55 protein-coding genes and 1 pseudogene (1 of these 56 only partly in view) are annotated in these 56,316 nt (G+C 60.2%); 26 read left to right on the top strand and 30 right to left on the bottom strand.

The features are described 5' to 3' along the window. Positions 1-170 carry the beginning of a hypothetical protein gene (locus OUZ52_RS03560; protein WP_266156930.1) on the bottom strand. 238 nt of this gene lie to the left of the window's left edge, so the window shows 170 of its 408 coding nt (coding positions 1-170); it begins with the start codon at positions 168-170; its stop codon lies off the left edge, out of view. A 182-nt stretch (positions 171-352) separates the two neighbouring features. On the opposite strand from OUZ52_RS03560, the gene pncA reads away from it, so the two are divergent. Next, positions 353-1,036 carry a bifunctional nicotinamidase/pyrazinamidase gene (gene pncA, locus OUZ52_RS03555; RefSeq protein WP_266156929.1) on the top strand — a complete coding sequence of 228 codons (684 nt, stop codon included), beginning with the start codon at positions 353-355 and terminating at the stop codon, positions 1,034-1,036. A 37-nt stretch (positions 1,037-1,073) separates the two neighbouring features. Here the strand turns inward: pncA and OUZ52_RS03550 are convergent, their stop codons facing one another. Beyond that, complete coding sequence (locus OUZ52_RS03550) at positions 1,074-1,268, bottom strand: CPXCG motif-containing cysteine-rich protein (protein WP_425493775.1); 195 nt, start codon at positions 1,266-1,268, stop codon at positions 1,074-1,076. A gap of 99 nt (positions 1,269-1,367) precedes the next feature. Further along, positions 1,368-1,877, bottom strand: a complete 510-nt coding sequence (locus OUZ52_RS03545) for a putative toxin-antitoxin system toxin component, PIN family (RefSeq protein ID WP_266156928.1) — start codon at positions 1,875-1,877, stop codon at positions 1,368-1,370. Positions 1,878-1,961: 84 nt separating this feature from the next. On the opposite strand from OUZ52_RS03545, the gene OUZ52_RS03540 reads away from it, so the two are divergent. The 4 genes from OUZ52_RS03540 (at position 1,962) to OUZ52_RS03525 (ending at position 4,697) form a co-directional block, all read left to right on the top strand. After that, a complete protein-coding gene (locus OUZ52_RS03540) occupies positions 1,962-2,240 on the top strand; it encodes a hypothetical protein (RefSeq protein WP_266156927.1) in 279 nt (92 codons plus the stop codon). Positions 2,241-2,250: 10 nt separating this feature from the next. Next, positions 2,251-2,748, top strand: a complete 498-nt coding sequence (locus OUZ52_RS03535) for a M48 metallopeptidase family protein (protein WP_266156926.1) — start codon at positions 2,251-2,253, stop codon at positions 2,746-2,748. A gap of 16 nt (positions 2,749-2,764) precedes the next feature. Then, positions 2,765-3,706, top strand: coding sequence for an ion channel (locus OUZ52_RS03530; RefSeq protein WP_266156925.1), 942 nt, complete (start codon positions 2,765-2,767; stop codon positions 3,704-3,706). 136 nt (positions 3,707-3,842) lie between these two features. Next, positions 3,843-4,697 (top strand): META and DUF4377 domain-containing protein, encoded by an 855-nt coding sequence (locus OUZ52_RS03525; RefSeq protein WP_266156924.1) that lies wholly within the window; start codon positions 3,843-3,845, stop codon positions 4,695-4,697. A 44-nt stretch (positions 4,698-4,741) separates the two neighbouring features. On the opposite strand, the gene OUZ52_RS03520 is transcribed toward OUZ52_RS03525, so the two are convergent. Next, positions 4,742-5,119 (bottom strand): YciI family protein, encoded by a 378-nt coding sequence (locus tag OUZ52_RS03520; protein WP_266156923.1) that lies wholly within the window; start codon positions 5,117-5,119, stop codon positions 4,742-4,744. A 71-nt stretch (positions 5,120-5,190) separates the two neighbouring features. Further along, complete coding sequence (locus OUZ52_RS03515; RefSeq protein ID WP_266156922.1) at positions 5,191-5,736, bottom strand: DUF6630 family protein; 546 nt, start codon at positions 5,734-5,736, stop codon at positions 5,191-5,193. Between the two features lie 323 nt (positions 5,737-6,059). Here OUZ52_RS03515 and OUZ52_RS03510 point away from each other — a divergent pair, with 323 nt between their 5' ends. After that, positions 6,060-7,706 carry an MASE1 domain-containing protein gene (locus OUZ52_RS03510; RefSeq protein WP_323135310.1) on the top strand — a complete coding sequence of 549 codons (1,647 nt, stop codon included), beginning with the start codon at positions 6,060-6,062 and terminating at the stop codon, positions 7,704-7,706. Positions 7,707-7,732: 26 nt separating this feature from the next. Here the strand turns inward: OUZ52_RS03510 and OUZ52_RS03505 are convergent, their stop codons facing one another. Then, positions 7,733-8,203 (bottom strand): hypothetical protein, encoded by a 471-nt coding sequence (locus OUZ52_RS03505; RefSeq protein ID WP_266156920.1) that lies wholly within the window; start codon positions 8,201-8,203, stop codon positions 7,733-7,735. A 480-nt stretch (positions 8,204-8,683) separates the two neighbouring features. Between OUZ52_RS03505 and OUZ52_RS03500 the strand changes: the two genes are divergently transcribed. The 3 genes from OUZ52_RS03500 (at position 8,684) to OUZ52_RS03490 (ending at position 10,763) form a co-directional block, all read left to right on the top strand. Further along, positions 8,684-9,268 (top strand): fasciclin domain-containing protein, encoded by a 585-nt coding sequence (locus OUZ52_RS03500; protein ID WP_266156919.1) that lies wholly within the window; start codon positions 8,684-8,686, stop codon positions 9,266-9,268. 200 nt (positions 9,269-9,468) lie between these two features. Continuing rightward, entirely contained in the window at positions 9,469-10,026 is a 558-nt protein-coding gene (locus tag OUZ52_RS03495) for a sigma-70 family RNA polymerase sigma factor (protein WP_266156918.1), read from the top strand. After that, on the top strand, positions 10,023-10,763 hold the full coding sequence (locus tag OUZ52_RS03490; RefSeq protein WP_266156917.1) for an anti-sigma factor: 741 nt from the start codon (positions 10,023-10,025) through the stop codon (positions 10,761-10,763). Before OUZ52_RS03495 ends, OUZ52_RS03490 begins: the two co-directional genes overlap by 4 nt. A gap of 479 nt (positions 10,764-11,242) precedes the next feature. Here the strand turns inward: OUZ52_RS03490 and OUZ52_RS03485 are convergent, their stop codons facing one another. The 12 genes from OUZ52_RS03485 to OUZ52_RS03430 all read right to left on the bottom strand — a co-directional run bounded on the left by OUZ52_RS03485 (position 11,243) and on the right by OUZ52_RS03430 (position 20,940). Continuing rightward, on the bottom strand, positions 11,243-11,629 hold the full coding sequence (locus tag OUZ52_RS03485; RefSeq protein ID WP_266156916.1) for a hypothetical protein: 387 nt from the start codon (positions 11,627-11,629) through the stop codon (positions 11,243-11,245). A gap of 77 nt (positions 11,630-11,706) precedes the next feature. Further along, a complete protein-coding gene (locus OUZ52_RS03480) occupies positions 11,707-12,063 on the bottom strand; it encodes a DUF1428 domain-containing protein (RefSeq protein WP_266156915.1) in 357 nt (118 codons plus the stop codon). A 263-nt stretch (positions 12,064-12,326) separates the two neighbouring features. After that, complete coding sequence (locus tag OUZ52_RS03475) at positions 12,327-13,232, bottom strand: hypothetical protein (RefSeq protein WP_266156914.1); 906 nt, start codon at positions 13,230-13,232, stop codon at positions 12,327-12,329. A gap of 266 nt (positions 13,233-13,498) precedes the next feature. Beyond that, positions 13,499-13,798, bottom strand: a complete 300-nt coding sequence (locus tag OUZ52_RS03470; protein ID WP_266156913.1) for a DUF1161 domain-containing protein — start codon at positions 13,796-13,798, stop codon at positions 13,499-13,501. Positions 13,799-13,986: 188 nt separating this feature from the next. Beyond that, on the bottom strand, positions 13,987-15,282 hold the full coding sequence (locus OUZ52_RS03465; protein ID WP_266156912.1) for a hypothetical protein: 1,296 nt from the start codon (positions 15,280-15,282) through the stop codon (positions 13,987-13,989). A gap of 1,847 nt (positions 15,283-17,129) precedes the next feature. Beyond that, positions 17,130-17,561, bottom strand: coding sequence for a barstar family protein (locus OUZ52_RS03460; protein WP_266156911.1), 432 nt, complete (start codon positions 17,559-17,561; stop codon positions 17,130-17,132). A gap of 62 nt (positions 17,562-17,623) precedes the next feature. Then, positions 17,624-17,848 carry a hypothetical protein gene (locus tag OUZ52_RS03455; RefSeq protein WP_266156910.1) on the bottom strand — a complete coding sequence of 75 codons (225 nt, stop codon included), beginning with the start codon at positions 17,846-17,848 and terminating at the stop codon, positions 17,624-17,626. A gap of 113 nt (positions 17,849-17,961) precedes the next feature. Then, the gene (locus tag OUZ52_RS03450) at positions 17,962-18,330 is read right to left on the bottom strand and encodes a VOC family protein (RefSeq protein ID WP_266156909.1); all 369 of its coding nucleotides are present in this window, start codon (positions 18,328-18,330) and stop codon (positions 17,962-17,964) included. A gap of 265 nt (positions 18,331-18,595) precedes the next feature. Continuing rightward, a complete protein-coding gene (locus tag OUZ52_RS03445; RefSeq protein WP_266156908.1) occupies positions 18,596-19,066 on the bottom strand; it encodes a hypothetical protein in 471 nt (156 codons plus the stop codon). Between the two features lie 129 nt (positions 19,067-19,195). Then, complete coding sequence (locus OUZ52_RS03440; RefSeq protein WP_266156907.1) at positions 19,196-19,825, bottom strand: hypothetical protein; 630 nt, start codon at positions 19,823-19,825, stop codon at positions 19,196-19,198. 282 nt (positions 19,826-20,107) lie between these two features. After that, positions 20,108-20,599 carry a hypothetical protein gene (locus OUZ52_RS03435; protein ID WP_266156906.1) on the bottom strand — a complete coding sequence of 164 codons (492 nt, stop codon included), beginning with the start codon at positions 20,597-20,599 and terminating at the stop codon, positions 20,108-20,110. An 83-nt stretch (positions 20,600-20,682) separates the two neighbouring features. Continuing rightward, a complete protein-coding gene (locus tag OUZ52_RS03430) occupies positions 20,683-20,940 on the bottom strand; it encodes a hypothetical protein (RefSeq protein WP_266156905.1) in 258 nt (85 codons plus the stop codon). A gap of 199 nt (positions 20,941-21,139) precedes the next feature. Here OUZ52_RS03430 and OUZ52_RS03425 point away from each other — a divergent pair, with 199 nt between their 5' ends. Then, complete coding sequence (locus OUZ52_RS03425) at positions 21,140-21,724, top strand: TetR/AcrR family transcriptional regulator (RefSeq protein ID WP_266156904.1); 585 nt, start codon at positions 21,140-21,142, stop codon at positions 21,722-21,724. Continuing rightward, complete coding sequence (locus tag OUZ52_RS03420) at positions 21,721-23,049, top strand: amidohydrolase family protein (RefSeq protein WP_266156903.1); 1,329 nt, start codon at positions 21,721-21,723, stop codon at positions 23,047-23,049. The genes OUZ52_RS03425 and OUZ52_RS03420 overlap by 4 nt, the downstream gene beginning before the upstream one ends. A gap of 68 nt (positions 23,050-23,117) precedes the next feature. Here the strand turns inward: OUZ52_RS03420 and OUZ52_RS03415 are convergent, their stop codons facing one another. The 6 genes from OUZ52_RS03415 to OUZ52_RS03390 form a co-directional block, all read right to left on the bottom strand. Next, positions 23,118-23,450, bottom strand: coding sequence for a hypothetical protein (locus OUZ52_RS03415; protein ID WP_266156902.1), 333 nt, complete (start codon positions 23,448-23,450; stop codon positions 23,118-23,120). Between the two features lie 1,128 nt (positions 23,451-24,578). Further along, positions 24,579-25,760 (bottom strand): alginate lyase family protein, encoded by a 1,182-nt coding sequence (locus OUZ52_RS03410; RefSeq protein ID WP_266156901.1) that lies wholly within the window; start codon positions 25,758-25,760, stop codon positions 24,579-24,581. Between the two features lie 451 nt (positions 25,761-26,211). Further along, positions 26,212-28,275 (bottom strand): hypothetical protein, encoded by a 2,064-nt coding sequence (locus tag OUZ52_RS03405; protein WP_266156900.1) that lies wholly within the window; start codon positions 28,273-28,275, stop codon positions 26,212-26,214. A 395-nt stretch (positions 28,276-28,670) separates the two neighbouring features. After that, complete coding sequence (locus OUZ52_RS03400) at positions 28,671-29,093, bottom strand: VOC family protein (RefSeq protein ID WP_266156899.1); 423 nt, start codon at positions 29,091-29,093, stop codon at positions 28,671-28,673. 320 nt (positions 29,094-29,413) lie between these two features. Further along, positions 29,414-30,166 (bottom strand): hypothetical protein, encoded by a 753-nt coding sequence (locus OUZ52_RS03395; RefSeq protein WP_266156898.1) that lies wholly within the window; start codon positions 30,164-30,166, stop codon positions 29,414-29,416. Between the two features lie 88 nt (positions 30,167-30,254). After that, a complete protein-coding gene (locus OUZ52_RS03390; protein ID WP_266156897.1) occupies positions 30,255-30,611 on the bottom strand; it encodes a YciI family protein in 357 nt (118 codons plus the stop codon). A gap of 497 nt (positions 30,612-31,108) precedes the next feature. Between OUZ52_RS03390 and OUZ52_RS03385 the strand changes: the two genes are divergently transcribed. Then, positions 31,109-31,639, top strand: coding sequence for a dihydrofolate reductase family protein (locus OUZ52_RS03385; RefSeq protein ID WP_266156896.1), 531 nt, complete (start codon positions 31,109-31,111; stop codon positions 31,637-31,639). 184 nt (positions 31,640-31,823) lie between these two features. On the opposite strand, the gene OUZ52_RS03380 is transcribed toward OUZ52_RS03385, so the two are convergent. Next, a complete protein-coding gene (locus OUZ52_RS03380; protein ID WP_266156895.1) occupies positions 31,824-32,753 on the bottom strand; it encodes a patatin-like phospholipase family protein in 930 nt (309 codons plus the stop codon). A gap of 214 nt (positions 32,754-32,967) precedes the next feature. On the opposite strand from OUZ52_RS03380, the gene OUZ52_RS03375 reads away from it, so the two are divergent. The 5 genes from OUZ52_RS03375 to OUZ52_RS03355 all read left to right on the top strand — a co-directional run bounded on the left by OUZ52_RS03375 (position 32,968) and on the right by OUZ52_RS03355 (position 37,726). Next, a complete protein-coding gene (locus OUZ52_RS03375; RefSeq protein ID WP_266156948.1) occupies positions 32,968-33,492 on the top strand; it encodes a DUF1697 domain-containing protein in 525 nt (174 codons plus the stop codon). Positions 33,493-33,620: 128 nt separating this feature from the next. Then, positions 33,621-34,733, top strand: a complete 1,113-nt coding sequence (locus OUZ52_RS03370; RefSeq protein WP_266156894.1) for a sensor histidine kinase — start codon at positions 33,621-33,623, stop codon at positions 34,731-34,733. Continuing rightward, positions 34,730-35,491, top strand: coding sequence for a LytR/AlgR family response regulator transcription factor (locus tag OUZ52_RS03365; RefSeq protein ID WP_266156893.1), 762 nt, complete (start codon positions 34,730-34,732; stop codon positions 35,489-35,491). The genes OUZ52_RS03370 and OUZ52_RS03365 overlap by 4 nt, the downstream gene beginning before the upstream one ends. Positions 35,492-35,632: 141 nt before the next feature. Then, positions 35,633-36,133 carry a nuclear transport factor 2 family protein gene (locus tag OUZ52_RS03360; RefSeq protein WP_266156892.1) on the top strand — a complete coding sequence of 167 codons (501 nt, stop codon included), beginning with the start codon at positions 35,633-35,635 and terminating at the stop codon, positions 36,131-36,133. Between the two features lie 3 nt (positions 36,134-36,136). Continuing rightward, the gene (locus tag OUZ52_RS03355; protein ID WP_266156891.1) at positions 36,137-37,726 is read left to right on the top strand and encodes an MBL fold metallo-hydrolase; all 1,590 of its coding nucleotides are present in this window, start codon (positions 36,137-36,139) and stop codon (positions 37,724-37,726) included. Here the strand turns inward: OUZ52_RS03355 and OUZ52_RS03350 are convergent. The 3 genes from OUZ52_RS03350 to OUZ52_RS03340 all read right to left on the bottom strand — a co-directional run bounded on the left by OUZ52_RS03350 (position 37,723) and on the right by OUZ52_RS03340 (position 38,890). Then, the gene (locus OUZ52_RS03350; RefSeq protein ID WP_266156890.1) at positions 37,723-38,091 is read right to left on the bottom strand and encodes an ArsR/SmtB family transcription factor; all 369 of its coding nucleotides are present in this window, start codon (positions 38,089-38,091) and stop codon (positions 37,723-37,725) included. The two genes, OUZ52_RS03355 and OUZ52_RS03350, sit on opposite strands and share 4 nt — an antisense overlap. Beyond that, positions 38,075-38,536, bottom strand: coding sequence for an SRPBCC family protein (locus OUZ52_RS03345; RefSeq protein ID WP_266156889.1), 462 nt, complete (start codon positions 38,534-38,536; stop codon positions 38,075-38,077). Before OUZ52_RS03345 ends, OUZ52_RS03350 begins: the two co-directional genes overlap by 17 nt. A gap of 105 nt (positions 38,537-38,641) precedes the next feature. After that, positions 38,642-38,890: a hypothetical protein gene (locus OUZ52_RS03340; protein WP_266156888.1), complete on the bottom strand. Its 249-nt coding sequence runs from the start codon at positions 38,888-38,890 to the stop codon at positions 38,642-38,644. 570 nt (positions 38,891-39,460) lie between these two features. On the opposite strand from OUZ52_RS03340, the pseudogene OUZ52_RS03335 reads away from it, so the two are divergent. After that, positions 39,461-42,359: pseudogene (locus tag OUZ52_RS03335) on the top strand (autotransporter outer membrane beta-barrel domain-containing protein). Positions 42,360-42,446: 87 nt separating this feature from the next. Here OUZ52_RS03335 and OUZ52_RS03330 read toward each other — a convergent pair. Beyond that, on the bottom strand, positions 42,447-43,367 hold the full coding sequence (locus tag OUZ52_RS03330; protein WP_266156887.1) for a cyclase family protein: 921 nt from the start codon (positions 43,365-43,367) through the stop codon (positions 42,447-42,449). Between the two features lie 220 nt (positions 43,368-43,587). Here OUZ52_RS03330 and OUZ52_RS03325 point away from each other — a divergent pair, with 220 nt between their 5' ends. The 3 genes from OUZ52_RS03325 (at position 43,588) to OUZ52_RS03315 (ending at position 48,690) form a co-directional block, all read left to right on the top strand. Then, positions 43,588-45,897 (top strand): hypothetical protein, encoded by a 2,310-nt coding sequence (locus tag OUZ52_RS03325; protein WP_266156886.1) that lies wholly within the window; start codon positions 43,588-43,590, stop codon positions 45,895-45,897. Between the two features lie 101 nt (positions 45,898-45,998). Beyond that, positions 45,999-46,340 (top strand): hypothetical protein, encoded by a 342-nt coding sequence (locus OUZ52_RS03320; protein WP_266156885.1) that lies wholly within the window; start codon positions 45,999-46,001, stop codon positions 46,338-46,340. Positions 46,341-46,515: 175 nt separating this feature from the next. Further along, positions 46,516-48,690, top strand: coding sequence for an AsmA family protein (locus OUZ52_RS03315; protein ID WP_266156884.1), 2,175 nt, complete (start codon positions 46,516-46,518; stop codon positions 48,688-48,690). Positions 48,691-48,733: 43 nt separating this feature from the next. On the opposite strand, the gene OUZ52_RS03310 is transcribed toward OUZ52_RS03315, so the two are convergent. Beyond that, complete coding sequence (locus OUZ52_RS03310) at positions 48,734-50,176, bottom strand: aldehyde dehydrogenase family protein (protein WP_266156883.1); 1,443 nt, start codon at positions 50,174-50,176, stop codon at positions 48,734-48,736. A gap of 710 nt (positions 50,177-50,886) precedes the next feature. Between OUZ52_RS03310 and OUZ52_RS03305 the strand changes: the two genes are divergently transcribed. From OUZ52_RS03305 to OUZ52_RS03285, 5 genes are all read left to right on the top strand, one after another. Next, positions 50,887-51,066: a hypothetical protein gene (locus tag OUZ52_RS03305; protein WP_266156881.1), complete on the top strand. Its 180-nt coding sequence runs from the start codon at positions 50,887-50,889 to the stop codon at positions 51,064-51,066. An 84-nt stretch (positions 51,067-51,150) separates the two neighbouring features. Beyond that, complete coding sequence (locus OUZ52_RS03300; protein WP_266156880.1) at positions 51,151-52,119, top strand: hypothetical protein; 969 nt, start codon at positions 51,151-51,153, stop codon at positions 52,117-52,119. 10 nt (positions 52,120-52,129) lie between these two features. Then, the gene (locus OUZ52_RS03295; protein WP_266156879.1) at positions 52,130-53,125 is read left to right on the top strand and encodes an iron-containing redox enzyme family protein; all 996 of its coding nucleotides are present in this window, start codon (positions 52,130-52,132) and stop codon (positions 53,123-53,125) included. Between the two features lie 8 nt (positions 53,126-53,133). Further along, positions 53,134-54,666: a hypothetical protein gene (locus OUZ52_RS03290; protein ID WP_266156878.1), complete on the top strand. Its 1,533-nt coding sequence runs from the start codon at positions 53,134-53,136 to the stop codon at positions 54,664-54,666. 143 nt (positions 54,667-54,809) lie between these two features. Beyond that, the gene (locus OUZ52_RS03285) at positions 54,810-56,303 is read left to right on the top strand and encodes a GMC family oxidoreductase (RefSeq protein ID WP_266156877.1); all 1,494 of its coding nucleotides are present in this window, start codon (positions 54,810-54,812) and stop codon (positions 56,301-56,303) included. Positions 56,304-56,316 lie beyond the last annotated feature (13 nt).

Here is a 56,316-nt window from a genome sequence, read left to right as displayed (position 1 = left end):
GCCAGCGTAATTAAGTACGTCCAGGCCAGCTGCCTGCCGTTGCCCCACTCGTTCCGTTCGCCAAACCAGCGAAGTACACCGAACAACAACAAGCCCACCACAGCGGCGATAGCCCCGGCCTGCAGTCCGCCGACCATCCCATAACCCATCCACGATTGGTCGTAATGCATTGAGCACTTATCCTTAGAACGATCCAGTATCGCTGCACATTATGCCTGCCTTGCCCGATAGCTTGCGCGTAGCTGAATCCGCGGTATCGCGCACATATCGTGAGCCCACCGCATCACACTCTGCGGAGCAATACTGGCCTTAGACTCACGGAAGCCAAATCACTCCTGACCAGCCCGCGACCATGACCCCCTCCATCAGCGATCACGCCGCCCTGATCCTTGTCGATGTGCAACCGGATTTCATGCCCGGCGGTGCGCTGGCCTGTCATGAAGGCGATGCCATTGTGCCGGGCATCCATCATCTGCTGAAGTCGGGCTTGTTCCGGCATGTCGTGGCAACCCAGGACTGGCATCCACGTGGGCATGTCTCCTTCGCCACCACCCATGCCGGTAAACATCCGTTCGAGCGGATTCCCCTGTACGGTCACGCACAAACCCTGTGGCCAGCCCATTGCGTGCAGGGCACGCCCGGCGCGGCGCTGCATCCGGGCATCGATTGGTCCTCGCTCAACGCGGTGATCCGCAAGGGCAGCGACCCACGGGTGGATTCCTACAGCGCGTTTCGCGAAAACCATGGCCCCCACGGCAACCGCCCCAGCACCGGCCTCGCCGGCTGGCTGCGCGAACGTGACATTGTCGAGGTGTATATCTGCGGCCTGGCGCGCGAGATCTGCGTGCTGTGGACCGCGCAGGACGCGGTCGAGCTGGGCTTTCAAACCCGGCTGCTATGGGATCTGACCCGCCCGGTATCGCCTGACTCCGACGTCACCACGCGTACCCGCCTGGACCGGCTCGAGGTCACCGTGCTGGATTCGAGCAGCTGGTTTGAAACCCGCCCAGCCGCGCTTAGTGCCGTAGCTCGCTAGGTTTGCATCGACAAGGCCGCGTGCAGCGAGACTTTGTCTAGACATCATCCTCAGACTGCACGCCAATCTGCCATTCGCCATACTCGTCCGCATCCACCGTCAAGGTGATCGGCTGGCAGCACACATGACAATCCTCGATATAGCTTTGATGCTCGATCGAGGTATCGACCAGGATGTAAATCGCTTCGCCGCAATAGGGGCAATGGATGGTCTGTGGCATTTGCATGGTCATCGGCCTGTTTCATGCGCGGTTCGGCGGCTCAGGGGCAGCAGCTGAGGGCCCAACGGCGGCGTGGATCCCGGGCCCCACAGTATCGCGCCATGGCGATGCTCAAAAACGCTGGATTTTCGCTGGCGCAGCGCCATCATCGCGGCGCCACAGCGCGCGCCAGCCGCGCGGCGTCACGATGGTAAACCAGCCGGCGCGCGCCACTCGCGGCCCCAGCTTGAGCACTTCGTTGTCTTTGCTGACCAGCCAGTGCGCCTGGCTGGCCAGCGCCAGCTCCAAGAATTTCTGATCGTCCGGGTCGGCACAGCGTGGCAGCTGCACCTTGGCCGGCGGGCCCACGTCGTCTGCCGAGATACAGCGCACGCAGGCATCGAAAGCCAAGCGCGCCTGCGAACGCCGGGCCTCATCCAGGGCCAGTTTCGGGTAATCCAGCACCCGCCACCATTCCTCGCGGCAGGCCTCGTCGGTCACCGCCTCGACCGCCCCGGCCTGCAACACCTCGAGCAAGGTCACGCACTCGGCGTCACGAAACACAAACAGGTCGAGGCAGACATTGGTGTCCAGCACCACCCGTGGCGTAGCGCTCGCAGAATGGAAGGATTTGGGCGTCATCGTGGGTGCATGGTCGCATAGCCGGCCATGAGCGGCACGGCGGCGCACGTTACACTAGCGCCCTTCATTTCAGGATAGGCAACCATGGCCGAGCGCGAGTTTGAACACTATCTGGCCCGCTCCGGCGCTACTGCCGAGGGTTCGCGCTTCGGGGCATATATCGCCGTGACGCCACGGCATAAAAACGGCTTTCCCAGCTATTTTGCCGTGTGCGAAAACCGCAGTTTCCGCCAGAAAGATCTTGCCGAAGCCGCCGCAGCAGCCGCCTTGGCCGCTGTGCTGGAGCTCGAAGAAGACGGTACCCCGGTCTTTCCCGAGGGCTACACCGGCTTTGCCGACGACGCGCCGGCCGGCGAGAGCTGACGCGGTACCCATGACCCCGCTCAAGTACCTCGGCGGTTATCCGCCCGCGTTGCAGGAAAAAGTGCGGCAGCTGATCGCCGAGGATCAACTGGACGACTACCTGCAACGCCGTTATCCCGGGCGCCATGAAGTTCAGAATGACAAAGCGTTGTACGTTTATACCAACACCTTGAAGCAAGAGTATTTGCGCAACGCGCCGGGTATCGACAAGGTCATGTACGACAGCAAGCTCGACGTGATCCAGCGTGCGCTGGGCCTGCACACCGCCATCTCGCGCTCGCACGGCGGCAAGCTGAAGGCCAAGAAAGAAATCCGCATTGCCTCGGTATTTCGCGAAGCCGCACCGGAATTTCTGCGCATGATCGTGGTGCACGAGCTGGCCCATCTGAAAGAAACCGAGCACAACAAAGCCTTTTATCAACTGTGCGAGCACATGCAGCCGGGTTATCACCAACTGGAATTTGACCTGCGCATGTTCCTCACATGGCGCGATCTTTCACACGCTTGAATCCGAGTTCCCTGCCATGCATACCAAGCAGACCCCGCCCGCCTCGGCGAAACGATTCAACCCCTTCAGGCGCCGGCCGCGCACCTTGATGCTCGGCGGCAACCAGTTCATCAGCCTGGGGCTTACCCGCCGGGTCTGGGACGATATTTATCACTACACCCTGACCATTCACTGGCCGGCCTTTTTCGGTCTCGCCGGGCTGGGCTTTCTGCTGCTCAATACCTTCTTCGCCACGCTGTACCAACTCGGCGACCATGCGATTGCCAATCAGTATCCGCTCGGCTTCGGCGGCGCCTTCTTTTTCAGCGTGGAAACCCTGGCCACGGTCGGCTACGGCGACATGCACCCGCAAACCATTTACGCCCATCTCGTCGCCACCCTGGAAATCTTCACCGGCATGGGCTGTATCGCCCTGGTTACCGGGCTGATCTTCTCGCGGTTCTCGCGCCCGCGCGCCAAGATGATGTTCGCCAAGCATCCCATTGTGCGCACGCTTAACGGCCAGCCGACCTTGATGATACGCGCGGCAAACGCGCGGCAAAACGTCATCGCCGAGGCCTCCGCTTCGTTGCACCTGCTGATCCGCGAAGCCACCCCAGAGGGCTTCAAACTGCGCAAGATCTACGATCTGAAATTGATGCGCGACCGGCACCCGGTATTCATCCTGAGCTGGAGCCTGATGCATGTCATCGATGAAAGCAGTCCGCTGTACGGCGCCACGCCCGAGTCGCTTGAAAGCACCGAAGCGTTAATCATGCTGACCATCGAAGGCATCGATGAAACCACCTCGCAGCCGATGCTTGCCCGGCATCAATGGACGCACGACCAATTACGCTGGAATCACCGCTATATCGATCTTGTGCATGATCGCGAAGACGGCAACAGCTATATCGACTACACGGTTTTCCACGAGGTGCTACCGCTATTGGATAACAACCAGGAAAACGCCGGCAGGTAATCCGCGGTACAGGCACCAGCACGCATTCACGACACAGTGCAGCTTGATGCATTAGCTTGGCTGCCGATCGACGGCGAAAGCCAAGCTTTGCGCTCACCATCGCAAGCATCCACCAGAGGATCAGGGAGATCTCGCCATGAAATACCGCTCACTGCTGCTACCGCTTGCGCTTGCCGCTTGCTCGCCGGCACCGCCGCCAAGCACGGACACCAGCACACCTGCCCACACAGCCACCGCGCCAGCGACTACCGGCCCCGCGGCCGCAGCGACGGCAGCAACCGCCGCCAGCCCGGCCCTGCCGCTTTCCTTGAGCCAGTTCCATTGGCAGCTGCAACAGGCCAACAGCCGCGATGGCAAACGCATCGATGCGCTGTTCGTTGGCGACGACAACTCGCCGCAACTGAACTTCACCCAGGACCGGATCAGCGTCAGCAAGGGCTGCAACGGCATGGGCGGCAGCTACCGGATCAAAGACGGCCGACTGGAAACCTCCGCGTTGGCGCAAACCATGATGGCCTGTTCCAACCCGGCCCTGATGGCGATGGATGCCGCTATCGGCGAACGCCTGCAAGCTCATCCGCAGGTGACCCTACAAACCAGCGGTGAGGCGCCGCAGCTCAGCCTGGTCACCGACAGTGGCGACAGTTTGCAGTTCAGCGGCAAGCCCACCGCCGAAACCCGTTACGGCGGCGAAGGCAGTACGGTATTCATGGAGGTGGCGGCGCAAACCAAGCCATGCAGCCATCCACTGATTCCCAACATGCAGTGCCTGCAAGTGCGTGAACGGCATTACGACGACAAAGGGCTGGAAGCAGGCAAGCCCGGCGACTGGCAGCCGCTATATCAAGATATCGAGGGCTACACCCACCAAGCGGGCGTGCGAAACGTGCTGCGCCTGAAGCGCTTCCATATCAAGAATCCGCCAGCCGATGCGCCCAACACCGCCTACGTGCTGGACATGGTGGTGGAATCGGAAATCGTCAAACCCTGAGCGTAAGCTCCCTCTGCGCGGCCTCGCGCAGAGGGAGCTCATCACTACAGCGCGCCGACTCGGCGCCGCACGTCCATCAGGTCGCGTACCGGCCGAATCTCGATGCAGCCGGTGCGTGTCCACGGAAATTCCGCGGCGATGCGTACCGCCTCGTCCATATTTTCCGCTTCGATCAGATTGAACCCGCCCAGGCATTCCTTGGCTTCGGCAAACGGGCCATCGACGATGGTCACGCGGTCATTGCGGACCCGGATCGACTTGGCCGTCGACGGTGCCTCGAGCTGCTGCGAATCAAGCACACAACCTTTGGCGCTAAGCTCATCGGTGTGGGCAAAACAACCACGCATCATGCGGTCGAACTCACCGGGTGGCAGCGCATTCAACAGGCTTTCATCGGTGTAAATCATCACTAGAAATTTCATGGTGTCCTCATCGGGTGCCGTCACGCCAACAGCTTTCTCGCACATGGAAGCTAAGAAAACACGCCTCGCCCCTACTCCGCGTCACTGCCTAGCCGCAGGTGAATTCCCAGGTCGATGGCGAGCTCGCGTAGTGTCTCGCCATCGCGTTTCAAGGTCATCCAGCCGGCATAACTATCGCCGCCGGTTTCCCATAACCACAGCGTGTAACCAAACGCAGCGAGGCAGTCGTAGGCGATAGCCAGCAGCGAAACCGCATCGTGACTCTCAAAAAAGCCGTCATCGTCTGGGTCGCCGCTCCAGTCGATCGAAAGATTCCAGCGCGCCGACAGCTCGTCCAGCGCCTGCACCAGCGACGGCGTGTCTTTCCAGTCCACATAGAAGCCCGAGCGCCAGTCGATCACCTGACCGATCACCTGGACCGGCTCGATCTCGTCCTCATCGGCATGGGCTACCGCCTCGCGGTAAGCGGCAAACTGCTGTAATGCCGTTTCGTCATCGCCCGGGTTGATCAACAACAGCAACTGCCACACCAGCGCCTCGACCGAATCACCGTCGCCAGCGCCCTCATCCAGGCCGTGCTCATACTCGCTTTCAAAAGGATCGTCGGAGGGGTTCATACGTAATCACTTGGGGCAAGACCGGCATGGTTGCGCGTACGGCACCGAATGAAAAGCATGGCCTCGCCCGCGCCTGCAAGTTGGCGGGAAATCCGCACTGACGCATGCCCGTACACGCCGCCATCAGCCCAACATCTACGACGGTCTTCACGCTTAGTAGCCTTCATCGGCCCTATCATGCCCGCAGCCGCGCCGGGCCTAGGGGGAGCCGAAAGCCCAGCGCAGAGGGTTGATTAGCAAGCAAGTTCACCCTCGAAAGGTCCGATTCATGGATGTCTGCGGCGGCATGTCCGCGGAATATAACGTCCAAGCCTTAAGGGGAAATGGGGATTATGCAAAAGGCAAAGGGGGAGCGTGTTTGGCTATGGCATGTCGTCATAGTCATAGCCTATGCCGTGAGTTACTCATTTCTGCGCCATATCTCAGATGTGCAGTGGATGCTTTACGCCGGGCTACGCCTTAGCTGCCTGCTGCTGTTGCCCTATCGCTATTGGCCCGCCCTGGTCCTGGGCGAGTTCTTGCCGCGAGCGTATTTAAGCTATCAATGCATCGATAATTTCGGCCTGACCTGGGTTTTGCTGCAAGCGATCCCGGCCATGCTGTTGGCCATGCCGGTGGCATGGTGGTTTCGCAAGCGCCTGCTGATGTTTCCCACCCAAAGGCTGGTCAACGTCGGCATGCTGCTGGTTTGCATGCTGCTGGTTTCATTGATCTGTGCAGTGGCCGGCTTCGGCATCCTCACTACCGCCCAGCTGCCGCCGGGCCAGCCGCCTTTCCAGGTGATGCCGCTGCACGCGGTGGGCTTCTTCTTCGGCAACTATCTGGGCATCCTCACGGTGGTGCCGCTGGTGTTGATGGTGACCTTCGAGCTGCGTGCCGGATCGCTGCGCACGGTGCTTTCTCACCTGGCCGACAACCGCGTACTGCTCGACAGCCTGATGCTGTTGCTGCCGGCGCTGGCCCTGCTGACCTGGCTAAGCGCCGAAGCCACCGGCGACACCAAGCAGATCGCGCGGATCGCGATGTTTCTGCCGGTGGCCTGGCTGACCCTTAAACACGGCTGGTATGGCGCCGCCCTGGCTGGCAGCGCCGCCTGCGTCTGCATCTGCCTGACCCTGCCGATGACCCCCAGCCAGGAGACCCTGCAGCCACAGGCATTCATGGCCTTCGCCGTCACCTCGCTGCTGATGCTGGGCGCGCGCATAACCGTACAGAACGAACAACAGCGGCGCGGCCAGATCGACGGCAAGCAAGCCTTATATCTGGCCCAGCAAGGGCTTTACCTTGGTGAGCTGCGCATGCGTCAAACCGCGTTTGCGCTGGAGCAGATTGGCGGCGCCATGCAGCAAATGCACGGCCGCCTGCTGAACCGCCTGCGCCACCTGCTGCCTCCCGCCGAAGAGCATGGCTACTATCGGCAAGTCGCCATCACCCAGCACCAGGTGCACCGCCTCGCCGATGGCCTGTATCCCCGCGCATGGCGCGACCGTGGCCTGCTCGCCGGCCTGCGCGACGGTGCGATGGCACAGGCACTGGAAGAGGCCGGCGTGAGCTATCGCTGCGAAGTGCGCGGACGCGGCCTCAGCCAGCTATCGTCAAACGTACATACGGCGCTGTATCGGCTGGCCTGCGAAACCATGGTGTATCTGTTTACCCAACGTTCGTTTACCCACGTGCGCCTGTATTTGCGCGGCGGCGAGACACGCGGCCACCGCTGGGCTGTGCTCCGGCTCGAAGGCAGCGGCAACAACACCAGCCAAAGCGTCGATATCGAACAGCTGGCGCCGCGCCTCGGAGCCAGCGGCCTGGGCCTGGATGCGATACGCGATCATGCGCGCATCTACGGCGGCGATCCGCACATGCTGCCGCTACCCGATGGCATTCGGGTCACCATGTTGCTGCATGACGCGGCCACCGGGGAGCGGGCAACGACGCTCGCTGCCACTCCCAAGCTTACGGCTCACGGCTGAATAAGCCGCCGGCAGAGAACCGACCTTTATTGCATTTGCATACCGCCGCACTTGAACGGGTCATTGCAGGTCGAATCAAAAGCCCGCATGCCCACGTCGCCGTTGCTCTGCGGGATCAGCTGAAGCTGCACCGCGCTATCGCGATAAACCATTTCGCTAGGTGCTGACCGCAGCGTCGGCAGTGGCCGCTGTGGCGTACCGATATGCCCGGCGTCGACACCGATCGGCAAGACCACATAGGTACCGTTCGCCGTGGCAAAAGCGCCGCGCACCGTACCGTTGAGATCATTGACCTGGATGTAGCGGACACCATCGCGTTCAAACACGTATACATGCCAATTCGGGCTGGCGCTGACATCGCGCGCATTCGGCCACGATTGACCCAAACCATTTGCCTGCGACGACGGCGCGGCAAACGCAGAAACCGACAAACCCACAGCGAGCAACCCAGCCAGAGCGGTGCGGCACGAAACAAATTTTTGCAATGAACCCAACATGCGCCATCCCCTTTTCAAATCGGCAACACGCGCGCCGATCGGCCAAAGGTAGCACTAGCGCAGATGAATTCCGTGCGAAATAAAACGCCGGAAATACCAGGCCAAGGCACTAAAAACAAACATGAAATCGATTACGCCGTCTACTAGCTGAATAGCCGCTCCCGAAGCTTTAGCGGCAACTTCTGATCGACGATTTTCGCTCGGTTCCATAGGAATAACGGATCGCCTGTTGGCTGCACAGACATGGCGATACTCCCGGCGATTTGGACAGTTGCCATACTGGAGGCCTAGGGTTCCATGGAACCCTAGGCTCTCGACCTAACGCAGAGCCTGTTCGCAGATGGAGGCTGCGGCCGGGCCACGCAGCCCCTCTCTACGGCCCGATCAGCGATATTTTTTGCATACGCCTGCATCCGTTGTTTGCCTACGCTCGTATCTAACTGTGCTTCCAGCCGGAAGTCGCTAGTTACGGAGATGATCATGAAAAGTAATCAACGCGCGGGTTCGGTGCTGTTTGGCGTTGCCCTGGTACTGGGCGCCACCTCGCTTTCACCGTTGGCCATCGCCGGTGCCATGGATGCTCCCGCATCCGTGATGGTCGGCGGCGCTGCTATGTATCCCACCAAGAACATCATCCAGAATGCCGTGAACTCCAAGGATCACACCACGCTGGTTGCAGCGGTGAAGGCGGGGGGGCTGGTAGATACCTTGTCCGGCCCCGGCCCGTTTACCGTTTTTGCACCGACCAACGAGGCCTTTGCGGCATTGCCGGCAGGCACGGTCGATACATTGATCAAACCTGAGAACAAAGCGAGCTTGGTCAAAATCCTTACCTATCACGTCGTGCCAGGGCGACTGACTGCGAAGGATCTGTCGATGAAGGTGGACGCTGGCGGCGGCAAGGCTGAGCTCAAGACGGTACAGGGCGAAACGCTGACCGTCAGCAAGGATGGCGACGGCTGGGCCGTGGCGGATGCCAAAGGAAATACAGCGCACGTCACCATCGGCGACGTTATTCAGTCCAACGGCGTGATTCACGTCGTCGACAAAGTACTGATGCCCTGATTGCCGCGTGCAAGCACGGGCCTTCCCATGTCGCCGCCCGCACCGAACGGTGCGGCGACACCTGGTCATCAGACGCCAGAAATTCCGTCACGGACCTTGTGCCGGAATCAACTTGCCAAACCGGCTTGCGAGGTTCCATGCTGAAGCAGGTACTTGTTTCACCGGACCAACCCCGGAAGCCGGCGCACTTAGGCACATCCATGAGCCCTCTCGCCAACGAACGAGACGAGTTATCTGAAGTGCTTGTGCAAGTTGCCATCGGCAACCAGAGCGCTTTTGCCGAACTCTATCGACGCACTGCCGCTAAGTTGTTTGGAGTCTGCCTACGCATGCTCGCCGATCATGGAGAGGCGGAAGAAGTGCTCCAGGAAATCTATACCACCGTGTGGCGTCGAGCCGAGAGCTTCGACGCAGGGCGGGCGAGTGCTATCACCTGGTTGATGGCACTCGCCCGTAACAAGGCGATAGACCGCTTGCGGCAACGCCATGAGCATCCGTCATCCCGGTCAGCTGACCTGGATGATCTTGTCGACGAACAACCGGGACCCGCTACTCAAGCCGAAGCGACCCAGGAGCATCGGCGTCTGTGGGAGTGCCTGCAGGCTCTGGAACCCAGGCAGCGTCAGTCGGTGCGCGAAGCATTCTTCGCGGGAGCCACCTATAGCGAACTGGCTGCACGATGTCATGTGCCGCTGGGGACGATGAAGAGCTGGATTCGCCGTGGATTGCTGCAACTTCGCACGTGCCTGGACACATGAATACGCCACTTGACCAGGATCATTCACAGCTTCGGTATGCCGAGTATGTACTGGGCGTGTTGGATGCCGATGCGCGTGCCCAAGTGGCATCAGAGGTGCAAACCAGCGACGAGGCCGCTACCGCCGTGAATCTTTGGCATCGCAGACTGCAACCCTTGAGCGAAGAGATTCCGCCCATTGAACCGCCCGACCATGTATGGGCACGAATCCAGCACGCGCTTCGATTTGACCTGCAAGAGCGCGCACGCGTGGCGCCGATGCGTTCCGGGCTCTGGGAGAATCTCCGCTTCTGGCATTGGCTCGGCCTGGGCGCCAGTACTCTGGCGGCAGCGTGCCTGTTGCTTCTTGTTGTCACAACGGGCCCGCGCATGGCGCCGTCGTCGCCAGCCGTTCCGTTCATGGCGTCCTCCATCACCCAGACGGATGGCCATGTGGGTTGGACGGCGGCAATGGATATCCAACAGGCCCGCATCATCGTCGTGCCCGTGGTCCCAACGTCGTTCGCCCAAGGGAAAGCACCTCAGCTGTGGCTGGTGCCTTCCGGGCAAAAGCCCATCTCCGTCGGCATGATCGCTACCCATGCGCCCACCACGCTGAAGCTCGACCGCGCCCTGCTGGCGAGGCTGGGCCCCACAGCCGCCCTCGCCGTATCCGTGGAGCCCATGGGCGGCTCGCCAACCGGTCAACCCACCGGACCCGTGGTGGCCACGGGTGCCATTGGCGCCGCGCAGGGTTGAAAGCAGTGGCTGTGCTGCACATCCCTCCTTTCGCCAAAGAGGGAGGCCAGGTGGTGATTGATGCCGGCGGCAGGCGAGCTGTTGATCGACTGACGTCGCCGTCGAAAACGGATATAGCTTGAGCCAACCCAGCTAAGCCACTCTTGGGTGCCCGGAGCGAGACAGGCCATGCCACAGCAAGCTCCCGATGTATTGCCTAGCGACCAGCTCGTCCTCGGCACATCAAAGTACGGCTAGTGCGCCCTTCCATGAGAAGGCATCGTCACCAAGCATATGGTCGAGCTCGGTGCGCAAGCTCACAGCGAAGCCCGGGTTGCGCTTGATGGCTAACCCAATGCCGTTCTGAGCTGTTTTGCTTTGACCGATGCCAGATGCCAGGTTAGTTGGCCAGCACCTACTCGACGTATTCGTAGCTCATCCATAAACCTCATCATGCCGCCGGGATGTCCCCTTCGGGTCAGAAGCGGACCTTGCGAATTTTAGCTTGCGCTTGCGTAGCATTTTTTCAGATCAGCCATATCCCCGTCGCTCAGGTGGTAGCTAAAGACCGGAATCAGCGCGGTGAACTGCTGTGGCGAGAACCACGAACGAAAGTACGGCCAATATTCCCTGTGCGTTGGCAAGTGCTCGTAGAACGCACAAGCAACAGCCGTCGATGATTGGCTGGGTAGGCGACCGGCGGCGTCCGACATGCACCACGCCGCATATTCCAGAAAACGACCTAGCAGCCGTTGATCGTTCGCTACGAACGCATCTTCGAACCGTAGGACGAGCTCGATCCACAAGACCATAGGGGTGTCGGAACCTTCAATGGCCTGCCGATACTCCGGAAGGAACTGAATCGCCCGGCGTCTCCATGTGCTCATCAAAACCGTCCCGTGGGTGATGTCCGCCTCGGGTTGGAAGCGGACGTTGCTTTGAAAGCGCGCAGCTCAAGGCCACCCTAGTCCGGCAGGCTAACCACCGGCTTGAAGCCGCCAAAGATCATTCGCTTGCCATCGAAAGGACAGTCAGCAGCGGCTTCCATGCGCGGGTCTTGCATGAATTTCGCCATGCCGGCATCGCGAGTGGCCTTGTCGGGCCATTCCACCCAGGAGAACACCACAGATTCATCCTGCGTCGCCTGCACGGCACGGCGGAAATCGGTGAGCTTGCCGTCGGGCACCTCGTCGCCCCAACACTCCACCACCCGGATCGCGCCGAACTCCACGAGAATGGCGTCGAAGGTACGGGCGTGCGCAATGAACTGTTCGCGGTTGGCGTTGGGTACGGCGATCACGAAACCATCGATGTAGGACATGATTTTCTCCTTAGCATGAAGGGTGACCGGCGTGGTCACCTTCTTGTATGCGACGAACGAGCGCCTGCAGGATCGACACGGGGCCTCCGGTGAAGCTGTCCGTTATGGGTCGGAAGCGGACATGGCGATGAACACAATCCAGCTTTCATTCGACCCTGCAGCGCTTGATACTTTTTTGGTCCGGATTAGGCAACCATCATGACAACAACTCAGTCTGATCCAAGTCAAAATTCCTTGGCGTCCGCACCCACTTCTTCAAGGTGCTACGTCGGCCCACTGGGGTCACACAGGTCATCAAAAAAAAGAGGGCTATCGCTTTCGTTTTGATAGCCGGTCGCTTTGCACAACCAGAACCCGCCATTTTCTTCAAGGACATGCTCTCCCTGCTCCTCGGCCGGCCTGAAGCTGAGCAAAACCCCATAGGTCGAGGCGCCAAAGAGCACCGCCACGGGGTCGTTGCGATACCTCAGGGTCACCTCTCCCTTGGCTATACGCACTGATTGCACGTAACGAGTGTGAAGAGCTTCCGGCGAAGGTAGTCCCGCACTCTGGTTGTCGGGAGGCAGCTCGTCCGCATGCAGGTTCTGATACTGACGAACTGCACGTAGCGTCACGGACACCATGCTACGCGCCTCTGCACCTTGCTGGTCCCGAATGTATTTACCGTAACCTGCGAAGTGGAGCACATAGCCCGCGGGAACAATCAGGGCCACGAAAGCGATAGCCACGCCAACCACTCTGAGCAGGGCGATAAACCTCCAGGGCGCACCCTGAGTTGAGTGACGTTGCACCAACAGTACGACGAAAAAAAACAGCCACAGAAGGAGAAAACTCGCCGACGCATAGCCAGCTCCCCGCATCGGGTCGATGAAGTGCTGCTGGTAAGCTATGTTGCCCCGGAGCAAGGACAGCCCCAGCAAGGGTGCAGGCAAGGAGCAGGCAAGAAAGCCGAGTATGAGCCCGCCACGGCGCGAGACAATGCCCGGCCGCACCAAGCCCAGCCATGCCATGGTCAAACCGATCAGACCGAGAATGCCGCATACCCCGGGGACTATGAGAACCAACCCCATTAGGGCGAAGGGCGTGAGTATCAAAATGGTGCCAACCACGCTTGGCGCCAAGGCCATGAAAAGCCATGGGTGCTTTTGGCTGTAGAACGCTGACTGCATGTCCCCCCCTGTGTCCTGCAGTGTGACCCCATGCTCCCGCACGTCGGATCTTAGCTCTTATAAACGGTGTCGCTGGATCGCCAAAAGCGGTCCCCCTGAAGGCAGCACACTTCCGTTCTCGCGAAGCCTGCCGTCACATTTCATCTAAAGGTTGTCCGCTTTGGGTGGCAGACACTACGGACGGTAAAGCAAGGTTCCAAGACAGAATGACGGAGACGGAGGTCGTTGAAGCGACATGACCACCTTCGCCCCCTTTAGCGCGAAGTTCAGCCGCCGGTTTGGCCGGACCTACCTACGGGTCGATGCGGAGCGTTGCTTGAGCTCTCATTGCTTACCTTGGACCGCACTTGGGAGTACACAATGGCTTTATTGCCTTCGCACTGCCCGACCACCTTGCCTTCACTCTTATCCGCCTGATCGGCCGCCACCACGCCCAGGCTGTGATGGCTCACACCGTTCGCCTTGATCTTTGCATCAATACCGGCCTTCACCGCATCGCAAGAGGCATGGGCGAATACCGGCAATGCCATCAATACTAACGCGACAACTGACATGCGGGATTTCATAGTTACTCCTTGTTGGTCAAACACAAGAATACAAAGGACCAAGCATGCTGGGCCGAGTTGATTACCTACCCCCTTAGCTTCATGTCTTCCGCCACAGCGATAGGTCAACGATACGAAGCAGTATCGCGACGCCCACAGGTTCGGTCGAACCCTCTCTAAGGTGTATGGCGTCATGGGCGTGCCGGCCATTACTTCAGTGCGTAGCCGAGCAAGCGTTCCATCGTCCCGAGCTTGTCGCAGTCTGGCGCAGCGGACGCGAAGTGCGATGGCCCGTGTGCGTCGTAACAGCGATAAAGAGACAACGTATCTGATCCCGGATGCGCATAGACCCACCCCGCCGTACGTAGTCGCTCATACGCGTGCGCTTCGCAAAACCCTTTCTCTGCGAGCAGATGATCCGGATGACCCGACCGTAAGTTGACACAGTCTTCGAGTTCTACGGATGCCGCGCCTGCGGGCGCAGCAGTCATCAAGTAACCCGTCGTGGTCTCTAGCGTGTAGATCTGGTTGTTACCCGGGACCGCAGCCGTCGTCGACCAGCGATCGTGCAGTTTGGGTGCATACCAGCGCGCGAGTTGCACGCCCACCTGTGGATTCACGGCATGCTTGCCGACCGACACAGTAACGTCCCGAAAGACGAGATATTTCTGATTACTAGGCTCGTTGGGCGGAATATAGGCGTAGACCATCAGCCACTTGTCAGAGAGCTGATTGCTTCCGCTATCGGCATCAAGCAGCACCGGATAGAAGATAAGTTCGGATGGTGCGGGCCGTGCCCACTGCCCGGGATCAACGGCGAGAACAGGCTCGTGCAGTGGCACGAGCGATGTATGGTCAGTCGTTATGAATAGACCCAGCCCACCTTTCACCCAGCCAGTCAGCACAAGCTCGTGCATGGTCTTCCAATAGGCGACGCTTACACCTGAGCCATTGCTCAGTTTCGTCGCATCACCGCCCAGCCCAGGCTGCGACCAATGGCCTTGGAAGAATTTCGTCCAGTGACGTGGGTCGATAGTCGAAATAGGTGAACGCGCGACGATTAGCCCTCCATCTCTGGGACGAAAGCAATAGGCGTAACGGTAGCCGTCTTGGCCGTTTACGACGGTACAGTCGCCTTCGCCCGTGTTCTTTCGTGGTGTTGGCGCGTCGGTGCCAGTGATGAACGGGCCGAGGTCTCGCCAGGTCAGCCCATAATCGTCTGAGACAGCCACGGCCATCGACATATGAGTCTGGCCAATCGCGTAGTTGCAGGCGGTTTCGGCGTGAACGAAACCGAGCGTCGCCGCTCCGCTCACCTCGGCGTGATCCAGCCAGCGACCACATGAATCGTAGGCTGCCCTCTTTCCCGGCCCCATCACCGTCCGCTGAGGGCCGCCCATATCTGTCGGACTGCTGCCGTCGATGGCTCGGGTATCGTTGTGCGCATCGAAGCCGCGAAACCGTCCATCAGGCAAGGCGATTTCCGTAAAGTGGTTGTCGGCCATATTCGCCGCCGGCCCCCGCACGATGCGAGGAACGCCGACACGGATGCTGATGCACGCATTGCAATCCACTGCGCCTACTGGGCCAGCGGCAAGCATCGCGAAAACAATGATGCCCGATATGAATCCGAGCACTGCGGGCCTAGGTCGAAGCAGACGATACAAGTGCTGCCCTGTGACCATTGATCACCCCCTAGACTTCTAGTGTCTGCCATGGGTCGGAAGCGGATATCTGACCTTTCCAGCTGATCGCCCTCTGCGCAACAACCATCCGAACCACAGCGAGGCTGCTGGCGACAAAGACCATAAACAGGTAGGCGGCTCCTTGCTGATCATCAAGCCACGCACCTGCGGCGCATAAACAAAAAGATAAAGTGCATGCAGGCATAACCCATTTCTCCGACTCCATCACCCCTCCTATTTTCCAAGTACGTTGGTCCGCTTCGGGTCGGAAGCGGACATTACGGTGATCGAATCGATCATCTCAGAGAACTGATGAGAGCATAACGATGAACAGGCCAACGACCACTCCCGCAAGAAGGACGAGGCAGAGTGCAGGAGCAGACAGGAAGCCGAAAAACCGAACACCTTTTGCCGCGAAGATGCAGCCACACCTAGGACAGCGAACTTTGGAGGATGCGGCGGGCAGCGTGAAACCGCGGGAGGTGGCAACCCCGCCCCATAGCAGAGCATTCCGCCCCTCAAAGTGCGCAGAGCATTTGGGGCAAGTTTCCAACTGTGCTTTCATCGATCTCCCACTGTAGCTTCCCCACGATCTCCGCTTCGGGTCGGAAGCGGACGTTACGGAACATTGCCTAATCCCATGCCTTAACCCGCCCTATGAGCCTTTGAGCCCGCCAATATCCCAAGCCACCGCCAAGCAGGCCACCGAGGATATAGCCAGCAAAAAAGCCGACACCGCCCGCTCGCGAAGAAGCAAAGAGCTGCTCTAGGCCAAGCGCGAGGGCCCAACAAAGAACAAGGGCACCGGTCGAAGCCAGGATCGGGACCCATACGAAAGGGATGAATCGACGCCATGGGCGCCTAATGAAAAGGAATGCGGCGCTTAAAGCGCCGGCTGTGAACATTACGAATAGCAGGCCCATCATGGGAAGAATCATGCAAGCAAGACCCTCCTCGAGACTTCGCTATCTGCGGATTGCAGGTTGTCGTTGCGCATTGCGTCCCTCTTCAGCTCTTTGCTTTGATGTCCGCTTTGTGTCGGAAGCGGACCTTACTTTGAAAGCGCGCAGGTCACGCTTACGATCCTTGAGGTGCCGTTGAAATGTAGCGAAAGCTCTGGAAACCCACCACCTTTGGTGTTGGGTTTAGGACTGCCGATAAAGTATGTCCATTGACGAAGCGGACTTGACTGGTCACCCCACTTCTCCGTCGATTCATAGTCGGGCTGGCCCCAGGCCGATCGAATCCGCTCTGGGGACAGCCCCACAAGCTGATCAGTGCTACTGGGACACGCAAAGCGAGTCTCCGTGCCGATCGCCAGGGTCCTGACGTACTTGAGCTTGGCACACACATCGATGAGGGCTATGGGGAATTCACGCCCGTCATAAGCAGTGCATTCTGTCGAATCGCTTGGCTTCGGTCTCCGGAATGTATCCGCCGCATCCATGGCTCTGAAAAGAGCATCCAACCTTTGTTGTTGACAGGCCTTGCCGCATGGCTCGCTCGACACTGAGGCGGAGGACGTTTGGCCTTCGGCACCCGAAGGATGAGTACAAAGCATTGCGAGCCAGGCCAGCACATACATCCTGCGCAACATATCCCCTCCTTATTACTTCTGGCTTCAACGTCCGCTTCGGGTTGAACGCGAACGTTTTAGAACTAGAAATTTATGACGCCACGCCGCCTACTGATCCCGTCTGAAACACAACGACACTTTTGGGGTTGCCTGTAGTCAACTTTTCATCACCCAGTGAAATGCATAGATCAGTAAGCAGCTCGGACGCAACGAGGAATCCCTTGCAGTCTGCGACCTTCAGTTGGTCTGCAAAGGGCCATAGAAGAAGAATCCGTCTCGTGGGCAAGGCATCAAGGCCCGACCAAAGCGAATCAGAGAGAGCATCCCAGTTCTGACTTAGAACGGCAGGATTGAGCGGCAATGCTTCCCGGATGGCTTCAAAAAAATCCGGCACACTCCTGATCCCGGAAGTAAGGCGAAAGATCGTCCAGCCATTGCAAGCCAGGCAAGATATAGCTGCCTCAGCGTCTGGGCCATCATTCAACCAATGCACTCCTTCGCTGTATCCAACCAGCGCTTCCATTTGCATCTCCCTCACACAACTCAATGTCCGCTATGGATCGGAAGCAGGCCATTAGGTGACCGTTAGCTGGCCCGACGAACGAGGACCAATTCTGCATCATATTCCGGGTAGTGCACGAGCCCACCAAAATCGGTATCGATCATTGCGCCCGTGCCCAAATATTCCCAACCTTCGCCACCGGGTAAATAGCTCTTGTCATCGATGGCGGCGACCACAACTCCGTGATATCGACCATTGATCGAGACTACGTCCCCAGCGAGTACTCGTTGTCCATCCGCATACTTCATAAGCCAGCCTCCTTGCAACTTCATCAGCAAGATTGCGATGTCTGCTTCGGGTCGAAGGCCGACAATCAGCGCCTGAATTTAGCAACGCTCAGCGAATCCGCTGGAATGAGTTCTTAGACCTCGGATTCGTGGCAAACCACTTCGATGTTGTGCCCATCCGGACCGATGACAAAGGCTGCATAGTATCTGCCGCTGCAGTTGGGGCGCAGACCCGGCGCACCATTGTCTTTGGCACCTGCCTCTAGAGCCGCACGATAGAACGCTTCGACTTGCTGCCGATTCTCTGCCGTGAATGCCAGGTGGAGATGTGCAGGCTTCTCCTCGGTGTGGCAGATGCACAATGAAGACTTGCCATCCGCGCTGAGCCCTATACCGAGTGGCCCCTCGGCGACCACGATCATGCCGATCGGTTCGAGTGCCTTGAGGAAGAATGCTTTGCTCGCTTCATAGTCGCTGACTCCGAAAACGATGTGGTCAAACATGAGTTCTCCTGATGGGCGTGTCGTGCGCGAGGTCTAACGCCAGAATAAAGCCTCGCCGCGAAGCGGACACTTCGGTTTAGCGCTTTAACGCAGCGTTGTGCTGATGTGGAAGAGACCCGTGATATCTAAAATATTCGACAACACGCTCTGCCAGATGATCATAAGCATCGTCGGAAAGGTAAGGCTGGCAGGATTACTTAATGAACGAACGTGCATGTCCGCTAGGGGTCGGAAGCAGACATTGAGTAATCAATCAGATGACTCGTCAAGACCTTCCATGCAACCAAATTTCGTGCGCACGAAGGAACTCGTCTCCGCTAGAGGTTGACTCAATATTAGCGAAGTTTGATTCAAGCATCGCGCCTATGAGCACCGCAATGGCTGCGCGCTGCTCAGCGTTGCAGTACTGATAGAGCGTATTGTGCAAACCACCGGAATAAAGGTGGAATAGCAGTTGGTCGCCATACCAGCCATAGCCATAAGTTGGCTCCGCGAACGCCAGTCGAGCCAGCGAAGGCATGTAGAACGCTATGCCCTCAGGACTGGAGAAGCACAGCGGCTCCCACCCAGGATTCCCTACGTCTTGGATCACAAGCGTCTCACGGGTTCGGCTTCTTAGCAGCTCGTCGTGCTCAGCGCACTCCTGGCAATGCGTGTAATTGGTGAAATGATCGGGCTTAGGGCATGACCCAAATGCCAAATCTATAGCTGCAATAGCCGCAGACTGCGTCACCATATTCGATTTCCATCTCCGATCAGCTGACCACCATGCTCCACCTTCGCTCCGAATCTAACTGGTCTCGTCGGGCCTCAGCGATGTCCGCTTCGGGTCGGAAACGGACGTTGCGTTACATCGCTCAGCACTTCAGCACGACGTGACCTGACCGGCCACAATGGTCTGCACGCGCCCGTCAGCTTGCTTGATCAAAAGCCAGTTAGTCCTGTCGCCAGCGCCATCGCAGACGCCTTCGAGCTTCTCTGCGTAGTTGAAGGCCTGCCAGGCGCCTGATTCGTGAGAGGGCACCCCGAAATGCTTGCGGACATCCATCGTCGACATACCAAGCCATCCTTTATGGCCAGACAGTACAACAGCCGTCGTTGCCGGTAACGCTGGGCAATCCGTAGTTCCGGCTACTGCCGGCAGTTGTTCGGCGACAAATCCGGTGACGAGATGATCCGCGCCACCCATCTCCCCGCTTGAAACAATCCAGATTCGCTGACCTTCGCGGGGCCGGCTGTAGCAAAGCCAGTACTCGCTTTCTCCCGCATCACCTTGATGATCTATCACACCTTCGCTGACGGCAGCAGCGATTTCGCCCAAGGTGGTCTTCTCGAATCTGACTATCGCAGAACCAAGGGCGAATCCTTCGCTCGGTGCCTCGCGGGAGGCTGCCTTCCAGCTTATCTCTGTCAAGGGCGGAACGGGCGGCGGCATTGCCGCCATTACAGCCCCGCCCCAGCACATCAGGCTGGCAAGAAGAACAGTTCGACGCATGTTACCTCCTTGATTAGGTCAGCTTTGATTCGAAAACGGACTTACCCAAGTCAGCGATCCTTAGCCGCGCGATAGAACTCCGACGCCCCCTCCATTAGCGAGATCAGGTCACTCCCGTCGCATCGGCAAAATTCGGTTGTTCCCAATGCCCCTCCGGACAGGACAACTGTATAAATCGCTGAAGCACCAGCCATGATGCGTTCACCATCGATCTTTACGACTGCAACGACCGGCTGAATCCGCAGTCGGAAGCGGATATTAGCGTTTGCAGTGATTGGAACGTTACAGTCGCCACCAATCGAGATTGTTTGTCTTTGTGTTCCAGAAAAAATGGAATACATCGCACTCCCCTCCACTCAGAATGAACGCCGTCCCGGTCTTAGATCGCATGAAACCGGAGATCGGCCCAGTCGCATCAGTCGGGTCGTAATCGAGCAACTCCTTGCCTATGCGAGCGGGTGCCGCATAGAGACTGTCCTGCGATGGATCACCGATGGGAAAGGTCTGAACTAGAACTCTATGTCCGCTCTGTCCGAGTACTAGGCCCACCGTTGCGGATTTGAGATCCTGGCTCAGGAACACACAGTCAGGCCTTCCATCAGAGTCAATGTCGATCTGCAGAGCACTGTTGCGATCCCAAATGTGATCGGGAGAGGCTTTCTGAAGCTGTTTCAGTGCATCGGCCTCACTGGCCAGCACGCTGGTAGCCAGCAGCGCTAGAGCCAGGGTGACCAGATCACGACGAGGCGTTACGAACATAATCGGTCCTTCCATTGATCAATCGCGATCGCTTTCTGACTTGAGCGGTTCCCCGCTAGAGTGCCCGCTTCGGGTCGGAAACGGATATTCCTGGCTTGTTACCTTGATTCGATCAATGGGGCGAGCAGCGGTGTGACCGCTTCGTCGAACTGGGCGTCGCTCAGGCCCATGCCTTCCCGCCCTGGAATCCTTCTGCGATTCCAGCTCGCTATTGCGATGAGAACTGGGGACGGTATGCCGTTGAATTCGTCATCCACTTTGGTGATCAAAACGCTGCTACTGGTGTCGCCATAGAGCTGGCGAAGGGCTTCGCTAGGTTTCACCCCCGCAAGCATCGGATCTCGAACAGAGTTCATCCAAAGCCCCTCAAATTCATGTGCGTGGAATGTCTTCTACGAGTCGAAAGCGGACATTTCAATGAGTCTCTGACCGGGGGATAACGCGATTAGCTCGGGATGGCATCCCGAAGCTCACTCCAGGAGCGAATCAATTTCAAACGTGCTTCGAAAGCGAGGAAGTTTACATAGTACGCATAGATGCGTACAGTGTACACATATGACTAGAGACACCATCCTCGCCGCCGCAAGAACTGTCCTCGATCGCGAGGGCGTCCTTGGACTCACCGTTCGCAAGGTCGCCGCGCGAGCCAAGCTGTCGCCAATGGCCATGTATCGGCACTTTGTGGATAAAAGCGCCTTGCTCGATGCCCTCATGGATGACGGTCTGGCAACGTGGGGCAAGATCGTGTCGTCCATATCCGCCCAGGACCCCATAGCGTGGCTGGAGGAGTTGATCGAGGCGTACTTAGATTTCGCACTGACCAAGCCGCACCGTTTCGATGCAGCCTTCATGCTCCCAGCGCCCAGCGCACGCCAATTTCCGGATGACTTCGCCGTCGGCCGCTCACCAGTCATGGCGATGATCATCTTGCGAATTGATCAGGCCAAGTCCAGCGGATGGTTTGGCGATAAGCCTGCGCTTGACGTTGCGCTATCACTCGCGGCTCTGGCCCAAGGCCTGGTCTCCATGCATCGCGCCAACCGATTTTCGAATGAAGCGCAGTTCAAAACCATCTATCGCACAGCGCTACGTCACTGCCTTGAATCTTATTCAGTCAGACCGCTTCGGAGAGAAAGATGACCCATCTATTGGCAAGAACATCAAGCGCTCGAAATCGAATGGGTGCATTGTGTCTCCAGACCCTGATCGGACTGATCGTCGGGTTGTCTCTCATTGCTGACGGGAGCGCGCATGAGTCGACTCCCACCACAGCTGATCTTGCCATTGTGGGGGCGAGAATCTACCCAGCACCCGATAGTGAACCAATCAACGATGGTGTCGTTCTCGTGCGTGGGGGGAAGATCGTCGGCGTTGGCCCACGCCGGCAGATCAGCGTTCCCCGTGGGGTTCGTCAGATAGACGCGCGCGGCTCAGTGTTGACGGCGGGTTTCTGGAATAGCCACGTCCACCTGATGACGCCGAGCCTTCTCGGCGCAACCGTAGCGAAAGCCGAAACCTTGCAAGGTGGCTTGGAGACCATGTTCACTCGCTGGGGCTTCACCACCATTTTTGACATCGCCTCAACGACCGGGAACGCGATCGCACTTCGGCACCGTGTGGAAACGGCTGAGATCACGGGCCCCATGATTCTGACAGTTGGCGATCCGTTCTATCCAAATGGCGGGACGCCGTTCTATGTTCGCGACTATCTGCGGGCGCATGGCGCACCCGATGATGAGGTTTCAACACCCGAAGAAGCTGCTGCTCGCGCGGCGCGCCAACTGGATAACGGTACCGATGGCGTGAAGATCTTCGCCGGTGCGGTTGTGGGCGGGAAGATCGGCGTTCTTCCTATGCCCATTGACATTGCCAAGGCGATCGTCGACGAGGCACATCGCCGCAAGAAGCCCGCATTCGCCCATCCGGCCAGTCTCGCTGGGGTAAACGTGGCGATTGAGTCTGGGGTCGATATCCTGGCTCATACCACAGCCATGGATGGGGGAGACTCAGGCGGGTGGCCGCCAGCGTTGATCGCCCGGCTGCGTGCGCATGACATGGCCCTCATTCCCACCATGATGCTGTTCGAGGTCGAGGCGAAGAAATTCCACGAAAGCCCCAGCGATCTGGCGAACGCTATTTCGGTCATCACGACAGAGGTCAAAAACTACGCTGGTGCGGGCGGCCAGATATTGTTCGGCACCGACGTAGGTTACATCGATGTCTTCGACCCTACAGAGGAATACAAGCTGATGTCGGGCGCCCTCGACTGGCGGGCTATCCTGACCTCGCTCACCACCGCGCCGGCCGGGCGATTCGGCTACAGCTCCCGCAAAGGTCGGATTGCAAATGGTATGGATGCCGATCTTGTATTGTTGAACGGCGACCCCGCCAAAGATCCAACCGCCTTCGCCCGTGTGCGCGACACGATCCGAGCAGGAAGGATCATTTGGGGTGCGGATCGATAGAACTGAACTGGACATGCGGGGTGCGAAATACATTCGCAGGGGTGTCCGCTTCGGGTCGGAAGCGGACCTTACACTGATTCCTCTGCGGCCCAGAATCTAGGGTCTTTCGCCAGAGCTTGCGCAAGCTCGGCCCAGGCCCCTTCAAACGCAGTCCCGTGACTTAGAGCGCAGGTGTACGCAGCAGAACGGACGGCTGCAACGAAGGCCTGAAATGCCTCGGCCGCGAGCTCTCGGAGATCGATGAACATCATGCCCTCATGGTCATAAGGGCGATATGCATTCGCGATTTCCGCGTCGCCAGGATTTGCCATAGATTGGCGTATCTCTTCAACCAAATGGTCGAAGCTCACCGAGCTCAACGGCAAGCCTGCACCCTCCGAAATCAAGATCGTCCCAGCCATTTACTCCCCCTTTCCTTGCTCCCTGGAAACGTCCGCTTCGAAAGCGGACATCACCTGTTGCTCGGCCCGCATCGACATGGTTTAGTACTGATCAATGCTTTTGAAGCCAGCTTGTTAAAGTCTTTGGGGCGTTGGTGCCTTGATCGAACACGCACCCAGTTACTTCTACAGAGACCTTGGTGCCATCGCCATCTACGATTTCCAACGTTTCAAATACATCCGTGGGCGCAGCTGGGCAGCTGGATGCTTGCTGCCTAGCCTCTCTCACCATTTCTTCTAGCTGAGTCCACTCCTGATCCGATAGCTTGTGAGAGGCCACTGCTTTTAAGCCTTTCCGCTCGATGCTTTGCGTTGCACGGTCCATTAGCCAAACCGAGCCGCAACTCCCACCCTGCGGACAGGGACCCCAGGCACTCACATAAGTGGCACGCGTCCAATCTAGATGCTCGTCGCTCGCTACGTTGCTGCTCATAAATAACCCACCAACAGCGGCGATCAACAATAGAAATCGAGCAAGATTCATCCTGACTCCCGAAAAAGATGGAACGCTAGATCGCGGCACCCCTTATACCGGCAATGTCCGCTTTGGGTCGGAAGCGGACCTTACAAAGGTCGCTGTCTGGAACAACGCTGACGTCCTAGCTCATGAAATGACCTGAAGGGTTTAATGGAAACAGTCTTGGCAACGGAATCACCGTTTCCGGATAAGGAAGCTACGGCCCAGGAGAGGCAATGTCAGATTCAGGCGCGCTAGAAATGGACATGCGCGATGTCCTTTAACTTCGCCGCGCTGAGGAGAAATGGGCCGCCATGGTCTCAGTGATACATGGCGCCTAGGGTCACCCGCCCCTCAACTGTTCGCGCTGACAAGAGCTCTACTCCGTTGTCGCGGACAGTTGAGTTAAAGCGTACTCGCAGCGCGAGGATATGTCGGGCTTTGCGGGAGTTTGCCGACTACCCGCGATAACTCGACCTAGCACCGCGCCCTGTAGCCGCTGCGGGATGAACAACACAGACTTGGTCAATATCCGCTCTGGGGATCGCCGAACACGGATATTCACCATGAACATGGAGACCGCCGAGAGAGCGACCGCCACGAGCGAGACATTGCGGCATCGTCCTTTGCCGTTACTTCAACGTATAAGTCAGCGTGCCATATCCAAGCTGGTCGAATCCGCCGCTATTGGGGCCATAGTTGCCGCCACCTCCCTCGGGGCGCCCTTTCTCAGCGGCCATGCGGAGATAAGGAGCATCCCGTCCTTTGAGCACCACGTAGTGGTTATAGAACAGTTCCCACACAGGGCGGGTATTGCCGCGCCCGTTACTTGAGATGGTTGGCTGCGTTACATCGCTGTTGCTGTAGGTCGTGTAGGGAACGTCATACCCGAGGTTGTATTTGGCGATGTATTCCACGCCCTTGAGTGCACGATTGTCGTCATAGCCGAACAGGTCGTCGTGCTGATTCCAAGCCATCTGCAAGAACGCGCCCAATAGCGCCACGTTGAGGGTATTGTGCCCCTGGTCGCGCCCGCTTTCCTGGGTCTGCCCAAGGCCATCAGGATAGATCTTCCACACCACGTGTTCGATGGAGCCATTGCCCGCACCGTGCTTGAAGTATTCGACGGCCTCGTCGTAGATATCGTGGCGATCCGTCAGAATGCCGATGGCCAGCATGGATGACATGTTGGCGAGATCCCAGTTGGCCCAATAGTGATCGACCTTCTGGCCGTTGTGATGCACCAGAAACTGATGGTTCATCGGATAGAAGACGTTGAGCATCATGGTTTTGAAGCGAACGACATCTTGCGCCGGCCAGCGCTTGTAACCGCGCATGATCTCTGCGGCGTTGGCGAGCTGGTAACCGTAAATACCTGACGCCAGAAACTTGTCGGATGTGCCGTTGATCTCGGTCAAAGTCTTGGACCACGCGTCCAGAATGGCGACGGCCTTGTCGGCATAGGCGTCGTCACCACTCACCTCCCAGCGCAGCGCAAGCGCATACGCAGCCGCAGCGTCGTTGAATAGCGCCGCATAGTTCTCCCGATGCGTGCCGTCATAGCCACGATAGACCATGGCCTGAGGGTTCGCGGTCCAGTTCAGCGAGGCATGGGAATTCTTGATCAGCACATCCCAGCTGTCCGTCCAGGGCTGCGCGTGTTGCCCCAACTGGGTCTTCATGCGATCGAAATCGGCCTGGGTATGCAAGGCGCCCGGATGAACGAAAGAACTTGCCATCACCGACGGCGCAACCAGCGCCAACGCGACCGATAGGCCGATGAAACGGCCCAGGCTTTTGAATGAAATACTCAACGTCTTCAACTCCGGGAAAAGGGATTGTCTCTACAGAACGCACGCGATCAAGGTTTAGCCGACCTTGCTCCGCAGCGATCACGGTAAGCGTAAATTGAAGGGCATTTCCGCCCGGAGTCAAAGCGGTGACATCCAGGCTGACGCCGATGCCAGGTGGCGCGAGTCGTGTCCGGGGAAAATGAGGCGCGCGCGATGGGTACGCACCACCCAAGGCTACTGTGAGAGTGCTCCGGTCGGCTGCGCGGACGCCTGTCGAAATGGACGCGTCCTACCTCCGGTAACACGGGCGAATCGCCCTGCCCCCAGGCCCGCTTCGGGTCGGAAGCGGGCCTTATCGCCCTGTGGCGAGCCGCTGGAAGCAGCGGAGCGCCTTGCCGGCATCCTGCAGCGAATGGCTACCTGGCCTCTCATCGCGGCGCGGATGGAGGCGGGAGCGGTAACGCGCACGGTGTCACTTCACCACGACCGTCGGCCTCCCTGTCACCAGCGCCATCGGCCGCTGCTCGGCATCGGCAAAGCTCTCTACATCAAGGTCACGCAAAGTAATCTCAAAGTTGCGCCCGGCAATGCCGGCATTAATCGTGGGCGGGGTGTAGAGCGTGAACGATTTGCCGTGCAGATAGTCGGACGCCACTTTGCCGGTGGCTACACCAAACGCAAACGTCACCTCGGGGTACACCTCGCCATCGACGCTCCAATCGAACACGATGGCGTCGATCGATTCCACCACGACCTCGATCGTTTTATCGTCCTTGACGGCAAGCCGGCCGCTGCAATTGACGTAGCCGTCACTCCAGACCCGCGGGCTGAAGTCGTGGCGGATTTCGAAGACGCCATCGCCACGTAGATCGATGCGCAAGCGGCACTGGCCGCCGGATGACGGAAAGATGCTGAAGCGCGGGTTGCCAAGACCAATCTGATAGTAGACCCGCAAGTCGAAGCTGCGACTGGGATCCTTGTACGTCCACGAATCGTAGACCTTGATGCTTGCCAGCACTTCGCCCAACACGGTATCCAGCGTGGAGGTGCCGATTCCCGTCATCACCCTGCCACCGAACGGCCAGCTGGTGGGGCGGGGCACAATGGTCGCATGAGGCGCCTTGGCGAGGGCTGCCGTTACATAAGGGGGCTGCACGGTCACCACTGGCGCGCTGAACTGATTACCCGGCAGCCCGGCCAGAGGTATGCGCAAGGGGGCAAAAATCTGCAGATTGAAATGCGCGATCAGCCAGGGCACGAGCAACTCGTTGAGGCGTGCCTCAGCCTCCGGATGCTGTTCCACCCGCAGCCAGCCTTGCCACAGTTCCAGCGTCATCATGGACACCGGCGGCGACCCATGGGCCTGGAAACGAACCCTCGCCAGCATCTGCAGGACAGCCGTGGCCGTCCACGCCCCATCCTTCCCCTCGACCGCAAGCTCAATGCCCTCGAACACTACGATGAACGCCGTCGGGAACGAAGGGTTCGCCGGGTCGATGGGCATATCGGAAGGCGCGACGTGGACCATGGGAGCGGCGGCGAAATCGAAGGCGACCCTGCCCATGTCGGATGACTGAAACGTCAACGCGCCCTTGAAAAGGTCGGGATAACAGCGGTGGTAGATGGCGCGCAGGATCTGGTCGGGGGCGACGGTGTCGGTACCGGCGACCAGATCGCAGCCGAGCTTCCTTGACTGCCACAACTCGTTCGCTGCCGCGTGCGACCAGGGGTGGACGATCAAGGCGTTGCCCTGATCGGCATAAGGCGGGTCGCCACGCATGTTGAGCTTGAGTTCGAGATCGGTCTTCGAGCGGATCGCAGTCCAATCGCCCGGAACGGTGTCGTCGAGCCAGAGGCAATGGTCGTCGGTATCGATTTCCGACACGTGCTTGAGCACGACCTGCATGCCCGGGCCGCGCGCGATGCACATGTTCGGCCTTGCCCGATTGATCAGCGCATAACCCTCTGCGCCGCGTACCGGGCGACGATCCCAGGTTTGCGGATCGCTACCGTCCAGCGCCGAGACCCCCACCTCCGCTTTGCGAAGCGATCCCGAGGCCGTGATCGCCAGCGGTTTGCCGCTGCGTGAAGCCGCCCTGGAAACCAGCACCCGGTAGTCTGGCCTGCGCGGCATGATCCTGATCGCCAGGCCGCCGATATGACGCCCCTGTCCGCGCAGGCCGCAATACTCGCCGTTGGCCAGCCACTCGGTGTCGCCGCCACCGCTGATGTTCGCCATGTAGAGCACGTCGTAATCGGCGATGCATTCGCCGCTCAGCTCGATGCGGAAACCTTCGAGCGCCCGGCCCTGTCCGCGGGTACCGACGAACAGGCCGTCTCTCACCCAGCCGGTATCGCCCTGTCCGCGGAGGTCTGCTCGATAGCGCAACCCCAGGCCGCGCGTCCATGGCTCCAGCGTGATGGCGAAACCTTCCAGGCGCAGGCCGGTAATGCGCGTTCCTACGTATTCGCCAGGTCCCGCGTGCAGGTCCCCCTCATCTTGCATGTGAACAAGCACATCGAAGTGCACCGTCATTATTGCCCCCTGATAGCCATCGCCAGCGCAACCGCCTCAGTCGGTTGCTTGAACTTCCCCATTATGGGTAGCCACGCCACCGCCGCTTGACCCGGTGTCTCAATCGGACCGGCGGGCGCGGACGCACCCGCTCGCGGCGTCACTCTGCCATGCGTGTCGTCTGCAGGTTAACCAGCCGCCATGCACCGCCTTAGATACATGAAATGTCCGCGTTGGATGGCGACCTCAACCGGTCAACGCAACACTCCTGCTGCTTACGCCGTTTTCAGTGTGTTGCATCCACCGGCTTATGGACTTCTCCCCTGGACCGTGCAGGCCACACTCCGGTGAGATCGAGACAACCGACCGAGAGGACTCCATCTCATGGCTTCGAATCAAAACGGCGCTTAGCGAAACTAGCGCTTGGGCTCCCACAGCTCGACCTTGTTTCCTTCGGGATCCAAAATCCAGGCAAAGCGGCCATTGGGATCGCTGTCGTCACGCTTCAAAACCTTGACCCCCTTGGACTGCAAGCGCACGAGCAATGCATCCATATCATCCACGGCGTAGTTGATCATCAATCCGCTCGTCGATGGCGCGAAGTAATTCGTCGCCGCGGGAAATGCATTCCATGCCAGTGCGGGAGGGTGCTTGGGCGCGTCATAGCGCAGAGCCGCGCCGCCCCAGGCTTCCACCGGCATGCCCAGCACATCGCGATACCACGCCGCGAGAGTCTTGGGGTCCTTCGCCTTGAAAAAGATTCCGCCGACACCGGTGATGTGTCCGGTTGGCGGCACGGGCGCCGGTGCGGCCGTCGCCGGACCGGCCAGTGAAAACACGGTAAGGCATAGCAGGAAAATCGATCGCCGATCCATCCAAGTCCCCCCAGTTTGTGTGACTTGCCCCATTCTGACCGCTGCTATTGTTTTGGGTCAAAAGCAGACAGCAGATGCGCATGCTAGCTGGTCTGGCTACAAACGAGGGATGGCGCTCGCGGCCCGTGTTCTCAAGGCCAGTGGATATCGATATCCTCCGATCGACCCGTTATAGAGGATGGACGTTTGCACCACCATGACGGCATGGCGCAGTCATGGCGGTGCGAGACTATGGAAGCTTGCAAACGCGCAAGCATGCTCACACCGCCAGACCTACGTCTGTATCAGTGACCATGCATGTCCGCGGCGGTTCCATCGGACCAATCAGGGGCCGGGATTAAGAACACAAGAATCGGCGGCAGCCCTTTAGCTTGGGGTGGCTCTTTCGCAGAGATGAACCAATAGGGGCTGGACATCACCGGCGAACCCGCAGCACCGGAACCCCAGTCTTTACCGTCTTTGACCAGGGTGTCGAACATGAGATGAGGCATGTTGTGGTCCCCTTCGTCGGTCAGATACGACGATTTGGACATCATGTAATCCATCGCGCCGCTTTCGAGATTCGGCAGTTGCTTATTTTCGTAGGCGGCTTTGACTGCCGACAGCATCTCCGCCTTGGAACGACCGGCCATCGCCAGCTCGGCGCGCAGATGAAAGACGGGCACGAGCGAACGTGCAGCCTGAGGGTTCAAGCAATCGGCAGCCCGTATTTTCGGGCTCCAGAATTCAGGCCAGTCAAACGGTCCGGTCCAACCTCTGGCCACGATGCAGACAAACCCGTTCTTGCCTTCGACCGCTGTCTCGTAGCCCTTGCGTCCTAAAACCAGGATCGTCGCATCACCGGAAATGGACTCCGGCGCCGCACTGCGCGCCAGGGCTATCTCCGCGGCCCGATCCGCCATCAGGTATTGATCGAGCGGAGCCATCTTCGGATACGCTGCCGCAGCGTCCTGTGCCATCGCCTGGTGTGCCGCCCCAAGCCCGACAAGCAGAACAGAGCAGCTCATTATGAAAGCGCCCATCTTGTATATACGCATGGTTCTTTCCTCACCATCGGTTATTTCACGCAGAAACCTGCCGTTTGCCTGACCCTCTGCACAGCGCCGTTCGCCGCCACTGTGCTGATCAATGCTCTGCCGGGGCGGGGTTGAAGAAAATCTCTCGCACTTCGACCGCGCCCTGCAGCGCCTTGGCACCCTTGCGCATCCACGCCAACACCTCGTCCAGATTCTCGGTTTCCAGTATGCACAGACCGCCGACGAACTCTTTCGCCTCCAGATACGGCCCGTCGGTGACAAGCACCTCGCCGTTGGCTTGCGAGCGCAGTGTCACGGCCTTCGGGCTCAGGCCACAGGCAAATTTCCTGACGCCAGCGGCGATCATTTCCCGGTTGAACGCGTGAATGGCTTCGATGCTCGCTTCGGTGACTTGGGACGGATCAAAGTTGTCCGGGAGGTAAGTAGAGATTAGATACTGCGGCATTTTCGTCTCCTGATCGTGTCATCAACGGGGTTGGTTGCCCGATTCTCACTGTAACGACGAACGGCAACAGCGGATTTCGACATGCTCCACCGAAAAATTCTGGCTCTTTGGTGTGAGGCATGAGTGACTCAAGCGGCATGCTCGACCTAAGCCGGGAGTGGCCAGAACGCGGTTTCACGCGCGCAAGAAAAAACGCGGCACGCCTTGGCGCATAGATGCCCTTCTCGACCCGAACTAACCGCACCATGCCTTCGTCACCAGTCTGGCGTCGCGGGCTTGCTTGGCGCGGTTCCATAAGAACGCCATGTCATCGCGCATCATCGCCTGAGGGCTGCCAAGAGCGCACGACCCCGTCTAACAAATCCGTTCGTTATGGTTCGCAAGCGGACTTCCGACGATGGGCTACACCGGCAAAGCAGCGCAGCGATGGTGTCCAACTCACTTCAGCAACGACGCTGGCCCGGGCTATGCTGAAGACTCCGCAGTGGAGATTTTCCATGGCTAAGCTTGTGTTCGGATTGAACCAGTCCCTGGATGGCTATATCGACCATCTGGAATTTAGCCCAAGCCCGGCGCTCTTTGGTCACTTCATCGAGCAAACGCGTGACACGACGGGCATGCTGTACGGTCGCCGCATGTACGAGGTCATGCGTTATTGGGACGAAGACCATGCGGACTGGGGCGCACAGGAACGCGACTACGCCACGGCGTGGCGCAGCCAGCCGAAGTGGGTTGTGTCGCGCTCATTGAAGTCGGTTGGCCCCAACGCCACCCTTGTCGCCGATGACCTTGAAGCGGTGATACGGCGGCTGAAGGCTGAGCTCGCTGGGGAGATCGACGTAGCCGGACCAGACCTGGCGCAAAGCCTGACCGAGCTAGGTCTTATCGATGAGTATCGACTTTACCTTCACCCGGTCGTGCTTGGTCGCGGCAAGCCATTCTTCGCGGGCCCCCGGCCACCGCTGCACCTCGTGGCCAGCGATTTAATCTGCGCGGATGTGCTTAGGTTGACCTACGTGCCTGCTTGATCGCGCGATGCACCCGAGGGACGACGCCGATGCATCGGTGAATGGGGTGGTCACTGCCACCGGTGAACGCAAGCGAAAGAAATGCCACCTATGGCAGCTGCCCTTCGAAAAGACTTCACACTCGGCGAGACAGCGCAGAGGTGGACGCGATGGCGGCGTAGCGAGTCGACTGCTTTCATCGCGGTCAGCGCCAGAATTCGCTGAGCTGCCCGGCAAGGGCTTTGGCTTGGTTGTAACCGGCTTGAGCGGCGGGCGCACGGGTCGACAAATCCATCATGTTCACACCGAACGCGTTAAGCGAATCGCCGTCGGGGAAGATCGTCTCGACTCGGCTGCCGCCCGCGCGGAGTTCGTCCAGCTGTGCAGCAAGCTGCATGCCCCACTCCGGCGGATGCCGCGATCTGCCACCGAAGGGTGATAACACCAGCACCCGTGCGTATCCGGCCGCCAGATCGGCGTTCTCGTTGCGTCGATAGCCGCCGTCGATGTATCGGCTGTCGCCGATGCTGTAAGGGGGCACACCAAAGCCGTTGGACGTGCTGGCGGCGACGGCATCGACGAGATCGACGCCGCTGTGGCGATCGAACACCACCGGTTCACCGCTATGGGCATCGACCGCCGTGATCAGCAACAGTTGCTCCGGCCAGTGCTGACGGGGCAACCGCGCGGCGACGACAGCGCGCCACCGCGCTTGCCCGGAACCGTCCGACGCCGCGTCCATGTCGAGCGCTGCCGCGCCCATGCCGCGGCGCATGCTGGCCGCAGTCTCAGCGGTAGCGATGATCCGGCTGGTTATCTCCATATGATTCGCCAGCGGCCCCATGGCAACGCGCGCGCCCTCAGGGCCGCCCTGACCTATCCGTTGCTGCGGTGCGGCGGCAAGGATGGCGGCAAACAATTCGGTCGGAGTCACGCTAGTGATCTGGGCCGCGGCCGTCGATCCAGCCGACGTCCCGATGATGACATCGGCCTGGGTTACATCCAACCCGGCATCGAACACGCCGGCAACCACGCCAATCTCCCACGCATTACCGGCCGCGCCGCCACCATGCAGGACCAACGCTCGCTCACCTGCGCTTTGCATGCCGCCCCCGGTATGGATGGATTCGATCAAGCCGATGATTTTGCCTGCAGGTCAAGACTGTTTGCCTGGGTCGGAAGCGACCTTCGCGGACTATAGCCGCAGAATCTTACCGCCGGCGTTGATCGCCGCCGGCGGATATCCATCAAGCGGCGACCGGCGTGGCTTACGGCACTTGAGCACACCGCGATGGCCGACAACACTGGCGCCTCTCCGGGATCGCGAAAAACCATCCATGCCCCCCTCCATGACCCGCTATGTGGCCTTACTGCGCGCCGTCAATGTCGGCGGTACCGGCAAATTGCTGATGACCGAACTCAAGAGCTTGTGTGAAGCCGCCGGCTTCAGCGACGTGCGTACCTACATCGCCAGTGGCAACGTGGTGTTCACCAGCCAGCTCAACGAGACGGCGGTGCAAAAGGCCCTCGGCAAGCACTTGCAAAGCCATACCGGCAAATCGGTCGGCGTCCTGGTTCGCACTGCCGCGGAAATGGCCCAGGTACTCGCAGATAATCCGTTCCCCGAAGCGCCTGGCAATCGCGTGGTGGCGATTTTTCTCGATACGCCGCCAGCTGCCACGGCCTTGAACGATGTCGGTGGCGTCGTCGAAGAACGCCTGGCGCTGGGCCGCCGCGAGATCTACGTGCACTACGGCGACGGCATGGCCGACTCGCGCATGAAGCTTCCGATAGCCGCCCATGGCACCGCGCGCAATATCAACACCGTCGCCAAACTGGCCGAGCTGGCGGCGATCCCCAAGCCCGCCAAGTAATGGCTAGCCCTGGCCGATCCCGAACATGCGCCGGCAACGCCTGCCGAACCTGACCGGGGGGTATTTTGACCCATGAGATCAGCACCGGGTTGGGTCATGCTGGGGCCACTCCCTCGGTGCTCCAGCCCATGCCGACTCATGCCGCATCCACCGTGAATATCAGCAGCACCGATGCCCGCGCGCGACTCAAGACTTATGCGCTGGGGTTCGGCTTCTGGACCCTGCTGGCGCTATCCAGTTCGATCAGCATGATGCTGACATCGATCAACGAAGGCGTGTCGCGTTCATGGCAGCGCACGCTGGCCTGGAACCTGCCCGATTTCTATCTATGGATGTTGCTGGCGCCGCTGATCGGCTGGCTGGGTCGGCGCTCTGCCCACTATGGCTGGGGCCGCTTTCTGGCCGTGCATTTGCCGGCCAGCGTCGTGATGTCCGCGCTGCAGACCACGATCATGCTGCACGCCTATTGGCAATGGCACGGCAGCGACCCGATCAGCTTCAAGTCACTCGATGATCTTCTGCGCATCGAGTTCATCTACCAGTTTCATCTCGGTGTGATCACTTACTGGTTGATCCTGACTATTCTGCGCGGCCTTGATTCCAGGCGCCGATTGAAAGGCGAGCAACTGCGCAATGCGCAATTGCAGGGACAGCTGGCGCAAGCACAGCTGCAGGCCTTGCGCATGCAATTGCAACCGCATTTTCTGTTCAATACCCTCAATGCCATTTCCGCCCTGGCCCTGGCCGCGCCGTCGCAGGCCCGGGTAATGATTGCCCGCCTTAGCGATTTTCTACGCCTGACGCTGGAGGAAGATCACACGCAAAGCGTGCCGCTGGCGCGCGAGCTGCAATATCTGGATTGCTATCTGGCGATCCAGCAAATCCGCTTCCAAGACCGACTTTCAACCCAGCTGGAAATCGCCGCGGACACCTTGAACGCCGCCGTCCCTCACTTGATTCTGCAACCGCTGGTGGAAAACGCACTGCATCATGGGCTGCTGCCGATGCCGGGCTACGGCGTGTTGCGCATCGCCATTCGCCGCGATCACAACGATTTGCTGGTACTGGTGGAAGACGATGGACAAGGCTTGCCAGCCGGAGACCTCGTCGAAGGCATCGGCCTGGGCAATACACGCGCACGACTGAGCGCCCTGGGCGCCGGGCAACTCGCACTGCAACCCAGGCCCGAGGGCGGCACCCGGGTGGAGCTGCGCATGCCGTTTGCGCTGTACGCGGCATGAGCACACCAGCCATCCGCGCCGTCTTGGTCGATGACGAAGTGTTGGCGCGGCTGTCCTTGCGCCAGGCGCTGGCCGCGCACCCGCAGGTGGACATCGCCGGTGAATGCGGCAATGCGGCCGACGCCCTGCAGGCCATTCGGCTGCTGCATCCCGACCTGGTCATTCTGGACATCCAGATGCCTGGCATGAACGGCTTTGAATTGCTGCGCCGCCTGCCCGCCGATGCCTTGCCGCTGGTGGTTTTCGCCAGTGCTTTCGACCAGCATGCCTTGCAAGCCTTCGATGCCGGCGCCGTCGATTACCTGCTCAAGCCGATCGATCAGGCGCGCTTCGATCTGTGCATGCAGCGCATCGGCCAGCGACTGCATCGGCTCAGCCAGCACGCCACCCCGCCACGACATACCGCTTTTGCCGCCGCCGAACCCTTTGTGCAGCGCTTCAGTATTCGCGTTGGCGAACATTTACGCGTGGTCCGGGTAGAAGATATCGACTGGATCGCCGCCGACGGCAACTATGTGCGCCTGCATCTGGCCGGTACCGCCTTACTGCATCGCGACACGCTGAAGAATGTGGAAGCGACGCTCGACCCCGCGCGGTTCCTGCGTATTCATCGCAGCACGATGGTCAACATCGACCGCATCAAAGAGTGGCATCCGCTATTCCACGGCGATGCCGAAATCGTCCTGCACGATGGCACCCGGCTCACCCTGAGCCGCCGCTTTCGTGATGGCGCCCGCCACCGGCTGGGCTTGCGCTAAGCCGCCGCGACGCACCACCCAAACCAGCGCGGTAGCCGGCTGTCCCGGCAAAAGACCCGTTGATCACAAAGGCCACGCGACACCAACCCGGCGGCGGCAGTCTCTGCGTGTGCTCCGTCCACTCTGCCGAGGTCAGCTTCAATGCGCCGCTCTACCTGGATATCCCGCCATACCCCCACCCTGGGCTTGCTCTTGCTCTCGATCAGCATGGGCGCGGCCAGTCACGCCGGCGATACCGCCTTGCCTGATGCGAATGAAACGATGCCGACCGAAGCGGCGGTTCTCGCCGTCGAGGATCACTGGTCATTGGCCGAGGCCAGCGGCGACACCGCCTTTCTCGAACAAATGCTGCTGCCCGAATATCGCTCGGTCAATGTCGATGGCAAAGTGCATTCCAAGGCCGATTTGCTGGCCAGCGCGGAAAAACATCGCGGCGCGGCAAACCCCAAAGCGGTCATCGACGCCTACCGCAAAGACCACCCATCGAAAACCACGGTCGTGCTGCGCGACGGCATGGCCATCGTCTCGTTTCATAACCCGGCGTCGAATCCACAGTGGGTCAAATCCTCGGACATTTTTCTGTTTGTCGATGGTCACTGGCATGCGGTGTACTCGCAGCACAGCCAGGCGGGTAACAGCTGACCCATGCAGACCAGGCACCGCATTCAGCCGCACCGAGCACGGGGATGGCGCATCGCCCTGGCATGCATCGCCCTGCTCGGCGCCAATACCGCGAGCGCCGCCATCGGCCCGGGAACATCCGCCCATGAGCTGCTCGCACAGACCCTAAGCGCGCTGGCACCACATCGCGATCTGCGTGCGCTGAAATCGATCCAGGCATCCACGCAAACCGTGTCCTACGATGTCGTCGAGAACGATCATCTTGGCGCGCCCTATCCGTTTGCCGGCGCCGCGCAAGCCAGCATCACCGATGACCTGGCAAACGCGCGCCGCCTGGTTGTCGAAACGACTCCAGGCAAACCCTCGCGAACGGTGCGCACGCTGTTTACCCGCGAACGACAGCAGGCGGAAACCTCACTCGATGACCAGCTGACCCTGGCGCCTACCGTGGATGCGCCACCATCGTGGGAGACCCATGATCCGATTCGCGTCCTGTTGCTGGCCGAGCAAGCCGCCGATCTACAGCGCGAGCCGGACACCGTCAGGCATGAAGCGGTTCAGCACGTGTTGGCTTTTCACCACGCGGGCTATCCGGTGCGGATATTCATCGACGCCCTCACCGAGCTGCCCAGCGCCACCGAGGCCACCATCGCGTTGCGGCGCGCGCACAGCGCGGAGATTGCCTGGAATGGCTGGGGCGATGTACTTGAACGTACCGAGTATCTGAACTGGGATGTCAGCGACGGTGTGCGTTATCCGCAGCAGTGGGACATGTTCCGCAACGACGCACTGTTTCGCACCGTGACCTATGCCGACCTGCACATCGATGCGCCAGTGGCCGCGGAGTACTTCGCCATGCACACGCCCGCCGATGCCCCACTGCCCGCGTATGCGGACGATCTTCAGCTCGGCCAGCCCGTCGCCAACGCGCCCGACCCCAAGCGGCCGATCGCCGAAATCGCGCCTGCTATCGTGCAAATACCCAACTCCTGGTACACCACCCTGGTACGCCAGGACGATGGCATCGTCATCATCGACGCGCCGATTTCCGCCGGTTATTCCAAGCGCGTACTGGCCGAAGCCGCACGGCGTTTCCCCGGCATGCCGGTCAAGGCCGTCATTACCTCCACCGGCTTTTACTGGCATATCGCCGGCATCCGCGAATACGCCGCCCAAGGCATTCCCATCTATGTTCGCGATCGCAACGAGCCCATCGTGCGCAAGCTGCTGGCTAGCCGGCACAGTATCGCGCCGGACGATCTCGCCCGCGCGCCGCGCACGCCGATTATCCACGCCGTGTCCACCCGCACGCTGATCGGCAGCGGGACCCATGCCATCGTGTTGCTGCCTATTCGCTACGGCGAACAGCCCATGCTGATGACCTGGATTGGCGACGCGCACTTGCTGCATACCGCGGAAATGGTCCAGCCGCTGGGGCCGCACGGTTCGTTGCTATATCCCGAATCGCTGCTTGAGCTGAAACACTCGGTGCAAGAAGCCGGCATCGCGACCGAGCCGCTGCATATTATCGGCATGCACATGAGCCCCACGCCGTGGTCGACGCTGGAAGAAACCCTCGGCGCGGGCTATGCGAATAGCGTGAACAGGCCCTAGCTACGTTCCAGCGCCAGCTGCAGCCGGCCGAGTGCGGCGTCCCACTGCTGCGCAATGATGTCCAGCGAACGCCTGGCCTCATCCAGCCGGCTCGACTCGAATTCCCATAGGCGTTCGCGCCCGACTTTGACATCGCGCACCAGCCCCGCATCGGCCAGCACCTGCAAATGCTTGGTCACCGCTTGCCGCGTGATATCGGTTCCATCGGTGAGCTGGGCAATCGACAGCGCACTGCCGGCGCACAAGACGGCAACCAGGCGCAGCCGCGTTTCATCGCCCAGGGCGGCGAAGATCGGCGCCGACTTGCGCAACGCCGGCCCCTTCAGCAGCGCTTTGCTGGAGCGTGCATTAGCTGGCGGCGACATACTTTTCGATATTCGTCATTTGCTCGCTCCAGCCACTGCTGTTCATTCGAAAGGCTTCCATACGCCGCGCCACTGGAATCTTGTCAAAGCCGGATTCGACCACACGCAGCAAGGTACTGCTGCCGTGCTCCTCCAGTTCGAAGACCACCAGCGTGGTCGGCTCGTGCGAATAATCGACCGACGTGTCGACGGCATAGGGATGCCAGCGGAAAGACAATAAACGCTCCGGCTCGATCTGCTCGACCAGGATATCGAGCACCAGGTGCTCATAACCCGGATAGGTTATAGACCCCTGCGTATGCTCGCCGGCGATAAAGCGCTTGCCTTGCAGCGCGACGCCAAACCAGTCGCCGAAGGACTCGGCGTCGGCCAGTGCCCGCCACACGCGCGAACGCGGTGCCTTGAGCAGAATCTCTCTTTCGATGCGATCTGTTGATGTATTCATGGGCAACCTCCAGGTTGCACATTAACCGAGCCATCGACGACATGCAACTATGTTGTTGCATATTTACCAGGCGCCCGCCGATGCAGCCAGGCCAACTCGGCTGGCTTATTTATCGCCACCCCAGCGCCAGCGCGGCGGCTCGCCTTTAAGCCAGCAGATGACCATCAACAGCGCACAGAGGCATAGCGAGTACAGCAAAAACGCCGCATGACGCTGCGGCAGCAAGATGGCCCCGCCCACCGCAAGAAACACCCCGAAGAAGATCAAGACGACCCATCCCTGCCACACCTGCGGCGGCCCCCAGCCCCAGCCATAGCGCTTCGCGGGAAACCAATACTTCGGCTCGGTAGGCATCGCGCGGCTCCTCGCAGGGCTGATCCAGCTGCGCATTTTACGCTCACCCACGACGCGGGCGTAGCGTGCCGCCAGCGCTACTCGCGCAGGAATTTTTCTTAGCCCGACCTCGGTAGGGGATGCACCCCGGATTGCGTTTATCTGCTTATGACCGTTTGGTGACGGTCACGCCTCGATGCCTGGCGTCTCGGCGCAACAAGCCATACCAAGAGGAAAGACGTGAGCAAGATTAAATTCAGGCCGTTATCGTTGGCCCTGGCCTGCCTGTTAGCGCCGTACGGACAAACCCACGCCACCAGCATCCCGCTGGATATCATCCAAGAGCCTAACGGCGGCACCACCACGATTTATCGCCTGGGTATCCAGGTCGGCGTCAACGGCGCCACCCCGAAGGAATACCTGTTCGATACCGGCTCGGACTCCTTCAACATCGATGTAGGCACGAGTGCCAACGGCAAGGGGCCGGCCTGGTTCCCGAATCAGCCGGGCGTGGTACCCGCCGCGCCGCAGTCGTATCTGTATGGCGATGGCACCTACGGTTACTGGCAGTCCAACATCAATGTTTCCAGCATGCAGTTCTACAACTCGGCTTCGGGCGCCAAGGTCGGTAGCTTCGATACGCCGCAAGGCCTGCCGGTGGCGATTGCCCTGGCCTGGCTGACGACCACACCGAATGGTCCGGTCATCACCACCGGCGGCGATGCCGCCGGCAGCCCGTTGTATGCCGATCCGAATTTTCAACAGAAGCTCAACCAGGGCATCGCTCCTGAAGAGGGCCACTTCTACGGCACCTTCGGTGCCGGCGATTTCGTCTATGCCGGTGACAACGGCGGCCCGCCCGGCATGCTCACCAAAACCGGCTACATCGTCGAGGCCAATGGCCCGGTCGGTGTTCCGGGTAATTGCGGCCAGGCCTGCCTGATTCTCGACCTGACCCCGGCGCTTCGCGCCCAGTTCCTGACGACCGTGCCGTGGAGAACCGGCCGCACGGGCTATAGCAGCAACTTCACACTGTCCGGTGCCAATACCGCCCGGCAGTTCGACGCCTTGTTCAATTACACCCTGGATGGCGGCAAGACCACGGCCAAGCTGGCAACGCTGCTCGACAGCGGCACCACCACCATTTTCGTCAATGACGCCGGCCTGTTGGCCAGCGCCACCAAGAATGGTCAGATCGATAGCGCCAACTGCAATGGCACCGCGTCCAATTACTGCGATGCCTTTGGCGGCAGCACGCTTACCGTCACCGGCGCATCGACCAATGCGCAGCCGACCTCCATCACCACCCATACCGATACCACTGGCGATGCGACCAATGTGGTCACGGTGGGCCCCAACCCGTATACCAGCCAGGGCCAGACGCTTTACGGCGTGTCGTTCTTTATCCATAACGCGGTGATGTACGACCTGCAAAACATGGCGACGGGCTACACCCCGTTCTATGTCACCGATAGCGCCATCACCACCTCGTTCACCGCCACAGCGGCGATGGGCCCGCTGGGACTGGCCGGGGTCATTTCAGGCAGCGGCCCGTTCAACATCGCCGCCGGCGGCATCGCCAACCTCAGCGGCAGCAACACCTACACCGGCCTGACCAACATCGCCCAAGGCGGCTGGCTGGGCTTGGCCGGGCCGGGCAGCATCGCCACCTCGGCCGGCGTGCAGGTCGATGGCAGTTTCGATATTTCGCGCGCCGCAGGGGGTGTCTTCATCCGCACGTTGTCAGGCACTGGCAGCGTGCAGTTGGGCGGCAACACGCTCGAACTGACCAACGCGAGCAGCGTCTTCAACGGTCAGCTAACGGATGGCGGATTAGGCGGCGGTAGTGGCGGCAGTGTGATCGTTGCCTCGGGCCAGCAAACGCTCACCGGCAACAACACCTATACCGGCAGCACCGGCGTCAGCCCACAGGCTGCGCTGCTGTTGAATGGCTCGCTGGCCGGCTCGGTCGTTGATGCCGGCTTGCTCGGCGGCCAAGGCCATATCGGCGGCAATCTGGCGGTCAGCGGCGTGGTCGCACCCGGCAATGGCAACGGCACGTATCAGACGCTGACCGTCGCCGGCAACTACAGCCAGGCCAGCGGCGCGGTCTATCTGGCCCAGGCCAATCCGGCGCAGGCCGGTGTATCCAGCCAGATCGTCGTCGGCGGCAGCGCCACGCTGGCCGCCGGAGCCATCGTCAATCTGGCCGCCGGCCCAGCGGGGCAGATCTACAGCAAGGGCGCTCGTTACACCTTGCTCAGCGCCAGCCAGGGCTTGAGCGGCAGCTACAGCCTGACCGGCGCGACCAACCTCAGCGCCACGCTCGGCTTTAACGTGGCCTATGACGCACAGCACGTGTATCTGGATGTCATCCAGCAGCGCAATCTGACCGATGCCGCCAACACGCGCAACGAGACGGCCGCGCTGGCGGGCGTGCAAGGGCTGTCGCCGTCGACCGCTTTGTTCACCACGCTGAGCAACCTGCAGACCGACGGGCAGATTCGCAACGCCGCCAACCAGCTCTCCGGCGAAGTGCATGCCAGCGTGCAAAGCACCTTCCTCGAAGACAGCCACTTTGTCCGCGATGCGGTCACCGCCCGCTTGCGCCAGGCCAGCCAGGAAGGCGCCGCCAACAGCAACGGCCCGGCATCCGCCGCCGCGGTAAAAACCCAGGCCAATGGCCTGGCCTGGTGGGGCCAGTTCGTCGGCTCATGGGGGCATAACAACAGCGACGGCAATGCGGCTTCGGCATCGCGCACGCTGGGCGGCTTTGTGCTCGGCGCGGATATGCCGGTAGGTGAGAGCAGCCGCATCGGTGTGGCCGGCGGCTATACCCTCACCTCATTCAACCTGGCGCAACGCAACTCCTCAGGCTCCAGCGATGACGCTCATCTCAGTGTCTATGCAGGCACTCAGCTGGGCGGGTTCGGGCTACGCGTCGGTGCCGCCTATACCCAGCACTCGCTGGATACGACGCGAAATATCAACCTGCCTAACCTGACCGATCGCGCACTCGGCGACTACAAAGCGCATACCGCCCAGGTGTTCGGCGAAGCGGGTTATCAGTTCCAGTTCCGCTCGGCAACGATCGAACCGTTTGCGCAAGCCGCCTACGTCAAGCTCAATACCGATGGTTTCCAGGAACGCGGCGGCGCCGCTGCATTAACCGCCAGCGGCAACAGCCATGCTCGGCGGACATGCGAGCAGCAGCTTTGCCTTCAATGGCGACTGGGTCACCGCGCACGCCACCCTGGGTTGGCGTCACGCGTTCGGTGTCGTCGATCCGGACAGTGTGCTGCGCTTTAACGGCGGCTCGGCATCATTCGCGGTTGACGGGGTGCCGATCGCCCGCAATGCCTTGGTCATCGATACCGGCCTCGATGTGCAAATCGCCAAGAACGCTACGCTCAGCCTGTCGTACAACGGGCAAGTCGCGCACAACGCGGTGGATAGCGGTTTCAAGGGCGGCTTCAGCTGGAAGTTCTAAGCCAGCCGCCTACCCGAGATTTTCGGATTAACCGCTGAATGCAGGGGCAGAGACGCAACCGTCTCTGCCCCGCACCGATCGGCGGCTTCAGCCTTGCCAATGCGCAGGGGCGCGCACAGGGAAGGTGCCCATCGCGGCAATCTTCGGCGGCACCGCCGAGAAGCGAAATCCATCCAGCGGCAAAGCGGCAAGATTCGTCAAATGCTCGACGATGGGAATGCCTGCCGCAAGCAATACGCTATGCACCGGACGCTCACCGTCCGAGGTGTCATCGATGTTCATCGAATCGATGCCGACTAATAAGGCGCCCTGGTCGCGCAGATACTCCGCCGCGGCCCGGGTCAGAAACGGATGCCCTTCGAAATAGCCGTCCGTACGCCAATGCGTACTCCAACCGGTATGCACCAATACGGCGCGGCCGCGCACATCCAGCGCGGCAAAATGGCTCCAGTCGATCGAACGCCCAAGCATGCCGCTGGCCCGCGCCACCACGCCAGGCACGTCGGAAACACGTTCCAGCGCAAGGCCGCTGAGGTCGTGCCCACCGGCATAGCGGTGATAAGGGGTATCGATATAGGTACCGGTGCCACCGACCATCTCGATCCGGCCGATCTGAAACTCGGTGCCCGGCGCATAGATGCCGCGTGACTCGACGCGCGACAGGTGATCGCAGATCAGCGGCGCAGGCAAGCCCTTATAGGTCACCATGCCGTCTTCGATGACATGACTGAGATCGGCAAAACGCGAACCCGCCGCAGCTCCCGCCACCGCAACGGCGGACACAGCTCGCTTGTGCTGCTCCTGGATGATCCGCTTATGCAGAATACGCACCTCGCCGACCATCAGCAGTCGCAGGTCATTGACGATGATCGCGGCCAGCGCGTTGTCGCTGATGTCATCGGCATGGATGGCATCGGCAGCGATGTCCAGCCTGAAATCCTGGCCCTGGATGCCGCCGCCGTTGGAGAAATCGATCTCGAAATCAAAACATACACGTTGCTCGCTCATGCACTGTCCTTGGAAGTAAATGGCTTACCAGGCATCGGGCCAACGACATCATCACCGCCATCACCACGGCAGGCGCGGGCAACCATCCTGCCTGACCGACGGCACAGCATCCGCGCGCATTCTGGAGATTGTGTGGCAGTCTGCTGCACAATCCAGAATCACCGCGATCATGATCCGGCGATCCTGATCCGGCGGATGCATTACCCCAAGGAAGAATGCCGTGAATGTCGTGATCAGATGGCTGCTGACCGTTGCCGCCTTGCTATTCGTTTACCTGTACCACCGCGTCGGCTTTGCCCTCGCCTTACTCTGGTCACTGCTGCTGGGCCTGGGTCTATTACTGGTGGCAGGCCCGTTGCTGATCATGCTCGGTCGCTCGGTAAAGAAGAAAAATGCCGCTGCCAGCGCAACCGATCCGGCCAGCATCGCGTCATCTGCGACAACCGCGACAGCGGCCGCCACCGATGCTCACGCCCCGCCTGAAAACCTGATTTCACCCGGGCAAGCCCATGCCGAGAGCGGCAAGCGGGTGAGCTTTGTCCCGCGCGGCGAAATAGGCATGGGCGGCCCGGTTTATGGCGACTATCAATTACCCGGCGGGCTGTTCGTGCTGGGCAGCTACGAGAACGGTGCGCTCAGCAAAGATGGGCGCTGGTTCGTCGCGTCCAATCACTACTCAGGCAATGATTGCGGCTTCGTGCTCGACTGCGAACGACGCTTGTTGTGGCAACTGCGCACCTGGCAGCAGCTGGGCTGGCAAGACAATCAACTATGGATGGCACCGATCCAAGGCGGTCAGCCGCGGCGCTTGCAAGAAGTGCTTGAACACGACCCGCAGACGCCGATGGATTACCTCGCCATCGCCGACCTGTGGCTGCCGCGTAGCTTTATCGAAACACTGCCACCTGTATTACTCGAACCGCAACGCCCCGCCGGCGCACCGCCGCTGAGCTTGCATAAGCGGATGCCAGAATCGTTGGCGGCACTGCAAGATCCGCTCAAGCCGCTCAATTCCACCCGCTACCACCTGTGGCTAGATAACCAGGACAGCGGCTTGCTGGTGCTGGGCGAAAAAGATCTGTGCTGGCGACCCGACGGTAACGCACTGGCCGTGCGCGCGATTTCAGCAAATAGCTATGACTGGACCTACCACCTATGGAGCGAGGGGCGCGGCTGGGCTGAAGTTCGACCCTGGGTGGCTTACCTCGATGAGCCGACCCTCGTGCTCGGCGTGCCGCAATCACTAAGCGCCGACACCTTGCGCGTGGAGGGCATGCTGATGGAACACAGCCGCCGCGGCTGGCCGGATAGCTGGAAAGCGGTTTCAGGCAAGCTACAAGCCGGCGAGTTCTACCGTGGCGGTGGCCTGCATGGCAAGGCCACCATACCGGGTGAGCTGACAGCGTCAATGGCGCTGCGCACCCGCGAACAGCCGCTGCGAAGCTTTCATGTCTGCCTGTCACTAAGCAGCGCCGAACGCTGGCTGGAATACGCCGGCGTGCGCATTGTGCCCACCGCCAGCAGCAGCGATGGCCAGCAAGGGCGGTACCGCTACGAGGGCCCCGGCTGGACCATCGATGAAGCCTTGCTGGAACACCGCGTATCACCCGATGGACGCTGGTGGACCACCATCGCCGCAGCCGCAGCGCCGGCGTTGCCACAACGCTTGCTCGCACTCGATACACAGCATGGGCGATTGCATACGCTGGAGCTGCCATGGCCGCTGCTGAGTCTGGATAGCATCGCCGATAACGAGCTGCAGGCCGCCACCTTGCGCGGCTGGGTCAGCGAAAAAAAAGCCGAACCCGATGCACTGCGGCGCTGCGATGTCGCGCTATCAGATCCCGCGCAGGCGGTGCCCTTTATCAACACCCAGGCGGCTCGCGGCGGTCTGTTCTGGATTCATATGCAACGCATCGCCATCGCGCCGTCGGGTATCGAGATGCTGCCCGACTGGCGTGTACCGCGTGGGCCGGTCGCCGCCAATGGCGCCGTCGATCTGCTGCTGCCCGCGCCACAAGGCAGCGATGCGGCGTGGCTGTTCGGCGTTGATACGTCCTGGCATGACGGCCGGCTCGATCCACGCACGGTGCGCAGCGGCTTCTTGCGCACGCGCAGTGGCTTGGCCATGCGCGACATCACCCCTTCATTGCTGTGGTCCGAAGACGGTCGCTACCTGCTGTTTCTGCAATGGCGAAATCGCTGGGTTTATCGCAGCCTGAAACAAGACGAATGGTGGTTGCATGCCTTCGATACCCACGAGCACCTGCTTCACCGCCACCCCAAGCCGATCTTGCAGTTACCGCAGTTAACTGAGTTTCGGCGCGGCGTGATCAAACTCGGATTGTATCGGCGCGACTGGATCGAACCGCGCGACCGTCCCAGGCCGACCAAGTTGCCCTTCGCCGAAATCATCGCTCCAGGCCAGCGCGTGGCGCTGCAAGAGCATCAGGGTTTGTGGCTGGAAAAAGTCGAACTCAACCATGCGAAATACTGGGCCGCCATGGCATTTCCCGACCCGCCGGGTTAGTTTATCGCACGCTGTATGGCCTCGTATCGAGGCCTATCGTTGGTCATGGAACCGTCCGGGCATCGCCGCTTGCCAGCCCGGCACTCAGCAATGGAGCACTTATGAATTCACCCTCTCCCGCCAGCCTTCCGCCAACCGACCGCAGCTCGATCGGCGTCGGCATCCTCATGGCCGTCGGCCTGTCCGTTGTCTTGCTGTTGATCGACCACGAATTAGTGCGCTCGGCGATGACCGGCGAGGTCTCCGTCATCCATCAGGCAGGCTGGATGCTGGCCCTATTGATGGCCACATCGCTTGCCACGGCTTTTGCGCTGGGGAAATATCAGTGCAGACGCGCGCGCCGTGGCTTCATCATCACGATGAGTGTGCTTTGGCCACTGATTATCCTGTTCGCTGCCGGCGGGGCATGGATGATGATGGTCGCCAGTGTGTCCGGTGGTTAGTCGCCGACGATAGCGGCAACGACCGGCCCCTTCGGGCGGCCGCCATGTGGCGGTCGATGACATCGTGCAGATCCATTCCTGACTTGCAGCTGACGCCTTCGGCCGCATGATTTTTTGACCTCGGTTACCCTACCGACCATCGCATCGTGGCCATCGGCTACGTGAGGAGATGGATATGAAGCGCAGCCGCAAAGTGCTGATCTGGATGGCAGCCCTGCTGCTGGCCTTGATCGTGATCGTGGCGATCGTCATCGCCAGCTTCGATTGGAACCGGCTCAAACCGACCATCAACGACAAAGTCAGCCAGGCCCTTGGCCGCCCGTTCAGCATCAACGGCGACCTTAATGTCAGTTGGCAACGCGAACCCTCGCAAGGCGGCTTGCGCGCGTGGGTGCCGTGGCCGGAATTTGTCGCCCACGACATTCGACTCGCCAACCCGGACTGGGCCAAGCAGCCGCAGTTTGCTCAGTTGGAGGCGCTGCGCTTCAGGCTGGCGCCGCTACCGCTGCTGGCCCATCGCGTGGTGATCCCTACGCTGCAACTGGTGCATCCGGTCATCGACCTGGAGCGCGACAAGCAAAGCCGCGCGAGCTGGGATTTCAATCTTCCGCCAAGTACGACGCCGTCCGCATGGCAAGTGGAGCTGGGCGCCATCGGCTTCGATCGCGGCAACATCAGCCTGGACGATGCGCTTGGCCGGGTCACCTTGCAGGTCGACATCGAACCGCTGCAACAGGCTATTCCCTACGACCAGATCGTCGCGCAGCAATCGGCCGATTCACGCGAGCAGGCAGGCAAGAGCGCCGGCGCCGCCGCCAAGAAAGCGCTGTCGACAGGGCGCGCCGCCGACAAGGACAAAGCCAGCGAAACGGTAACTACCGCTGGCGCCGGCACCAGCTATCAATTCGAATGGCAAGCCGAAGGCAGTTATCAAGGTACGCCGCTCAAGGGCAGCGGCAAGACCGGCGCCGTGCTCGCCTTGCAAGAGGCCACCCAGCCCTTCCCGGTGCAAGCCAACATCCACATCGGCGACAGCCACATCGCCCTGGTCGGCACGCTGACCGACCCGGCCCATCTGGCGGCGCTGGATGTGCGCCTGTGGTTCTCCGGCACCAGCATGGCCAAGCTCTACCCGATCACCGGCGTCACCCTGCCTGACACGCCGCCGTATGCCACCGAAGGGCATCTCAAGGCCGAGCTGCATCGTGCTGGCAGTCATTTCAGCTATCAGAATTTTCGTGGCCGTGTCGGTGGCAGCGACCTCGCCGGCAATCTCGATTTCACTGCGGCGGCACCGCGCCCCAAACTAAGCGGCACGCTGAAATCCCAGCTGCTGCAATTTGCCGACCTGGCGCCGCTGATCGGCGCCGACTCCAAGGCCGAAAAAGTACAGCGCGGCGACGCCACCGCCCAGCCCAGCGACAAAATGCTGCCGGTCGAACCGTTTCGCACCGAGCGCTGGAAAGCCATGGATGCCGACGTGACCTTCAGCGGCGCGCGCATCGTTCGCGAAAAGCAATTGCCCATCGATACGCTTAGCACCCATCTGGTGATGGACAACGGTGTGCTGCAGCTGGAGCCGCTGAGCTTTGGCCTGGCCGGCGGCAGCGTCAACAGCACCATTCGTCTCGACGGCAGCCGCCAGCCGATGCAAGGCGCGCTCAAACTCAATGCGCGTCATCTCAAACTCAAGCAGTTGTTTCCTACCTTCGAGGCGATGAATACCAGCTTCGGCGAGATCAACGGCGATGCCGCCATCAGCACCCACGGCAACTCCGTGGCAGCCCTGCTCGGCAGTGCCACCGGCGAGGTGAAGTTGTTGATGAACGATGGCGCCATCAGCAAAACCCTGCTTGAAACCGCCGGCCTCAATATCGGCAATGTCGTGCTTGGCAAACTGTTCGGCGACAAGACCGTCAAGATCAACTGCGCGGCCTCGGATCTGGCCGCCGACAACGGCTTGTTCAAGACCAAGCTGTTCGTGTTCGACACCGAAGATGCCGTGATCAATGTCGATGGCACGGTGAATTTCGCCAGCGAAAAACTCGACCTCGATGTCAAGCCGCATAGCAAAGGTCTTCGCGTGTTCTCGCTGCGCTCGCCGCTATACATCAAAGGCACGCTGAAAAACCCCGACGTCGGCGTGTATACCGGCAGCCTGCTATTGCGTGGCGGCGCCGCGGTGGCGCTGGGGGTTTTCGCCGCCCCCGCCGCGGCCCTGCTGCCGCTGGTCGTCGCCAGCCAGGGCAGCGCGCCCAACACCTGCCAGGGCGTGCTGGAACAAATGCGCACGCCGGCCAAGGCGGCTACCGGCAACAGCAAGAAGGCCAGCGCGAAGCGCAACAAGTAGGCCGGCGCTCAGCGCGTCTGATCGTCGCCGGTAAGCGCGGCGCTCAGGCGCGCTTCCAGCCGAGTACCGCTTTTACCTCCAGGAATTCCTCCAGGCCAAAGGCGCCCCACTCGCGCCCATTCCCCGATTGCTTATAGCCCCCGAACGGGGCCCGCAGATCGCCGCCGGCACCATTGAGGTGGACATTGCCCACACGCAGGCGCCGCGCCACGTTGCGCGCGCGCTCGACCGAGCCCGATTGCACATACCCGCACAATCCATAAATCGTATCGTTGGCTATCGCCACCGCGTGATCTTCATCGTCGTACGGCATGATCGACAGCACCGGGCCGAATATCTCCTCACGCGCAAAGGCCATCTGGGCGCTGACATTCGCAAACACCGTCGGCCGCACATAGTAGCCGCGCACAAAACCCTGCGGGCGGCCCAGGCCGCCCGCGACCAGCTGCGCACCTTCGTCGATGCCTTGTTGAACCAATCGCTGCACCTTGTCGAACTGCGCTCGGCTCGCCAAAGGGCCGATGCTGCCGCGATCGCGGCTATCGGGTGCGGCGACATGAAGATGAGCCACCGCCGTTGCCGCCAACGCCGCTGCCTGCGCATGCCACTGCCGTGGCACCAACATGCGTGCCGGTGCATTGCAGTTCTGCCCCGAATTGATCATGCATTGCATCACCCCGGCAGCCACAGCCTGCTTCAGGTCGGCATCATCCAGCACGATATTCGCGCTGTTGCCGCCCAACTCCATGGCCACCCGCTTGACCGTCGCCGCAGCCGCTTGCGACACCAGTACCCCGGCACGATTGGAGCCGGTAAAGCTCAGCATGTCGATGGCGGGATGCCGAGCCAGCGCGGCGCCGGTTTCGGCACCGTCGCCATGCACCAGATTGAACACCCCGTGCGGCACACCGGCCTTGTCGAGCAGGTCCGCCATCAACACCGCACTAAGCGGAGCGAGCTCAGAAGGTTTGAGCACCATCGTGCAACCGGCGGCCAGCGCGAATGCCACCTTGCAGGCCATCTGGCTTATCGGCCAGTTCCAGGGCGTGATCAACCCGCATACGCCGACCGGCTCGCGCACGATGCGGGTCGTGCCCATGGCGTACTCAAACTCGTAGGCATCGAGCAAACGCAGCGCCTCCACAAAATGCCCCAGGCCAGCCGGCGCCTGCGCCTCGTTCGCCAGCCACGCCGGCGCCCCCATATCGGCGCTGATGGCCTGGGCTATTTCCGGCAAGCGGCGCTCGAATATCGCAATGACTTGCCGCAACAAGGCAGCGCGCTCGTGCCTGGACGTCCGCGAAAAATGCTCAAACGCCGCCGCTGCTGCCGCCACCGCGTGATCGACATCCGCCTGGCAGCCCCAGGCAACTCGCCTGGACGGCTGCTCGGTGACCGGGTCGATCACCTCGTGCAGACGATGGCTATCCGCAGGGTCGACCCACCTGCCATTGATATAAAACGTCCGTGGCTCACGCAATTCCATCGCCCCCATGAAGTCGAAGCATCACAATGCCCATGCACTCGATAAGCCAGCGGTCGCGCGCCGTCACTCATCGCGTATTGGCAAGTCCTTACGCAAGCCGGCAGATAAGCCGCCGATGCAGCCCCAGAAAACCCTGGCCAGGGCTTTGTTAAACGTATAACGCCACTTCATTAGGCCGGCGATAAGCAAGCGCCATTGCCTTGTAATGAGCAGCACTGCACTTACCCGTTACAACCCAATCATTCGCAGGTTTTAATGGCGTCCACCAGCAACCCACCCAACCACACTTATGACAGTGCGTCATCTGCGCACCCCAGTGCATTGATAAGGCGTTAGTAATGTCTAAACCAGCTTATTAATTTGTCATACCAGCTCATGTATTTTCACCTCGTCTAAACAACTGACTCAGCATGCTTGATAATTTTCCGCTTGTGATATGCATCACACACAAGCCCCGCAAAGCCTTAGCTGACAACACCCTTGACCATCGATCGCCGCCACTGAAAAGCGCAGCGCAGGGCCGGTCATCACCTCGCCTAAACAAATTACCACGGTCTAATTAGAACGTAATAAATGATTATAAAGAATATATTCTATTAGCCTACATTAATGCTTGCATTAAACCAAATCGTCATGATAGCGTCCCGCAGCCCAGGTAATGAAACGGGCCCATGCTTCATTAGTCTCCATTAACCTAAGGGAGTACATCAATGAGCGCCAACAAAGAACCGACTGTCCATGAAGTCAAAACCGTAGATACGGCGAAAAACCTCTTTGACGGACAGAAAGCCGATCTTTACATCAACACCAATAAGCTCGGCGGCAAGCATTTTCTGGTCAAGCTGCAAAATGCCGAGGGGCATCCTACGCTCATCGCGATTCATCTTTAGAATCGACGCGCGTAGCTGAGTTTTCTTCGGGTGGGGGGCGTCAACGCGCCCTCCTTGAAGTCTCCTATTGCAAAGACGCTTCCTATGAGCCGCGTTGAAACTTCGCTTTCTCGCCGTCCACGCCTGGTTTCCGCTATCAGCCTGAAAGACATGTCGACGCTGCCTGAAGACGCGGCCTCGTTGCAGGCTATTGAGCGAACGCTGGGGCGACTGGACGGTATGCTCAGCATCGCGCAGATCGCCCAGGCCGAGCCTACGCTGGCGCCGCAAGATGTCGAAAACCTGGTGGCGTCGCTGGACGAGGCAGGCCTGATCGACGATGACGCGCCGGTGGACTTCCGGCCGGGTTCGGAGGTTATCCTCGAACTCGATGAAATCGTCGAAGCGCATTGCGCAGAGACTATTTTCCAGAATCCGTTCTGGCGCACCTGCCTGGATGCACGCGGCCCCGGCGATGTGCCGGAGAAGCTCGCCATCGGCATGATTATCGAGAACTGGCACTTTCTATTTCGCGAAAGCTATTTCGATGCACCGGTGCTCTCCTATGTGCCCAATACCGCGGTGCGTCTGCTGCTGAATAAATTCTTCGCCGAAGAATACGGACACGACGAGATTCTGCTGCGCGCACTCAATTTCGCCGGGCTTAGCCGCGAAGACATGCGCGATGCGATTCCGTTGCCCGAAACCATGGGCCTGTGCAACGCCCTCGCTCACTGGGCGCATAGCGACCCATTGTTTTTCTTCACCACCCTGGGCCTGCTTGAAGGCCAGGGCATGAAGCAAGACAGCTTCATCGAGGCGTGTGAGCGCTCGGCGTTACCCGACGGACTGGTCGGCCCGTTGAAGATTCACGCCAATATCAATATCGGCGCGGCGCACGGCAGCCTGACACGCTCGATCTTCCAGGAAATACCGGTACTCGACCACGCCACCATTGCGCGGCTGAAACGCCAGCTTCGATTATTCGTCGAGCTGTACGACAACTTCTATACCGGGGTATGGCGCTACTACAGTTCCGATGCGCCGCTACTCCGTCGGGTATCCCAGCTCTGAGCGAGGCGATATGGACAGCACCCTGGCAGGACCAAGACAGCCCAAATTCCGCAATCAAGTACGCGCCATCGTCGGCCACGGCGAAGCGCAGATATCGCTGGGCGCGCGCAGCTGCGCCTTTGAATTCAGCGAGCACGAGGCCGCCGCCGTTTCACGCCTTATCGCCGACCTGGAAACCGGCGGCCTGACTCGCCACGACCTGGCCTCCCGATCGAGCGTCATCGCCGACAAGGTGCCCCAGCTGCTGCACGATTTCGACGAACTGCGGCTGCTGATCGAATCCGACCCACAGCGGATCGGCCATGCGTTAAGCGGCACCCAGCTGTATCGCGAAGTGCGTCGACTGGCCGATCGCATGGTCGGCCGTATCGCCACCTCGGCGTTTCATCGCGCCCTGACCGAAGGGCGAGCAAGCCGCCAGCAACTGATCGGCTATGCGCTGGAGTATTACTGGATCGTGCAGTCGGCGCCTGGCTTGATTGGCCCGGCCCTGGGCTCAGCCCATTCGGCCGCCGAACGACGCCTGTTGCAAGATTTTCTCAAATCGGAACTCGGCCACGACCGCTTTCTGGCCATGGCCTTGAAATCCGTCGGAGTCACCACTGCCGAGCTTGAGGCTCATCAGCCGCTACCTGCCACTTTCGCGCTGGGCGCGTCGCTCGGTATTTACGGGCGTCAGCATCCCCTGTCGTTCAAAGCCAGCCTGTTTCTCTTTGAACGCGCCCAGCCCGCCTTTATTGATGCTTTTGACGATCGCTGCCGTGCGCTGGGCATGCCGGATGCTTTTCATACCCCGTTGCGCGCGCACGCCAATATCAATGACGAATACGACCACGAAGATATTTCGCGCCAGCTCATGGAGCTTGAGCATGCCGTCGATGCCGAGACCTGCGCGGTGGTCAAACGCCATATCGCGATCATGGTGGAAACCATGATCCAGCAAGAAGAACAGATCCTCGCCTACTACGGCCAGGAGCTGACCCGGGTACCACGTATCTTCAATTGAGGCCGACCATGGAACTATGGACCTTTCAGCGGTTTCAACAGCCGCGCCTATGCGTGGACGCGATCGAGCACGATCACGACAGCGCCACGGTAAAGCTGCGTTCCGGTGCCAAGACCTACCGTCTGGCCTTCGATCAGCCCGCCGCTGCCGAGCAGATCGCCATCGAGCTGATGAGCCTGACTGACAGCGCCGCGCCGCTGTGGTCGACCCTGCGCGAAAGCCCGCCGGACTCCAGCTGGCACGCGCTGGGCACCTTTCTGGATACCCATTCGCTGATTGGCGAAGGCCACGATCAGGCCACCGCACAACTCGCCGCACAAACCAGGCGCATACGCGACTGTGTCGAAGAAACCGCGCGCAAGGTCAGCGCCGGCATTTCGCCCGAACGGCGCAGCGCCATGGCGCGGCATGCGGCGCAGCTGCGCCAGAAGCTGGGCAGGACCAGCACCACTGGCCACCTGTTCGAACCCGGCGGCGATCCGTTTGACGCCAGCGTGCAGCCGAACTTCTTTCTGGCCTTGCTGCTGGTGGAGTTCGAATACTTCCGCCGCTCGGCGCCACTGACCTTCGCCGCTACCGATCTGCTGCTCGAACAGCTGGCTGCCGGCATGGATGCGGGGCAGGCACCGGACATCGCCGCGGCCATCACCGACAGCGCCGGGCTTTATAACGAGCACGACCTGTTCTCGCATCTATGGCTGGTCGGCTCGCTGCTGCTCTCGAGCACCGGCGATGATGCAAGGAGATATCCCTCCGCCGCGCTACCGGCCCCGTTTGTAACGACCGGCCTGGAGTTCATGCGGCAAACCGAAGTGCTAACGCGCGACACGCTCGACAGCTGGGGCGAAAACCCCTACGTCACCGCCATCAACCGTTTGAACGGCGCTTACTCGCCGCTGGTGGCCGGCCCCTTTATCGAGCAGTACCACGTCACCAGCCGTTTCGTCGAAATCATCACCCCGCTGCTAAGCATGCGGCTGGCCAAACCGCTGCGCTCGATGATGTTTCGCTATTACTCAGAGGAATACGGTCACGAGGCGCTGGAGAGCACCACCTGTGAAGCGTTGGGTGTGGCCCCCGCCATGCTCGAGAAAATCGTGCCGCTGCCGCTGCACTTCGCTTTTGTCGATACGCTGACCCTGCTGGCCGACCTCGATCCGATCAGTTCCTTCACCGCCATCATGGTGATCGAAGGCATCTTTGGCGAACCGCCGAAAATGTCGCTTCGGCTGGCCGCGGCGGCCCGCGAGAACGCCGCTTTTCGCGAAGTATCCGGTGATCACGAAGAGCTTAACGAGACACTTAATCACAACAGCATCTCGCGGGATATGTTTGAACATGTCACCGCGCTGGGCATTGAGCGTCAGGCGATCGCCATGCGCCGCATCCTGTTCTTGCTGGAACTCAACCAACGCGCCTGGGGCGGCATTGCGGACTTCTACGGCCAGCAAGAGCAACTATGGCTGCACGGACCTTACGGCCAGCGCCTGGCACCCGATCAAGCGAGCAAGACCGCCCAGGCCGCCAGCGGCAAGGCCTGACGATGCAGCACGTGCGTGGCCTATCCCCGATGCACGGAGCGGGATAGGCCGACGCCAAGCATGTCGCCCATCGCTTCACCTCACCACGGCAGCAGCACACCGCGTTGGCAACAAGCCGACGCGAACACGACAAGGGATTCGGCATGCAGAACTACGATTACATCGTCATCGGCTCCGGCTCAGCGGGAAGCATTGTGGCCGGCCGGCTGGCGGCGAATCCTGAGCTATCGGTGCTGCTGCTCGAAGCCGGCGGCGAGGCCAGCGCCTACCCCAAGATCTGGGACCCCAACCAGATCAATTGTCTCTACGACATCCCGCAAATTCACTGGGGCTATAAAAGCCTGCCCCAGGTACACATGAACAACCGCATCATGGATGTCTGGCGCGCCAAGATGACCGGCGGCTGCACCGCACACAACGACATGGTTTATGTGCGCGGCGCGCCAGCCGATTTCGATCAGTGGGAAATCGACTACGGCTGCATTGGCTGGCGCTATAAAGATATCGCGCAAAACTTTGCCCGGGTGGAAGCGGTGATGCAACCGACCACCACGACCAAGAATGCCTTCGGCGCGGCCTTTGTCGAAGCCTGTGAAAAACTCGGCTATACCTATAACCCCGATTACAACTCAGGCGCCAATATGTTTGGTGTCTCGCCGCTACGCTCAACGATCAGCAAAACCTTTCGCCGCCAGACCAGCTACGAACGCTATGTCATACCGCTGCTCGCCACGCAGAAAAATCTCTCGGTGATAACCAACGCACTGGTCGGTCACATCGAGTTTGACAACAAAAAACGCGCACGCAGCGTGGTTTTTTCAATTGGCGGAGTAGCCCAGAGGGCCACCGCCGAGAAAGAAATCGTGCTGTCCGCGGGCGCCATCAACTCGCCGCAGATTCTCATGCGCTCCGGCATTGGCGATGCCAATGTCTTGCGCAAGCTCGGCGCCCAGGTGGTGATGGATTTACCCGGCGTGGGCGCGAATCTGATGGATGCCCTGATCTTTCAAGGCACCTGGTCGAGCAGCCAGCCAATCACCAACCAGCCGGTCAACGAGGGCTATGCCATCGTCTGGGCCAACATGAATGCACAAGGCCAGGCATCGAATGCTGTCGAGATGATGCGCGGCAAATACACCTGCGGCCAGAGCGAAGCCGAGCTGCAGGGCTTCTACTCGGTCACCGGCGACATGATGCGCCTGCAAAGCCGCGGCGCGGTCACCCTGCGTTCGCTTAATCCGGCCGACGCGCCGCTGATCGACATGAATTTTCTCTCCCACCCCGATGACTACGCTGAATGCGTCAAAGGCTTCGAGTTGATGCGCTCCATCGGCAATGCTCCGGGGCTGGCCGCCTGGCGCGGCAAAGAGCTTACCCCCGGCCCGACGGTGGTCACGCCCGCCGAGATCAAGAGCTGGATTCTCAATAACGCCTGGTCGCTAAGCCATCCGGTGGGCACCTGCCGCATGGGCATCGGCGAAACCGCTGTCGTCGATGCGCAACTGCGCGTCTACGGGGTCAGCGGTCTGCGCGTTATTGACGCCTCGATCATGCCGCGCATCACCTCCGGCCACACCCAGGGCCCATCGCTGATGATTGGCGACAAAGGCGCCTCGATGATCCTCGCTGGCCCCTAGCCTGCTCGCATGC

The sequence above is a fragment of the Dyella silvatica genome, from assembly GCF_026283955.1.
In the GTDB taxonomy this organism is placed as follows: domain Bacteria; phylum Pseudomonadota; class Gammaproteobacteria; order Xanthomonadales; family Rhodanobacteraceae; genus Dyella_C; species Dyella_C silvatica.
The sequence above is the reverse complement of the archived record's forward strand: the minus strand, read 5'-3'. Positions and strand labels throughout refer to the sequence as shown.

What these genes read in the sequence shown, in the direction of transcription:
- OUZ52_RS03480 (WP_266156915.1), bottom strand. Translation starts at nt 12,063, where the DNA reads ATGTCCTACATCGATGGTTTCGTGATCGCCGTACCCAACGCCAACCGC.
- OUZ52_RS03340 (WP_266156888.1), bottom strand. Translation starts at nt 38,890, where the DNA reads ATGCCTACCGAGCCGAAGTATTGGTTTCCCGCGAAGCGCTATGGCTGG.
- OUZ52_RS03515 (WP_266156922.1), bottom strand. Translation starts at nt 5,736, where the DNA reads ATGAACCCCTCCGACGATCCTTTTGAAAGCGAGTATGAGCACGGCCTG.
- OUZ52_RS03475 (WP_266156914.1), bottom strand. Translation starts at nt 13,232, where the DNA reads ATGCAGTCAGCGTTCTACAGCCAAAAGCACCCATGGCTTTTCATGGCC.
- pncA (WP_266156929.1), top strand. Translation starts at nt 353, where the DNA reads ATGACCCCCTCCATCAGCGATCACGCCGCCCTGATCCTTGTCGATGTG.
- OUZ52_RS03350 (WP_266156890.1), bottom strand. Translation starts at nt 38,091, where the DNA reads ATGTCGCCGCCAGCTAATGCACGCTCCAGCAAAGCGCTGCTGAAGGGG.
- OUZ52_RS03345 (WP_266156889.1), bottom strand. Translation starts at nt 38,536, where the DNA reads ATGAATACATCAACAGATCGCATCGAAAGAGAGATTCTGCTCAAGGCA.
- OUZ52_RS03450 (WP_266156909.1), bottom strand. Translation starts at nt 18,330, where the DNA reads ATGTTTGACCACATCGTTTTCGGAGTCAGCGACTATGAAGCGAGCAAA.
- OUZ52_RS03375 (WP_266156948.1), top strand. Translation starts at nt 32,968, where the DNA reads ATGACCCGCTATGTGGCCTTACTGCGCGCCGTCAATGTCGGCGGTACC.
- OUZ52_RS03370 (WP_266156894.1), top strand. Translation starts at nt 33,621, where the DNA reads ATGCCGACTCATGCCGCATCCACCGTGAATATCAGCAGCACCGATGCC.
- OUZ52_RS03530 (WP_266156925.1), top strand. Translation starts at nt 2,765, where the DNA reads ATGCATACCAAGCAGACCCCGCCCGCCTCGGCGAAACGATTCAACCCC.
- OUZ52_RS03420 (WP_266156903.1), top strand. Translation starts at nt 21,721, where the DNA reads ATGACCCATCTATTGGCAAGAACATCAAGCGCTCGAAATCGAATGGGT.
- OUZ52_RS03455 (WP_266156910.1), bottom strand. Translation starts at nt 17,848, where the DNA reads ATGAAGTATGCGGATGGACAACGAGTACTCGCTGGGGACGTAGTCTCG.
- OUZ52_RS03510 (WP_323135310.1), top strand. Translation starts at nt 6,060, where the DNA reads ATGGGGATTATGCAAAAGGCAAAGGGGGAGCGTGTTTGGCTATGGCAT.
- OUZ52_RS03535 (WP_266156926.1), top strand. Translation starts at nt 2,251, where the DNA reads ATGACCCCGCTCAAGTACCTCGGCGGTTATCCGCCCGCGTTGCAGGAA.
- OUZ52_RS03520 (WP_266156923.1), bottom strand. Translation starts at nt 5,119, where the DNA reads ATGAAATTTCTAGTGATGATTTACACCGATGAAAGCCTGTTGAATGCG.
- OUZ52_RS03440 (WP_266156907.1), bottom strand. Translation starts at nt 19,825, where the DNA reads ATGCGTCGAACTGTTCTTCTTGCCAGCCTGATGTGCTGGGGCGGGGCT.
- OUZ52_RS03285 (WP_266156877.1), top strand. Translation starts at nt 54,810, where the DNA reads ATGCAGAACTACGATTACATCGTCATCGGCTCCGGCTCAGCGGGAAGC.
- OUZ52_RS03430 (WP_266156905.1), bottom strand. Translation starts at nt 20,940, where the DNA reads ATGAACTCTGTTCGAGATCCGATGCTTGCGGGGGTGAAACCTAGCGAA.
- OUZ52_RS03540 (WP_266156927.1), top strand. Translation starts at nt 1,962, where the DNA reads ATGGCCGAGCGCGAGTTTGAACACTATCTGGCCCGCTCCGGCGCTACT.
- OUZ52_RS03505 (WP_266156920.1), bottom strand. Translation starts at nt 8,203, where the DNA reads ATGTTGGGTTCATTGCAAAAATTTGTTTCGTGCCGCACCGCTCTGGCT.
- OUZ52_RS03425 (WP_266156904.1), top strand. Translation starts at nt 21,140, where the DNA reads ATGACTAGAGACACCATCCTCGCCGCCGCAAGAACTGTCCTCGATCGC.
- OUZ52_RS03460 (WP_266156911.1), bottom strand. Translation starts at nt 17,561, where the DNA reads ATGGAAGCGCTGGTTGGATACAGCGAAGGAGTGCATTGGTTGAATGAT.
- OUZ52_RS03525 (WP_266156924.1), top strand. Translation starts at nt 3,843, where the DNA reads ATGAAATACCGCTCACTGCTGCTACCGCTTGCGCTTGCCGCTTGCTCG.
- OUZ52_RS03305 (WP_266156881.1), top strand. Translation starts at nt 50,887, where the DNA reads ATGAGCGCCAACAAAGAACCGACTGTCCATGAAGTCAAAACCGTAGAT.
- OUZ52_RS03330 (WP_266156887.1), bottom strand. Translation starts at nt 43,367, where the DNA reads ATGAGCGAGCAACGTGTATGTTTTGATTTCGAGATCGATTTCTCCAAC.
- OUZ52_RS03365 (WP_266156893.1), top strand. Translation starts at nt 34,730, where the DNA reads ATGAGCACACCAGCCATCCGCGCCGTCTTGGTCGATGACGAAGTGTTG.
- OUZ52_RS03415 (WP_266156902.1), bottom strand. Translation starts at nt 23,450, where the DNA reads ATGGCTGGGACGATCTTGATTTCGGAGGGTGCAGGCTTGCCGTTGAGC.
- OUZ52_RS03435 (WP_266156906.1), bottom strand. Translation starts at nt 20,599, where the DNA reads ATGGAAGGACCGATTATGTTCGTAACGCCTCGTCGTGATCTGGTCACC.
- OUZ52_RS03485 (WP_266156916.1), bottom strand. Translation starts at nt 11,629, where the DNA reads ATGAGCACATGGAGACGCCGGGCGATTCAGTTCCTTCCGGAGTATCGG.
- OUZ52_RS03465 (WP_266156912.1), bottom strand. Translation starts at nt 15,282, where the DNA reads ATGGCCGACAACCACTTTACGGAAATCGCCTTGCCTGATGGACGGTTT.
- OUZ52_RS03360 (WP_266156892.1), top strand. Translation starts at nt 35,633, where the DNA reads ATGCGCCGCTCTACCTGGATATCCCGCCATACCCCCACCCTGGGCTTG.
- OUZ52_RS03355 (WP_266156891.1), top strand. Translation starts at nt 36,137, where the DNA reads ATGCAGACCAGGCACCGCATTCAGCCGCACCGAGCACGGGGATGGCGC.
- OUZ52_RS03500 (WP_266156919.1), top strand. Translation starts at nt 8,684, where the DNA reads ATGAAAAGTAATCAACGCGCGGGTTCGGTGCTGTTTGGCGTTGCCCTG.
- OUZ52_RS03295 (WP_266156879.1), top strand. Translation starts at nt 52,130, where the DNA reads ATGGACAGCACCCTGGCAGGACCAAGACAGCCCAAATTCCGCAATCAA.
- OUZ52_RS03320 (WP_266156885.1), top strand. Translation starts at nt 45,999, where the DNA reads ATGAATTCACCCTCTCCCGCCAGCCTTCCGCCAACCGACCGCAGCTCG.
- OUZ52_RS03390 (WP_266156897.1), bottom strand. Translation starts at nt 30,611, where the DNA reads ATGCCGCAGTATCTAATCTCTACTTACCTCCCGGACAACTTTGATCCG.
- OUZ52_RS03550 (WP_425493775.1), bottom strand. Translation starts at nt 1,268, where the DNA reads ATGACCATGCAAATGCCACAGACCATCCATTGCCCCTATTGCGGCGAA.
- OUZ52_RS03405 (WP_266156900.1), bottom strand. Translation starts at nt 28,275, where the DNA reads ATGACGGTGCACTTCGATGTGCTTGTTCACATGCAAGATGAGGGGGAC.
- OUZ52_RS03315 (WP_266156884.1), top strand. Translation starts at nt 46,516, where the DNA reads ATGAAGCGCAGCCGCAAAGTGCTGATCTGGATGGCAGCCCTGCTGCTG.
- OUZ52_RS03490 (WP_266156917.1), top strand. Translation starts at nt 10,023, where the DNA reads ATGAATACGCCACTTGACCAGGATCATTCACAGCTTCGGTATGCCGAG.
- OUZ52_RS03385 (WP_266156896.1), top strand. Translation starts at nt 31,109, where the DNA reads ATGGCTAAGCTTGTGTTCGGATTGAACCAGTCCCTGGATGGCTATATC.
- OUZ52_RS03495 (WP_266156918.1), top strand. Translation starts at nt 9,469, where the DNA reads ATGAGCCCTCTCGCCAACGAACGAGACGAGTTATCTGAAGTGCTTGTG.
- OUZ52_RS03545 (WP_266156928.1), bottom strand. Translation starts at nt 1,877, where the DNA reads ATGACGCCCAAATCCTTCCATTCTGCGAGCGCTACGCCACGGGTGGTG.
- OUZ52_RS03445 (WP_266156908.1), bottom strand. Translation starts at nt 19,066, where the DNA reads ATGGTGACGCAGTCTGCGGCTATTGCAGCTATAGATTTGGCATTTGGG.
- OUZ52_RS03290 (WP_266156878.1), top strand. Translation starts at nt 53,134, where the DNA reads ATGGAACTATGGACCTTTCAGCGGTTTCAACAGCCGCGCCTATGCGTG.
- OUZ52_RS03310 (WP_266156883.1), bottom strand. Translation starts at nt 50,176, where the DNA reads ATGGAATTGCGTGAGCCACGGACGTTTTATATCAATGGCAGGTGGGTC.
- OUZ52_RS03470 (WP_266156913.1), bottom strand. Translation starts at nt 13,798, where the DNA reads ATGAAATCCCGCATGTCAGTTGTCGCGTTAGTATTGATGGCATTGCCG.
- OUZ52_RS03395 (WP_266156898.1), bottom strand. Translation starts at nt 30,166, where the DNA reads ATGCGTATATACAAGATGGGCGCTTTCATAATGAGCTGCTCTGTTCTG.
- OUZ52_RS03300 (WP_266156880.1), top strand. Translation starts at nt 51,151, where the DNA reads ATGAGCCGCGTTGAAACTTCGCTTTCTCGCCGTCCACGCCTGGTTTCC.